At 70.5% G+C, this 57,481-nt stretch carries 48 protein-coding genes and 3 pseudogenes (2 of these 51 only partly in view); 26 read left to right on the top strand and 25 right to left on the bottom strand.

Translation table 11 applies throughout. From position 1 onward, the window contains the following. Together ACJ512_RS29235 and glf are read right to left on the bottom strand one after the other, a co-directional pair. Nucleotides 1-599, bottom strand: partial view of a glycosyltransferase gene (locus tag ACJ512_RS29235; protein WP_407685393.1) — the 5' end (the start) only. 1,309 nt of this gene lie to the left of the window's left edge; only the first 599 of its 1,908 coding nucleotides appear in the window; the start codon lies at nucleotides 597-599; its stop codon lies off the left edge, out of view. Next, nucleotides 596-1,798, bottom strand: a complete 1,203-nt coding sequence (gene glf / locus ACJ512_RS29240; RefSeq protein WP_407685394.1) for a UDP-galactopyranose mutase — start codon at nucleotides 1,796-1,798, stop codon at nucleotides 596-598. The genes ACJ512_RS29235 and glf overlap by 4 nt, the downstream gene beginning before the upstream one ends. 206 nt (nucleotides 1,799-2,004) lie before the next feature. On the opposite strand from glf, the gene ACJ512_RS29245 reads away from it, so the two are divergent. Beyond that, nucleotides 2,005-3,012, top strand: coding sequence for a PirG (locus tag ACJ512_RS29245; RefSeq protein ID WP_461479921.1), 1,008 nt, complete (start codon nucleotides 2,005-2,007; stop codon nucleotides 3,010-3,012). Between the two features lie 137 nt (nucleotides 3,013-3,149). Continuing rightward, complete coding sequence (locus ACJ512_RS29250; protein WP_407687858.1) at nucleotides 3,150-4,805, top strand: N-acetylmuramoyl-L-alanine amidase; 1,656 nt, start codon at nucleotides 3,150-3,152, stop codon at nucleotides 4,803-4,805. Nucleotides 4,806-4,808: 3 nt separating this feature from the next. Here ACJ512_RS29250 and ACJ512_RS29255 read toward each other — a convergent pair whose 3' ends face one another. From ACJ512_RS29255 to ACJ512_RS29270, 4 genes are read right to left on the bottom strand one after another with little or no spacing between them, the layout of a single operon-like run. After that, the gene (locus ACJ512_RS29255) at nucleotides 4,809-5,624 is read right to left on the bottom strand and encodes an HAD family hydrolase (RefSeq protein ID WP_407687857.1); all 816 of its coding nucleotides are present in this window, start codon (nucleotides 5,622-5,624) and stop codon (nucleotides 4,809-4,811) included. Between the two features lie 30 nt (nucleotides 5,625-5,654). Next, the gene (locus ACJ512_RS29260) at nucleotides 5,655-6,440 is read right to left on the bottom strand and encodes a lysophospholipid acyltransferase family protein (protein WP_407687856.1); all 786 of its coding nucleotides are present in this window, start codon (nucleotides 6,438-6,440) and stop codon (nucleotides 5,655-5,657) included. 15 nt (nucleotides 6,441-6,455) lie between these two features. Further along, the gene (locus ACJ512_RS29265; protein ID WP_407687855.1) at nucleotides 6,456-7,211 is read right to left on the bottom strand and encodes a lysophospholipid acyltransferase family protein; all 756 of its coding nucleotides are present in this window, start codon (nucleotides 7,209-7,211) and stop codon (nucleotides 6,456-6,458) included. After that, nucleotides 7,211-7,978, bottom strand: a complete 768-nt coding sequence (locus ACJ512_RS29270; RefSeq protein ID WP_407687854.1) for a lysophospholipid acyltransferase family protein — start codon at nucleotides 7,976-7,978, stop codon at nucleotides 7,211-7,213. The genes ACJ512_RS29265 and ACJ512_RS29270 overlap by 1 nt, the downstream gene beginning before the upstream one ends. 142 nt (nucleotides 7,979-8,120) lie before the next feature. Here ACJ512_RS29270 and ACJ512_RS29275 point away from each other — a divergent pair, with 142 nt between their 5' ends. Beyond that, on the top strand, nucleotides 8,121-9,671 hold the full coding sequence (locus tag ACJ512_RS29275; RefSeq protein WP_407687853.1) for a Rieske 2Fe-2S domain-containing protein: 1,551 nt from the start codon (nucleotides 8,121-8,123) through the stop codon (nucleotides 9,669-9,671). Continuing rightward, on the top strand, nucleotides 9,668-10,012 hold the full coding sequence (locus tag ACJ512_RS29280) for a hypothetical protein (RefSeq protein ID WP_407687852.1): 345 nt from the start codon (nucleotides 9,668-9,670) through the stop codon (nucleotides 10,010-10,012). The genes ACJ512_RS29275 and ACJ512_RS29280 overlap by 4 nt, the downstream gene beginning before the upstream one ends. Here ACJ512_RS29280 and ACJ512_RS29285 read toward each other — a convergent pair. After that, on the bottom strand, nucleotides 9,996-11,426 hold the full coding sequence (locus ACJ512_RS29285) for a condensation domain-containing protein (protein ID WP_407687851.1): 1,431 nt from the start codon (nucleotides 11,424-11,426) through the stop codon (nucleotides 9,996-9,998). The two genes, ACJ512_RS29280 and ACJ512_RS29285, sit on opposite strands and share 17 nt — an antisense overlap. Before the next feature lie 122 nt (nucleotides 11,427-11,548). Here ACJ512_RS29285 and ACJ512_RS29290 point away from each other — a divergent pair, with 122 nt between their 5' ends. The 3 genes from ACJ512_RS29290 to ACJ512_RS29300 all read left to right on the top strand — a co-directional run bounded on the left by ACJ512_RS29290 (nucleotide 11,549) and on the right by ACJ512_RS29300 (nucleotide 15,380). Continuing rightward, a complete protein-coding gene (locus ACJ512_RS29290; RefSeq protein WP_407687850.1) occupies nucleotides 11,549-12,223 on the top strand; it encodes a GAP family protein in 675 nt (224 codons plus the stop codon). 1 nt (nucleotide 12,224) lies between these two features. Beyond that, nucleotides 12,225-13,325: a PE-PPE domain-containing protein gene (locus ACJ512_RS29295; protein WP_407687860.1), complete on the top strand. Its 1,101-nt coding sequence runs from the start codon at nucleotides 12,225-12,227 to the stop codon at nucleotides 13,323-13,325. A gap of 180 nt (nucleotides 13,326-13,505) precedes the next feature. Then, nucleotides 13,506-15,380, top strand: coding sequence for a PPE family protein (locus tag ACJ512_RS29300; protein WP_407687849.1), 1,875 nt, complete (start codon nucleotides 13,506-13,508; stop codon nucleotides 15,378-15,380). A gap of 3 nt (nucleotides 15,381-15,383) precedes the next feature. Here the strand turns inward: ACJ512_RS29300 and ACJ512_RS29305 are convergent, their stop codons facing one another. The 4 genes and pseudogenes from ACJ512_RS29305 to ACJ512_RS29320 form a co-directional block, all read right to left on the bottom strand. After that, nucleotides 15,384-18,566 carry an MMPL/RND family transporter gene (locus tag ACJ512_RS29305; RefSeq protein WP_407687848.1) on the bottom strand — a complete coding sequence of 1,061 codons (3,183 nt, stop codon included), beginning with the start codon at nucleotides 18,564-18,566 and terminating at the stop codon, nucleotides 15,384-15,386. Nucleotides 18,567-18,585: 19 nt separating this feature from the next. Beyond that, a complete protein-coding gene (locus ACJ512_RS29310) occupies nucleotides 18,586-20,025 on the bottom strand; it encodes a condensation domain-containing protein (RefSeq protein ID WP_407687847.1) in 1,440 nt (479 codons plus the stop codon). Nucleotides 20,026-20,041: 16 nt separating this feature from the next. Beyond that, the gene (locus ACJ512_RS29315; protein WP_461480166.1) at nucleotides 20,042-20,224 is read right to left on the bottom strand and encodes an acyl carrier protein; all 183 of its coding nucleotides are present in this window, start codon (nucleotides 20,222-20,224) and stop codon (nucleotides 20,042-20,044) included. Between the two features lie 138 nt (nucleotides 20,225-20,362). Next, a pseudogene (locus ACJ512_RS29320) lies at nucleotides 20,363-22,525 on the bottom strand (acyltransferase domain-containing protein); the annotation flags it as partial. A 237-nt stretch (nucleotides 22,526-22,762) separates the two neighbouring features. Here ACJ512_RS29320 and ACJ512_RS29325 point away from each other — a divergent pair. Beyond that, complete coding sequence (locus ACJ512_RS29325; RefSeq protein WP_407687846.1) at nucleotides 22,763-24,493, top strand: AMP-binding protein; 1,731 nt, start codon at nucleotides 22,763-22,765, stop codon at nucleotides 24,491-24,493. Here ACJ512_RS29325 and ACJ512_RS29330 read toward each other — a convergent pair. Together ACJ512_RS29330 and ACJ512_RS29335 are read right to left on the bottom strand one after the other, a co-directional pair. Beyond that, the gene (locus ACJ512_RS29330) at nucleotides 24,490-26,073 is read right to left on the bottom strand and encodes a phytoene desaturase family protein (protein WP_407687845.1); all 1,584 of its coding nucleotides are present in this window, start codon (nucleotides 26,071-26,073) and stop codon (nucleotides 24,490-24,492) included. The genes ACJ512_RS29325 and ACJ512_RS29330 overlap by 4 nt on opposite strands. 66 nt (nucleotides 26,074-26,139) lie before the next feature. Beyond that, complete coding sequence (locus tag ACJ512_RS29335) at nucleotides 26,140-26,763, bottom strand: TetR/AcrR family transcriptional regulator (RefSeq protein ID WP_407687844.1); 624 nt, start codon at nucleotides 26,761-26,763, stop codon at nucleotides 26,140-26,142. Between the two features lie 69 nt (nucleotides 26,764-26,832). Between ACJ512_RS29335 and ACJ512_RS29340 the strand changes: the two genes are divergently transcribed. Continuing rightward, a complete protein-coding gene (locus tag ACJ512_RS29340; protein ID WP_407687843.1) occupies nucleotides 26,833-27,324 on the top strand; it encodes a DUF2834 domain-containing protein in 492 nt (163 codons plus the stop codon). Between the two features lie 3 nt (nucleotides 27,325-27,327). On the opposite strand, the gene ACJ512_RS29345 is transcribed toward ACJ512_RS29340, so the two are convergent. Both ACJ512_RS29345 and serS read right to left on the bottom strand, forming a co-directional pair. Continuing rightward, nucleotides 27,328-28,437 (bottom strand): GGDEF domain-containing protein, encoded by a 1,110-nt coding sequence (locus tag ACJ512_RS29345; RefSeq protein WP_407687842.1) that lies wholly within the window; start codon nucleotides 28,435-28,437, stop codon nucleotides 27,328-27,330. Between the two features lie 13 nt (nucleotides 28,438-28,450). Further along, on the bottom strand, nucleotides 28,451-29,710 hold the full coding sequence (gene serS / locus ACJ512_RS29350; RefSeq protein WP_407687841.1) for a serine--tRNA ligase: 1,260 nt from the start codon (nucleotides 29,708-29,710) through the stop codon (nucleotides 28,451-28,453). A 114-nt stretch (nucleotides 29,711-29,824) separates the two neighbouring features. On the opposite strand from serS, the gene ACJ512_RS29355 reads away from it, so the two are divergent. The 3 genes from ACJ512_RS29355 (at nucleotide 29,825) to ACJ512_RS29365 (ending at nucleotide 31,684) form a co-directional block, all read left to right on the top strand. Beyond that, on the top strand, nucleotides 29,825-31,069 hold the full coding sequence (locus ACJ512_RS29355; RefSeq protein ID WP_407687840.1) for a septum formation family protein: 1,245 nt from the start codon (nucleotides 29,825-29,827) through the stop codon (nucleotides 31,067-31,069). 4 nt (nucleotides 31,070-31,073) lie between these two features. Beyond that, entirely contained in the window at nucleotides 31,074-31,424 is a 351-nt protein-coding gene (locus ACJ512_RS29360; RefSeq protein ID WP_407687839.1) for a metallopeptidase family protein, read from the top strand. A 68-nt stretch (nucleotides 31,425-31,492) separates the two neighbouring features. Then, the gene (locus ACJ512_RS29365; protein WP_407687838.1) at nucleotides 31,493-31,684 is read left to right on the top strand and encodes a hypothetical protein; all 192 of its coding nucleotides are present in this window, start codon (nucleotides 31,493-31,495) and stop codon (nucleotides 31,682-31,684) included. 1 nt (nucleotide 31,685) lies between these two features. On the opposite strand, the gene ACJ512_RS29370 is transcribed toward ACJ512_RS29365, so the two are convergent. Then, nucleotides 31,686-32,372, bottom strand: coding sequence for a histidine phosphatase family protein (locus ACJ512_RS29370; protein WP_407687837.1), 687 nt, complete (start codon nucleotides 32,370-32,372; stop codon nucleotides 31,686-31,688). Next, entirely contained in the window at nucleotides 32,369-33,307 is a 939-nt protein-coding gene (gene pheA / locus ACJ512_RS29375) for a prephenate dehydratase (protein WP_407687836.1), read from the bottom strand. Before pheA ends, ACJ512_RS29370 begins: the two co-directional genes overlap by 4 nt. Before the next feature lie 83 nt (nucleotides 33,308-33,390). On the opposite strand from pheA, the gene ACJ512_RS29380 reads away from it, so the two are divergent. Together ACJ512_RS29380 and ACJ512_RS29385 are read left to right on the top strand one after the other, a co-directional pair. Beyond that, nucleotides 33,391-34,173, top strand: coding sequence for a DUF2470 domain-containing protein (locus ACJ512_RS29380; RefSeq protein WP_407687835.1), 783 nt, complete (start codon nucleotides 33,391-33,393; stop codon nucleotides 34,171-34,173). 10 nt (nucleotides 34,174-34,183) lie between these two features. Further along, a pseudogene (locus ACJ512_RS29385) lies at nucleotides 34,184-35,362 on the top strand (LCP family protein); the annotation flags it as partial. Here the strand turns inward: ACJ512_RS29385 and ACJ512_RS29390 are convergent. After that, complete coding sequence (locus tag ACJ512_RS29390; RefSeq protein ID WP_407689762.1) at nucleotides 35,326-36,183, bottom strand: glycerophosphodiester phosphodiesterase; 858 nt, start codon at nucleotides 36,181-36,183, stop codon at nucleotides 35,326-35,328. The pseudogene ACJ512_RS29385 and the gene ACJ512_RS29390 overlap by 37 nt on opposite strands. Nucleotides 36,184-36,187: 4 nt before the next feature. Further along, nucleotides 36,188-37,264 carry a DUF4328 domain-containing protein gene (locus ACJ512_RS29395; protein ID WP_461479922.1) on the bottom strand — a complete coding sequence of 359 codons (1,077 nt, stop codon included), beginning with the start codon at nucleotides 37,262-37,264 and terminating at the stop codon, nucleotides 36,188-36,190. Between the two features lie 398 nt (nucleotides 37,265-37,662). Here ACJ512_RS29395 and ACJ512_RS29400 point away from each other — a divergent pair, with 398 nt between their 5' ends. The 8 genes from ACJ512_RS29400 to rraA all read left to right on the top strand — a co-directional run bounded on the left by ACJ512_RS29400 (nucleotide 37,663) and on the right by rraA (nucleotide 42,733). Continuing rightward, entirely contained in the window at nucleotides 37,663-37,818 is a 156-nt protein-coding gene (locus tag ACJ512_RS29400; RefSeq protein WP_369736335.1) for a hypothetical protein, read from the top strand. A 172-nt stretch (nucleotides 37,819-37,990) separates the two neighbouring features. After that, nucleotides 37,991-38,614 carry a superoxide dismutase gene (locus tag ACJ512_RS29405; RefSeq protein ID WP_407689504.1) on the top strand — a complete coding sequence of 208 codons (624 nt, stop codon included), beginning with the start codon at nucleotides 37,991-37,993 and terminating at the stop codon, nucleotides 38,612-38,614. Nucleotides 38,615-38,793: 179 nt separating this feature from the next. Continuing rightward, nucleotides 38,794-39,327: a peptidase gene (locus ACJ512_RS29410; RefSeq protein WP_369736333.1), complete on the top strand. Its 534-nt coding sequence runs from the start codon at nucleotides 38,794-38,796 to the stop codon at nucleotides 39,325-39,327. 668 nt (nucleotides 39,328-39,995) lie between these two features. Further along, nucleotides 39,996-40,412, top strand: coding sequence for a transcriptional regulator (locus ACJ512_RS29415; protein WP_407689503.1), 417 nt, complete (start codon nucleotides 39,996-39,998; stop codon nucleotides 40,410-40,412). 67 nt (nucleotides 40,413-40,479) lie between these two features. Then, complete coding sequence (locus ACJ512_RS29420) at nucleotides 40,480-41,154, top strand: DUF6474 family protein (RefSeq protein ID WP_407689502.1); 675 nt, start codon at nucleotides 40,480-40,482, stop codon at nucleotides 41,152-41,154. 1 nt (nucleotide 41,155) lies between these two features. Further along, nucleotides 41,156-41,683 (top strand): copper resistance CopC family protein, encoded by a 528-nt coding sequence (locus tag ACJ512_RS29425; RefSeq protein WP_407689501.1) that lies wholly within the window; start codon nucleotides 41,156-41,158, stop codon nucleotides 41,681-41,683. A gap of 98 nt (nucleotides 41,684-41,781) precedes the next feature. Beyond that, entirely contained in the window at nucleotides 41,782-42,243 is a 462-nt protein-coding gene (locus ACJ512_RS29430) for an Rv3852 family protein (RefSeq protein WP_407689500.1), read from the top strand. Between the two features lies 1 nt (nucleotide 42,244). Next, on the top strand, nucleotides 42,245-42,733 hold the full coding sequence (gene rraA, locus ACJ512_RS29435) for a ribonuclease E activity regulator RraA (protein ID WP_407689499.1): 489 nt from the start codon (nucleotides 42,245-42,247) through the stop codon (nucleotides 42,731-42,733). Here the strand turns inward: rraA and ACJ512_RS29440 are convergent. Further along, nucleotides 42,730-44,199, bottom strand: a complete 1,470-nt coding sequence (locus tag ACJ512_RS29440; protein WP_461479923.1) for a flavin-containing monooxygenase — start codon at nucleotides 44,197-44,199, stop codon at nucleotides 42,730-42,732. The two genes, rraA and ACJ512_RS29440, sit on opposite strands and share 4 nt — an antisense overlap. A gap of 106 nt (nucleotides 44,200-44,305) precedes the next feature. Beyond that, nucleotides 44,306-45,679: a group II intron reverse transcriptase/maturase gene (gene ltrA, locus ACJ512_RS29445; protein WP_407689776.1), complete on the bottom strand. Its 1,374-nt coding sequence runs from the start codon at nucleotides 45,677-45,679 to the stop codon at nucleotides 44,306-44,308. 582 nt (nucleotides 45,680-46,261) lie between these two features. On the opposite strand from ltrA, the gene ACJ512_RS29450 reads away from it, so the two are divergent. Further along, entirely contained in the window at nucleotides 46,262-46,903 is a 642-nt protein-coding gene (locus tag ACJ512_RS29450; protein ID WP_407689178.1) for a TetR/AcrR family transcriptional regulator, read from the top strand. 23 nt (nucleotides 46,904-46,926) lie between these two features. Continuing rightward, a complete protein-coding gene (gene dinB / locus ACJ512_RS29455; protein ID WP_407689179.1) occupies nucleotides 46,927-48,126 on the top strand; it encodes a DNA polymerase IV in 1,200 nt (399 codons plus the stop codon). On the opposite strand, the gene ACJ512_RS29460 is transcribed toward dinB, so the two are convergent. Then, a complete protein-coding gene (locus ACJ512_RS29460; protein ID WP_407689180.1) occupies nucleotides 48,115-49,125 on the bottom strand; it encodes a PHP domain-containing protein in 1,011 nt (336 codons plus the stop codon). The two genes, dinB and ACJ512_RS29460, sit on opposite strands and share 12 nt — an antisense overlap. 83 nt (nucleotides 49,126-49,208) lie before the next feature. Then, the gene (locus ACJ512_RS29465) at nucleotides 49,209-49,640 is read right to left on the bottom strand and encodes a hypothetical protein (RefSeq protein WP_407689181.1); all 432 of its coding nucleotides are present in this window, start codon (nucleotides 49,638-49,640) and stop codon (nucleotides 49,209-49,211) included. A 47-nt stretch (nucleotides 49,641-49,687) separates the two neighbouring features. Here ACJ512_RS29465 and ACJ512_RS29470 point away from each other — a divergent pair, with 47 nt between their 5' ends. Continuing rightward, nucleotides 49,688-50,545, top strand: coding sequence for an LLM class F420-dependent oxidoreductase (locus ACJ512_RS29470; protein ID WP_407689182.1), 858 nt, complete (start codon nucleotides 49,688-49,690; stop codon nucleotides 50,543-50,545). Nucleotides 50,546-50,898: 353 nt separating this feature from the next. Here ACJ512_RS29470 and ACJ512_RS29475 read toward each other — a convergent pair whose 3' ends face one another. Both ACJ512_RS29475 and gltB read right to left on the bottom strand, forming a co-directional pair. Then, nucleotides 50,899-52,374: a glutamate synthase subunit beta gene (locus ACJ512_RS29475; protein ID WP_407689183.1), complete on the bottom strand. Its 1,476-nt coding sequence runs from the start codon at nucleotides 52,372-52,374 to the stop codon at nucleotides 50,899-50,901. Next, on the bottom strand, nucleotides 52,367-56,950 hold the full coding sequence (gene gltB / locus ACJ512_RS29480; RefSeq protein ID WP_407689184.1) for a glutamate synthase large subunit: 4,584 nt from the start codon (nucleotides 56,948-56,950) through the stop codon (nucleotides 52,367-52,369). The genes ACJ512_RS29475 and gltB overlap by 8 nt, the downstream gene beginning before the upstream one ends. 483 nt (nucleotides 56,951-57,433) lie before the next feature. Between gltB and ACJ512_RS29485 the strand changes: the two are divergent. Further along, nucleotides 57,434-57,481: pseudogene (locus ACJ512_RS29485) on the top strand (integrase catalytic domain-containing protein); its annotated part runs 237 nt beyond the window's last position; the annotation flags it as partial.

Genomic DNA, 57,481 nt, shown 5'->3' on the forward strand with positions numbered 1-57,481 from the left:
GGCACGATCACCGCGCCGATCACCTCGTCGACCAACGGGTCGGCGGTGAGGTCGGCCAGCGCGTTGGCGCAGTCGGCGGGCCGGTTGAACGTCGGGATCCCGACCGCGATGTTGGCCGTGCCGGGGGCGGGCTCGGCCGCGTACCAGCCGCCGGAGCGCAGGGTGACCGCGGTGTCGGTGGTGATGTCGAACCAGATCCAGCCGCCGTCCTCGAACGGCTTGAGCGCCACGCCGATCTCGACGACCTGCGCCTGGTCGGGGTCCTCGTCGGAGGCGACGGCGAACTGGCGGCCCTCGATGAAGATCCGCGCGCCGGTGGCCTTGGTGCGGTAGACGTCGACGCGGCCCGCGCCGGTCACCTCGACCCGCAGGACGACCGATGTCAGCGTCGTCCAGCGCCGCCAGTAACTGGCCGGGAACCCGTTGAAGTAGGTGGCGAACGACACCTCGGACTCCGCGCCGATCTGCAGCGAGGTGCGGGTGGTGGCGTGCGCGCGGCGGGCGTTGGAGGTCGACTCCTCGAGGTAGAGCTTGCGCACGTCGAGGGGCTCGCCGGGGCGCGGCAGGATGATTCGGGCCAGCAGGCTCACGGCGGTCATTCGCCCGTCTCTCCGTTCAGCGGGGCGCCGTCGCGCAGGTGCGGCGCGAGGACGTTGTCGTACATGTTCAGCGCGCTGGCGATGGCCATGTGCATGTCCAGATATTGGTAGGTGCCGAGGCGCCCACCGAAAAGCACCTTCGCCGAGGCGGTTTCGGCCTTGGCCCGCGCCCGGTAGGCGGCAAGCAGGTTGCGGTCGGCCTCGGTGTTGATCGGATAGTACGGCTCGTCGCCGTCGTCGGCGAACCGGGAGTACTCCCGCATGATCACCGTTTTGTCGGTGGGGTAGTCGCGCTCGGGGTGGAAGTGGCGGAACTCGTGGATGCGGGTGTAGGGCACCTCGACGTCGTTGTAGTTCATCACCGGCGTGCCCTGGAAGTCACCGGTGGACAGCACCTCGAGCTCGAAATCCAGGGTGCGCCAGCCCAGTCGGCCTTCGGCGTAGTCGAAGTAGCGGTCCAGCGGGCCGGTGTAGACCACCGGCGCGCCGGGGCTATCGGCGCGCAGCAGGTCGCGCACGTCGAACCAGTCGGTGTCCAGCCGGACCTCGATGCGGTCGTCGGCGGCCATGTTCTGCAGCCAGGCGGTGTAGCCGTCGACCGGCAGGCCCTCGTAGGTGTCGTTGAAGTAGCGGTTGTCGAAGGTGTAGCGCACCGGCAGGCGGGTGATGTTGGCCGCCGGCAGTTCCTTCGGATCGGTCTGCCACTGCTTGGCGGTGTAGCCCTTGACGAAGGCCTCGTAGAGCGGGCGGCCGATCAGCGAGATGGCCTTCTCCTCGAGGTTCTGCGCGTCGGCGGTCGCGATCTCGGCGGCCTGCTCGGCGATCAGCCGGCGCGCCTCGTCGGGGCTGAAGTATCTGCCGAAGAACTGCGACACCAGGCCCAGTCCCATCGGGAACTGGTAGGCCTGCCCGTCGTGCATCGCGAACACGCGGTGCTGGTAGCCGGTGAACTCGGTGAACTGGCGCACGTAGTCCCAGACCCTCTTATTGGAGGTGTGGAACAGGTGGGCGCCGTACTTGTGGATCTCGATCCCCGTCTGCGGCTCGGCCTCCGAGTACGCGTTGCCGCCGATGTGCGGGCGCCGTTCGACGACGAGCACGCGCTTGCCGAGTTGGGTAGCCACGCGCTCGGCGACGGTCAGGCCGAAGAACCCGGATCCCGCGACGAGGAGGTCGAAACGAGCGGTCATCGGTTGCATAGGGTATCCGACCGCGCGGGTCCAACCCATTTGACGAGCCAGGGCCGTTCGGGTTGACCTAAGTCGCGATTGGCTCACGATTCAATATCACCACTCTGGTCACACCATTCTCACTCGTACCATCGATTCTGTGTGGGTCATGCCGGACCGAGAAATCCAAGGGCAGGACGCGCCGAACAACACATAGCTAGATTGAGGAGACTTCCGTGCCGAACCGACGCCGACGCAAGCTTTCGACAGCCATGAGCGCGGTCGCCGCCCTGGCAGTGGCGAGTCCTTGCGCATACTTCCTGGTCTTCGAGGCGACATCGGGCACCAAGCCGCCCGAGCACCACGAATTCAAGCAGGCCGCAATGATTTCCGACCTGCCCAACGAGTTGATGGGCGCGCTGTCGCAGGGGCTTTCCCAGTTCGGGATCAACATGCCTCCGGTGCCCGCGCTGACCGGGGGCGCCGGGGCCACGCCCGGCCTGGGGACTCCGGGCCTGACGAGCCCCGGCCTGGGAACGCCGGGCCTGGGAACGCCGGGCCTGGCGACCCCCGGCCTGACCAGCCCCGGCCTGGCGACCCCGGGCCTGACCAGCCCCGGCCTGACGCCCGCGGCGCCCGGGCTCGCGCCCGCCGCGGCGTTGCCGACGACCCCGGGGCTGCCCGGCGGGGGCCTGCCCGGCGGCGGGCTGACCACCCCCGGGCTGACCAGTCCCGTAGCCGGGCTCACCAGTCCCGCGGCCGGGCTCACCCCGGGCCTGAGCCCCGTCGGCGGTGCCGGCGAGGTGCCGATCAGCACGCCGGTCGGCCTGGACCCCGGCGTCGACGGGACCTACCCGATCCTCGGTGACCCCTCCACGCTGGGCGGCATGCCGGCCGGCGCCGGCAGCGGCGGCAGCGGCGGGCTGGTCAACGACGTGATGCAGGCCGCCAACCAGCTGGGCGCCAGCCAGGCCATCGACCTGATCAAGGGCATGGTTATGCCGGCGATCATGCAGCAGGTCCAGCAGAGCGGCGGTGCCCTGCCGGGCGCGGCCGGCGCCCTGCCCGGTGCCGCCGGTGCCCTGCCCGGCGCGGCCGGCGCCCTGCCCGGTGCCGCCGGTGCCCTGCCCGGCGTGGCCGGTGCCCTGCCGGGCGCGGCGGGTGCCGCCGGTGCCCTGCCGGGCGCGGCCGCCGGTGCCCTGCCCGCCGCGGCCGCGGCCGTCCCGGCGGCGCCTCCCGTCTAGGAGCCCGGAAAGTCCTGTCACCCGACGGCACCGCAGAGTTGTGTGGCTCTGCGGTGCCGTCGAACGTCCGGGCTTTCTGCGCCCGCACACCGTGTCGTCACATTAATAACAATAGGAACACACGTAACATCGGCCCCGTGTCGTCCCGCCGCGCGCCCACGATGTTGCTCAGCGCTTTCGCGGCGACCGTCGTCATCGTCGCGTCGGTGGCCGACGTGGTCCGCGCGCAGCACGCCGCGGCCCCGCCGCCGGCCCGCGAGACCCGGCTCGCCGAGCAGCCGCTGATCGGCCTCGGCGGCGGGGTCACGGTGCGCGAACTCACGCAGGACACCCCGTTCTCGCTGGTCGCGCTGACCGGCGACCTGGCGGGCAGCTCGACGCGCGTGCGCGCCAAGCGGCCCGACGGATCGTGGGGCCCGTGGTACCAGGCCGACTACCAGACCTCGGCTCCCGACCACCCGCCGGCGGACGGCGACGGTGCCACCGAGGGTCCCCGCAGCACCGATCCCGTGTTCGTCGGCACCACCACGACGGTGCAGATCGCGGTCACCCGCCCGATCGACGCGGCGGTGACCCGGGCGCCGGCGGCACCGAGCGTGCCCCCGGACCGCGGCCTGGGCTACAAACCGGCGTCCACGGAGCACAGCTTCGGGCAGAACATCTCCGCGGTCCTGATCTCCCCGCCGCAGGCGCCGGCGGAGAACCAGTGGGCGCCGCCGTCGGGGGTCCTGATGCCGGGCCAGGCGCCGCCGATCATCAGCCGGGCCGAGTGGGGCGCCGACGAGTCCCTGCGCTGCGGCGCCCCCCAGTACGACAACGGGGTTCGGGCCGCGGTCCTGCACCACACGGCCGGCAGCAACGACTACTCCCCGCTCGAGTCGGCCGGCATCGTCAAAGCCATCTACACCTACCACGCCAAGACGCTGGGCTGGTGCGACATCGCCTACAACGCGCTGGTCGACAAATACGGCCAGGTGTTCGAGGGCAGCGCCGGGGGCCTGACCAAGCCGGTCGAGGCCTTCCACACCGGTGGGTTCAACCGCAACACCTGGGGTGTGGCGATGATCGGCAACTTCGACGACGTGCCCCCGACGCCGATCCAGCTCCGCACCGTCGGCCGGCTGCTGGGCTGGCGCCTGGGCATGGACGGCGTGGACCCCAAGAGCACGGTCGCGCTCGAGTCGGCGGGCAGTCACTACACCACGTTCCCGGCGGGTGCGGTCGCCGACCTGCCCACCATCTTCACCCATCGCGACGTCGGCAACACCGACTGCCCGGGCAACGCCGCCTACGCGCTGATGGACGAGATCCGCGACATCGCATCGCATTTCTACGACCCGCCGGAGGAGCTGATCAAGGCGCTGGAGGGCGGCGCGATCTATGAGCACTGGCTCGAGATCGGCGGGATGAAGAGCGTGCTGGGGCCGCCGACGTCGCCGGAGGCCGACGGCGAGGGCGGCGCCCGCTTCGCCACGTTCGCCCGGGGCGCGATGTACTGGTCACCGGTGACCGGCCCCCAGCCCGTCACCGGCGCGATCTACGACGCCTGGGCCTCGCTGAGCTACGAGCGGGGGCCGCTGGGGCTGCCGACGAGCGCCGAAATCCAGGAGCCCCTGCGGATCACGCAGAACTTCGCGCACGGAACCCTGAACTTCGAGCGGCTCACCGGAAACGTCTCCGAGGTCGTCGACGGCATCACCACGCCGCTGTCGAGCCCGTCCTCGACCCAGTCCCCGAGCGGGCCGGAGGTGCCGCCCGAACACTTCTCGCTGCCGGCCCACCCGCCCGTCTAGCCGTCAGAGCCACCAGCGTTCCAGCACCCGACCCACGCCGTCGTCGCTGTTGGGTGCGGTGATCTCGTCGGCGGCGGCAAGCACCTCGGGATGGGCGTTGCCCATCGCCACGCCATGACCGGCCCACCGCAACAGGGGCAGGTCGTTGGGCATGTCGCCGAACGCCAGCACCTCGCCGCTGACGATCTCCGACGCCCTGGCGAGCTCCTCGACGCCGGTGGCCTTGCTGATTCCCAGCGGCATGATCTCCACCAGGCCGTTGTCGGTGGAGTAGGTGATGTCGCCCTCGATGCCGACGTGCCTGGCCAGGGCGGCGGCCATGTCGGCGCTGCGGGCACCGGCGCGGCGGATCAGCAACTTGATCGCCGGGGCGCTGAGCAGGTCCTCGATCGACACCTCGGTGTTGTCCGGATTCAGCCACGCGTGCTCGTACCCCGGCGAGCTGATGAACTGCGGGGTGGCCGTGTCGTGGGCGCGTTCCCCGATCCGCTCGACGGCCAGCCCGGCGCCGGGGAGCACCCGGGTGGCGAGCTCGGCCAGCTCGGCGAGGGTGTCGACGCCGAGCGTGCGCGCCGACACCACCCGGTCGCTGCCCGGGTCGTAGATGACGGAACCGTTGGCGCACACCGCCATCGGCGCGAATCCCAGCTCGTCGACGACCGGGCGTATCCAGCGCGGCGGGCGGCCGGTCGCCAGCACGAACTGCGCGCCGCCGGCGACCGCGGCCCGCACCGCGTCGCGGGTGCGGGGCCTGATGGTCTCGTCGTCGTCGAACAGGGTGCCGTCGACGTCACAGGCGATGAGCGCCGGCAGTGTCATTGTTGGGTCACCGGGACGATCCGCCCGCCGTCAGTGGATGCCGTCTTGCGCGCGCCCCGGTGGCGTCACGCCGTCGTGCCCGTACCTCTGCGCCCGAGCCAGCAGCTCGGCCGCCCGCATGGCCCGGGAGTCGTCCTGGGTGGGCGCGCCCCCGCCCAGCCGGCGCGGCACCCAGAATTCGCCCGCCGGGTGCGGGTACTCCTCCTGAACCCGGTACAGCAGCGCGTTCATCGCCTGCCGCAACGCCGCGTTGAGCTGCTCGGCGTCCCCGTGCGGCGGCAGCGGCGCGCCGGCCGCCACGGTGACCGGGACCCTGTTGCGGATCAACTTCTTGCGATGATCCTTGGGCCAGATCCGGTGGGCCCCCCAGACGATCAGCGGGACGATCGGCACCCGGGCCTCCAGCGCCATCCGGGCCGCGCCGGTCTTGAAGGCCCGCAGCTCGTAGCTGCGGCTGATGGTGGCCTCGGGGTGCACGCCGACCAGTTCGCCCTCGCGCAGGCACCGGACGGCCGCCGCGTAGGCGTCGTGCCCGTCGCGGCGGTCCACCGGAATGAGCCGGGCGTGCCGGATGACGTAGTCGACCGCCTTCACGTCGGCCATCTCGGCCTTGATCAGGAAGCGCAGGCGCCGCCTGCGACGGTGGGCGGCCAGCGACGCGGGCAGCCAGTCCAGGTAGCTGGTGTGGTTGAGGGCGACCAGCGCCCCGCCCCGCGCCGGGATGTGCTCCAGCCCCTGATAGGTGATCTTCGTCCCGTTCATCGCCACGACGGGCGGGACGATCGTCTCCGCGAAACGAAAAAACGGTTCGGCCATCTGTTTCTCCCCCTGTTATCGCCTCTGACCGGGCGAACGACCCTCGGCCCGGGCGGCCGCCTCGGCGGCCTCGATCCGGGCCGCCTCGGCCGGGGTCGGCGCGCCGCCGCCCAGCCGGTGCGGCACCCAGTGCGCCCCGGGCTCGTGCGGGTAGCGCTCCTGGGCCTGATGCAGCAGCTTAGTCATCGCCGCGCGCAGCGCCGCACCCGTCTCGGCGACGTCGGCGTCCGCCCGCAGCGGTGCACCGACCCGCACGTCGACGGGCACGTGGTTGCGGCCCAGCTGGCGCGGCCGGTCCTTGGTCCAGATCCGCTGCGCCCCCCAGACGATGACCGGCACGATCGGCACCTTGGCCTCCCCGGCCATGCGGGCCGCGCCGGTCTTGAACTCCTTGAGCTCGAAGCTACGGCTGATGGTGGCCTCCGGATACACCCCGACCAGCTCGCCCTCGCGGAGCCGCTGCACGGCGACCGCGTAGGCGCCCGCCCCCGCGTGCCGGTCCACCGGGATGGTCCGGGTGCGCTTGATCAGGAAGTTCACCACCTTCACGTCCTGCATCTCGGCTTTGATCATGAACCTCAGCCGGCGGCCGCGCCGGTGCACGGCCAGCGCGGCGGGCAGGAAGTCGACGTAGCTGGTGTGGTTGACGGACACCACGGCCCCGCCCCGATCCGGGATGTTCTCCTCGCCGCTGTAGGTGATGCGGGTGCCGGTGGCCAGGACCATCAGCTGGGCCAGGATCTCCAGGCTGCGGAACGTCGGCTCCGCCATCAGTCCGGACCAGCCGCGTCCCCGGCGCGGCGCGGCGCCCTCGCCGCCGCCTCCTCGGCGTCCATCCGGGCCGCCTCGGCCAGCGACGGGGCGCTGCCACCCAGCCGGCGCGGCACCCAGAACTCACCGGCCGGGTGGGGTCCGTACTCCTCCTGCGCCCGCTCCAGCAGGTGCTGCATGCGCGAGTGCAACAGGCCGTTCAGCTCCGCCAAGCCCAGCGTCGGCTCGATCGGTTCGCCGACGAGCACCGTGATCGGCACCTTGGGGCGCCACAGCTTCTTGGGATGGCCCTTGGTCCAGATCCGCTGCGCACCCCAGACGATGTGGGGGACGATCGGCACCCCGGCCTCGACCGCCATCCGCGCGGCCCCCGTCTTGAACTCCTTGATCTCGAAGCTGCGGCTGATGGTGGCCTCGGGATAGACGCCGACCAGCTCGCCGTCCTTGAGGTTCCGCACGGCGGCCTCGTAGGAGGCGGCGCCCTGCTGCCGATCCACCGGGATGTGCCGCAGGCTGCGCATGATCGGCCCGGTGATCGAGTGGTCGAAGACCTCTTGCTTGGCCATGAAACGCACTTTGCGGCCCAGCCCCTGCCGGTAGGCGGGCAGGCCCGCGAACGTGAAGTCGAGGTAGCTGGTGTGGTTGATCGCCACGACGGCGCCGCCGCTGGCGGGCAGGTTCTCGATACCCGTGACGGTGATGGTCAGTCCCTGGAGCCGCCACACCAGGCGGGCAAGCTGGATGACAGTCCCGTATGCCGGTTCCACAGCGTTCCAGCCTAGTGCGCCCGGCTGTGTGCCGCCCGAAGCGCCAGGAAGAGCCCCGCGATTGTGGCGGGCCGAAGATGCCGCCGCGCGCTAAGCTCGGGGGCTGACGAGCCGTACCCTCAACCACCGCCGAAGGGGATTTGTGCAGGTCACCAGCGTCGGCCACGCCGGGTTTCTGATCCGGACCCAAGCGGGCAGCATCCTGTGCGACCCGTGGGTCAACCCCGCCTACTTCGCCTCGTGGTTCCCGTTCCCGGACAACAGCACGCTGGACTGGGACGCGCTCGGCGACTGCGACTACCTGTACGTCTCGCACCTGCACAAGGACCACTTCGACGCCCGGAACCTGCGGGAGCACGTCAACAAGGACGCGGTGGTGCTGTTGCCGGACTTCCCGGTCCCCGACCTGCGCAACGAGTTGGAGAAGCTGGGCTTTCACCGGTTCTTCGAGACCGCCGACTCCGTCAAGCACCGGGTCGGCGGCCCCAAGGGCGACCTCGACGTCATGGTCATCGCCCTGCGGGCTCCCGCCGACGGCCCGATCGGCGACTCGGCGCTGGTGGTTTCCGACGGCACCACAACGGTTTTCAACATGAACGACGCGCGTCCGATCGACTTGGACGTGCTGGCAAGCGAATTCGGCCACGTCGACGTGCACATGCTGCAGTACTCCGGGGCGATCTGGTACCCGATGGTCTACGACATGCCGGCGCGGGCCAAGGAGTCGTTCGCCGTCCAGAAGCGGCAGCGGGGGATGGACCGGGCGCGCCAGTACATCGCCCAGGTCGGTGCGACGTGGGTGGTGCCGTCGGCGGGGCCGCCCTGCTTCCTCGACCCCGAGTTGCGCCACCTCAACGACGACGGCCGCGACCCGGCCAACATCTTCCCCGACCAGATGGTGTTCCTGGAGCAGATGCGCATCAACGGGCACGACCGCGGCCTGCTGATGATCCCCGGTTCGACCGCCGACTTCTCCGGCGCGACGCTCGAATCGCTGCGCCATCCGCTGCCCGACGACCAACTCGAGGCGATCTTCACCACCGGCAAGGCGGACTACATCGCCGACTACGCCGAACGGATGGCGCCCGTCATCGCCGCGGAGCGGGCGGGCTGGGCGCCCGCCGTCGGCGAGCCCCTGCTGGAGCCGCTGCGGGCACTGTTCGAGCCGATCATGCTGGCCAGCGACGAGATCTGCGACGGCATCGGCTATCCCGTCGAGTTGGCGATAGGCTCCGAGACGGTGATCCTGGACTTCCCCAAACGAACTGTGCGCGAAAGGATCCCCCACGAACGGGTGCGCTACGGCTTCACGCTGGCGCCCGAATTGGTGCGCACCGTGCTGCGCGACCGGGAGCCGGACTGGGTCAACACCATCTTCTTGTCGACCCGCTTCACGGCCTGGCGGATCGGTGGCTACAACGAATACCTGTACACGTTCTTCAAGTGCCTGACCGACGAACGGATCGCCTACGCCGACGGATGGTTCGCCGAGACGCACGACGACTCCGCGTCGGTCACGATGGAGGGCTGGCAGGTGCAGCGCCGTTGCCCACACCTCAAGGCCGACCTCTCCAAATTCGGTGTGGTGGAAGGTAACACGTTGACCTGCAACCTGCACGGATGGCAATGGCGGTTGGAGGACGGCCACTGCCTGACCGCCCGGGGACATCAGCTGCGGAGCTCCCGGGCGTGACCCGGCCCCACGGCCAGTCCTACGACGACGGCCTGGTCCAGCTGGACCGGGCGGCGATCACCCTGCGCCGCTACCACTTTCCGTCCGGCACGTCCAAGGTCATCGCACTGGACAGCGTCCGCGGGTACAAGACCGAACGCCTGGGCCTGTTCGCCCAGCGGTTCCGCATCTGGGGCAGCTCCGACTTCCGCCGCTGGCTACCCCTGGACATCCGCCGCCCGTTCAAGTCGCTGCTGGTCACGCTCGACGTGCCCGGGACCTGGCCCAGCCCGGCGTGCACGCCGGAGCGCCCGGCCGAGTTCCTCGCGCTGCTCGACGAGTTGATCAGCCGGCGCGGTTAGCGGCCGGGCGCGAACCCGCCAGGCTCCGGCCGTGCCCGCCGTCGACGACGCGCGCGTACACCGATTTTATCGCCGCGAGGTAGCGGTCGACGGATTCGGCGGCGACCGGATTGCCCGGGAACAACACCGTCACCGTCGTCTCCTGCTGAAAGCGGTTGACCCACATCGAGACCTGATGGGAGACCCGGCCCTCGTCGTAGATCCGGAAGTTCAGGTCCGAATTGGCGACGGACGACAGCGGGGCGATGCTGGCATCCAGGAACGACATCACGAAATTGCCGGGCCGGGGCCTGCTCAGGCCCATCGCGGGCGGCGCCAGCTCCACCACGCGGTCGAACGGCACGGTCGCCAACTCCAGGCCCGCGTCGAAGCAGGCCTGTGCCGCACGGGCGGCGTCGGCGAACAGCGCCGCGTCCGCGGGGACGGTGACCGGTACCAGCCCGGTGAACCAGCCCGTCGTCACCAATTCCACTGCGGTCCTGCGAGTGTCGGTCGTGGTCACCACAGAGAACGGCTGGGCGCCGGTGAGCTCGCGCTGCGTCAGCGCGGCGCAGGCGAAAACCCCGCCGCTGAAGCGGGCGCCCGCCGCGACGCAGGCCGCCTCGAACCGCTCCGACTGCCGTTCGTCCATCAGCGTTTCCGTGACCAGCTTGCCCGCGTAGGGCACCGACAGGTCCCCCAGCGGCAACGGGTAGTGCGGGAGGGTCCCGCCGTTGTCGGCGGCGAACCGCAGCCACCCGCGGACCCGGGGGGACTCCGCGGTCAGCGCGGACGCGTCCCGGTGCTGGCGCAGACAGTAGTCGGTGTACCGGCCGGCCTCGGGCAGCGTGACGGGCGGGTCGCCGCCCACCAACGCGCCGTACATCGCATGGATCTCGGTGAACAGGACGCCGATGATCATCGGGTCGACGCACAGGTGGCCGATGCTCGTATAGAAGGTGAAGTGGTTGGCGCCCTGCACGATTCCGAACACGAAGCAGTCCCACTGCAACGGGTCCGGCGCACTGATGTGGTGCCGCAGATCCGCCGGCGTCATCTCCGGATGCTCGACCGGGACGAATTCGATGTCGGCGGGATCGGCGATGGTGTGCCGCACGATGCGTCCGGAATCCTGGCATTCGAACCAGCTGTGGTAGGTATCGTGGCGGCGCAGGTGGGCGTTGACCGCGAAATTCATCGCCCGCACGTCGCACCGGCCGGCCACGTCCCAGGTGAAGATCATCAGGCGCGACATGTCGAGGCCCCGGGCCACGTGGTCGCGGTAGCGGCGCAGATGCTGGGCCTGCTGGAAGCTCGGGGGCACCGCGCTCACCGGGGCCTGCCGGGCGCTGTCCCTCGCCGCCGGTGACGCGTGCCAGCACACGACCGGGCCCGGCCCGGGCGTCCAGTCCTGGAGTGTCGTTATGCCGAACACTTCGCCCCCCTTCCGCCGCCGCCCCCGGGCGCCCGAGGTTGTGACCTTACCCGGGGGACCCCGGCCGTCCCACCGCGAGTTTTCCGCCCGGGAGCCGGACCTTTGCAGTACGGTTCTGCACCATGTGGTCCACCGTGCTCTTGCTGGGGCTCTCGGTGGTCCTCGAACCGATACGCATCGGCTTGGTGGTCCTCATGCTGCACCGGCGGCGCCCGATGCTGCAACTGCTCGTATTCCTTTGCGGCGGTTTGACAATGGGCGTCGGCGTGGGCCTGGTCCTGCTCTTCCTCCTCGGCGCCACCCCGCTGGCCGGGCACCTCACCGTCGCCGGGGTGCAGATCTCGACCGGGTTGACCGCACTGCTCGTCGCCGTGGTGCTGACCACCGGCGTCTCGGCCAGGGTCGGGCGCCGGGTCCCGGCCGACGCGCCGCCGGGCCGCTCCGGGCGCCTGTCCGCGAATGCGCGACGGCTGCTGCAGGGCGATTCGCTCTGTGTCGCCGCGGTCGCCGGGCTGGGGGCCGCGTTGCCGTCCGCCAACTACCTGGGGGCGATGGCGGCAATCCTCGCCGCCGGTGTCGCGCCGGCGGCGCAGGCCGGGGCCCTGCTCACGTTCAACGCCGCGGCGTTCGCGATGGCCGAGATCCCGCTGGTGAGTTACGTGGTGGCGCCACAGGCGACGCGCGCCGCCACGGCGGCGCTGCGGGACTGGCTGCGGACCCGCACGCAGCGGGGTACCGGTTTCATGGTGGGGGCGGGCGGTTGCCTCATGCTCACACTGGGATTGAGCAGGCTCTGAGATCGATGAATTCGCATGGGGGGCGCCCGTGAACAGACTGCTGGCCGGGGCGGTGGCGGTGGGACTGACGGCGTGGGCGGCACCGCTCGGGGACGGTGTCGCATCCGCCGACACCGCCTTGATCGTGCCCGGCACCGCGCCGTCCCCGTACCAGCCGCTGCGGTCGCTGTACCACTTCGATCCCGCGACCCAGCCCGAGATCGGCGCCAAGTACTACGGCCCCGACGCCACGCGGCGCGTCATCCCCTATCCGGGTAGCTTCTGGCCGGTGACCGGCCTGCAGTCGCCGACCGTCGGCAGTTCCGTGGCCACCGGGGCCGCCAACCTCGACGCGGCCATCCGTGGCACCGGGGGCCCCATCTCGGTGGCCGGGCTCTCGCAGGGCGCCCTGGCCCTCGACCGCGAACAGGCCCGGCTCGCCGACGACCTGACGGCACCGCCGCCGGATCAGCTGAGGTTCATCAAGGCCGGCGACCCCGACAACCTGCTGTCCCGGGCGTTCAGGCCGGGAACCCACGTCCCCGTCATCGACTACACCGTTCCGGCCCCGGTGGAAAGCCAGTACGACACGGTCAACGTCGTCGGCCAGTACGACATCTTCTCCGACCCGCCCCACCACGTGGGCAACCTGCTCGCCGATCTCAACGCGATCACCGCGGGCGGCTACTACGGCCACAGCGCCACCGCGTTCTCCGACCCCGCCCGGGTGGCGCCGTGGGACATCACCACCACGACCAACAGCCGGGGCGCCACCACGACGACCTACTTCATCCGCGGCGGGCAGCTTCCCCTGGTGCGGGCGCTCGTGGACATGGCCGGCCTGCCCCCCGAAGCGGCCGGAACACTCGACGCGGTGCTGCGCCCCATGATCGACCGGGCCTACGCCCCGGGGCCGGCGCCCTCGGTGAACCCGGGCCGGCTGCTGGACGCGCTCGGCCACGCCCCCGCCGTAGCGCCCTCGGTCAGCATCCCGGTCTCGGGCACCACCACCGGCATCGGCGCCGCCACCGCCGTGACGAATGCCCTGAGGGGCGCCCACGCGCTCAAGGGCGCCCGGGGCGTGTTGGGCAAGATCAGGGCCCTGCTACCCGGGCGTAAGTGATCTCGGGCGGTGCGGCGATCCGGTAAATGCCAAGGGCTTGACCGAGTTTGGTGAAAATGCGCATTCTGACGACAAAGGCTTCCCGCCTTCCGTAGGCTCTGTTCGCGGTCGCCGGGGATGGCCGGGCAGCCAACATTTGGGACCGGGTGAGCGGGGCCCGGTGGGGGAAGGATCGGCGTGATGAACTATTCGGTGTTGCCACCCGAGGTCAACTCGTTGCGGATGTTCACGGGCGCGGGGCCGGGCCCGATGCTGGCCGCGGCGGCGGCCTGGGATGGGCTGAGCGCCGAACTCGGTTCGGCCGCATCGTCTTTCGGCTCGGTGATCTCGTCGCTGACCGGCCAGGCGTGGCAGGGCCCGGCGGCGGCGGCGATGACCGCCGCGGCCGCACCGCTGGCCGGCTGGTTGAACACCGCCGGGGTGCACGTCGCGCACGCGGCGCAACAGATGCGGGCCACGGCGGCGGCCTTCGAGGCCGCGCAGACGGCCACGGTGCATCCGGTGCTGGTGGGCGTGAACAGGGAGCAGTTGGTCTCGCTGGTGTCGTCGAACCTGTTCGGGCAGAACGCCCCGGCGATCGCGGCCACCGAGGCCGAATACGAGCAGATGTGGGCCCAGGATGTGAGCGCCATGTTCGGCTATCACGCCGGGGCCTCGGCGGCCGCCTCCCCGCTGACGCCGATCATCCAGGAGTTGCAGAGCCTGGCCAGCAACATCGGCTACGGGAACGCCGGCATCGCGAACCTGGGCGGCGGCAACACCGGCAGCGGGAACGGGGGCGGCGGAAACACCGGCAACCTCAACCTCGGCAACGGCAACACCGGCAACTACAACATGGGCAGCGGCAACATCGGGAACACCAACCTCGGCAGCGGCAACATCGGCACCCTCAACTACGGCAAGGGCAACGTCGGCAGCTACAACATCGGCGGCGGAGACGTCGGCAGCCTCAACGTGGGTAACGGGAACCTCGGCTCCGGGAACTTCGGCAACGCCAACCTCGGCAACTCCAACATGGGCGAGGGCAACATCGGCAACACCAACGTCGGGTTCGGCAACATCGGCACCCTCAACGTGGGCATGGGCAATCAGGGCAACACCAACATCGGCTACGGGAACAACGGCGACGACAACTTCGGCTCCGCGATCGTCGGGAACAACGACGTCGGCCTGGGCATCACGGGCAGCCACGACTTCGGCCTCGGCCTCACCGGCAACAACGAGGTCGGCATGGGCAGCCTGTACTTCAACACCAGCACCGGCACGGTCCACCTCGGCGATCCGTTCAACTCCGGCACCGGGGACATCGGCCTGTTCAACTCCGGCAACAACGACGTCGGCTTCTTCAACTCCGGCAACAACGACGTCGGCTTCCTGAACTCCGGGAACACCGACCACGGCTTCTGGAACTCGGGCACCGGGAGCCTCGGCTTCGGCAACGGGGGCAGCTTCGACACGGGCTTCGGCAACTCCGGCAGCTACGACCAGGGCTACTCCAACTCCGGGCTCGCCGATGTCGGCTCGGCCAACTCGGGCATCCAGGACGTCGGCCTGTGGAACGGTGGCAACCACAACGTGGGCCTGGACAACGGCGGCAACTACAACGTCGGCCCGTTCAACGGCGGCAACCACAACATCGGCGTCGAGAGCTCCGGCACCGGGAACATCGGCGCCGGCGACTCGGGCAACATGAACACCGGCTTCGGGAACTCGGGCAGCACCAACACCGGCTTCTACGACTCGGGCAGCACCAACACCGGGGTCTGGGACTCGGGCAGCGCCAACACCGGGCTGGGGTTGGTGACCAGCAGCGGGAACGCGAGCTCCGGCTACGGCAACACCGGCACCGGGACCTCCGGCTGGGGGAACACCGGCGACGGCACCTCCGGCTGGTACAACATGGGCAGCGGGGACAGCGGCTACGGGAACGTCGGCGGCGGCCAGATCGGCTTCCAGAACACCGGTTCGGGCAACACCGGCTTCGTCAACTCCGGCACCGGCAACGTGGGCTACAACAACACGGGCACGTCCCAGGTCGGCCTGAACTTCTTCTGATCTCTACAGCCGCAGGCCGTGGTCCATCCGGAAGCCGATCAGGTCCTCGGCGTCGTCGGCCGGCACGCGCAACTCCTCGGGCAGCAGCGGTTTGCGCCGGCGGGGGCGGTCACGCCGTAGCGGCAGGCGGATCGACGGCCGCCACCAGTTCGCCTCACCCACCAGCACCGCGATGGCCGGCACCGTGACGGTGCGGACCAGGAAGGTGTCCAGCAGCAGCCCGGTGCCCAGGACGAAGGCGTCCTGCACGACGCTGCTGAGGCTGGCGAACACCAGGCCGTACATCGAGGCGGCCATGATCAGCCCCGCCGCGGTGATCACGCCGCCCGTCGAGCCCACGGTGCGGATCACCCCGGAACGCAGGCCCGCAGCCGACTCCTCCCGCAGCCGGGAGATGAGCAGCATGTTGTAGTCGGCGTCCACGGCGACGAGCACGACGAAGGTCAATCCGGGCACGCTCCAATGCAACTGCTGGCCGAGCAGGAATTGGAACACGATGACGCCCACGCCCAGCGCCGCCAGGTAGGACACGATGACCGAACCGATCAGGTACAGCGGCGCGACGACCGCTCGCAGCAGCAGGACCAGGACGAGCAGCACGATGCAGACGGTCATGACGACGATCAGCCCGACGTCGTGATCGGAGTAGTCGTGGGTGTCTTTGAGCACGGCGGGCAGGCCCACCACCGAGGCGGTGGCGTCGGCCAGCGTGGTGTTCGGCAGGGCGCCCCGGGCGGCGGCGGCGATCGCGCGGACCTGGTCCATGGCGGGGCCGCTGAACGGGTCGAGGCTGGTCTGGATCAGGTAGCGCACCGCGTGCCCGTCGGGCGCGACGAACGCCGAGGCGAGCTTTTTGAGCTCGTCGACGTTCAAGCCGCCCAACAGGTCTCGCACCCCGGGCGGCAGCGCGGCGGGCCGCTCCCCCGCCCCGAGGGCGTAGGCCAGCACCTGCCGGGGGATGTAGAACCCCGCCATCGCCGGCGTGGTCGCGTCGTCCCGCATGCCCAGCAGAAAGTCCGACGCCTCGCCCAGGCCCAGGCCCATCTTCTTGACCTGGTCGACCAGCGACTGCACCCCGTCGGCGAGTTGGCGGCTCCCGTCGGCCAGCGACTCGGCCCCCTGCTGCAGGAAGGCGACCTTGCCCCGCACCCCGCCGGGCTCACCCATCCCCAGCGCGCCCAGCGCGCCGACGACGGTGCTCAGCGCCCGGCGCAGCCCGGACACCGTGGCCGCGACGGTCTGCAGGGTGTGCGTCGCGCGCAGCTGGCGCGCCAACTCGGCCAGCTTGCCGAGGGTTCCGTCGTCGCGTGCGGTGACCATGCGCCGCAACTGTGCCCGCGCCTTGACGCAGCCCGGCTCGTCGTCGCACATCTGGCTGCCGTCGAGCGCCCCCAGCACCGGCGCCGCCCAGTCCGAGTTGCCGGCCACGAAATCGGCGTCGGTGCCGATGCTTTCGCCGAGCGCGCGCATGCCGGCGACCAGTTTCGCCGCTCCGTCGAGTTCGCCGAGTGTCCGGTTGCCGCCGAAGAGGTCCCCCAGGTAGGACAGCGCGTCGAGGAGACCGCCCGCCGTGGCGACGGCGCGGTCGACCTGGTCGCGCACGTCGCCCAGCTTGGCCGCCATCAGGTTGGCCCCGTCGGTGAGCTTGTCGAGATCTCCGGTGTGCCCGGTGATCTGCTCGGCGCCCTCCTGCAACTTGCCGCCGACCTCGCCGGCCTGCCAGGAGGTCCTGGCCTGCTCCAGCGGCCGGCCCATCGGTCGCGTGATGCCCCGGACGGCCACGACACCGGGCACCTGGCTGACCCGCCGTGCCGTCTCCTCCAGGTCGGCAAGGCTTCGGGGCGTGCGCAAGTCGTGCGGCGACGCGATGACGAGATACTCGGGCACGATCAGGTTGGGCGGGAAGTGCCGGTCCAGAGCGGCGTATCCCCGCGCGCTGCCAACCGACGGGGGCAGGCTCCTGCGTTCGTCGAAGTTGTAGTGGGCCATGCCCGCGCAGCCGGCCAGCACGACCAGCACCAGGGCGCTCGCCAGCAGATACGCCCTCGGGCGCCGCACGATGTGGATCCCGGATCGGCGCCACAGCCGGCGCGTCAGGTCCCGGCGCGGCGTGATCCAGCCGCGGCGCCCGGTGAGTACCAGCATGGCCGGCAGCAGGGTCACCGCGGCCAGGAACACCACGGCGATCGACACGCCCAGCACCGGGCCGACGGTTCGCAGGATCCCCAGCCGGGTGAAGATCATCGCCAGGAAGGTGACCGCGACGGTGGCCGCGGAGGCGGCGATCACCTTGCCGATCGAGGCCAGCGCCCGCACCACCGCCTCGTCGGAGTCCACGCCCTGCCGCAGATAGTCGTGATAGCGGCTGATGAGGAACACCGCGTAGTCGGTTCCCGCGCCGACCATCATGCCGCTCATGAAGATGACGGTCTGGTTGGCGATGCCCAGGCCCATCGTCCCGACGCCGGCCACCACGCGTTGCGCGACCAGCACGGACAGCCCGATCGTCAGCAGCGGCAGCACCATGGTCACCGGGTTGCGGTAGATGACCAGCAGGATGACGAACAGCAGCAGCGGGATCGCGAGCTCGATCCGGGTCCTGTCCCGCTGCCCGGTGAGGTTGAGGTCGCCGACGGTGGCCGCGGGCCCGGTCAGCTCGGCCGTCAGCGTGGTGCCCGCGACGGTGCGCTTGACGATGTCGGCGACCCGCGCGTAGGCCTGTTTCGACTGCCGCGAGCTCAACTCGCCCGGAAGCCCCACCGGCAGGATCCAGGCCCGGTGGTCCTTGCTGGTCATGACGTCGCGCAGGGGTGGCGTGGCCAGGAAGTCCTGCAGCATCACCACATCCCGGGTGTCCCGGCGCAGCGTGCCGACCAGGGTGCGGTAGACGGCCTCGTCGGCTGGGCCGAGCCCGTTGGGGTCGACCAGCACCACCACCGCCAGGCTCTGTAGCCCGGCCTCCTCGAACGCCGCGGTCATGCGCTGGTTCGCGACGGCCGACGGGGCGTCGGACGGCAGGATGTCCACCGGATGGGTCAGGGAGACCTCCTCCAGAGGCGGCATCGTCAGCGACAGGACGCCCGCGAGCACGGCCCAGCAGACGATCACCAGCCACGGCCGTCGCACGATCACGCGACCCAGCCGCGGGAACACGCCCGCGGCACCGGATCGGCTGCGCGCGTTCATCGTGTCGGAACTCCCGGCGTCAGCACGCCCGCTGCCGCCGCATCGCGAGCGAATCGCCTTGCGCCGCTGCCCCTTCGCCGTCGGCGACGCGGACGCACACCGCTCTCACCGCCGCCAGATAGCGGGACACGGATTCGCGGGCGACCGGATTGTCGGGGAACAACACGCTCGCCGCGGTCTCGTCGAACCGGCCCACCATCGTGTTCAGCGGGTAGGTGACACGGCCGTCGCTGTGCGCGCCGACATCGAGGCCCTCGAACATCTTGGTCAGCATCGAGAGCGGGCTCACCTGGGCGTCGAAGAAGTTCACCAGGGCGAACAGCGGCTGGGGCCGGATCAGCGACGGCGCCAGCTCCACGACGCGCTCGAACGGCACCCGCGCGAGGTCGGCACCCGCATCGAAGGACGCCTGCGCGGCGCGGGCCGCGGCGCCGAACGACGCCGCGGCGGGAACGGCGATGGGGATCAGCCCGGTGTACCAGCCCTGCGTCATGAAGTCCGCCTCGGTGCTGCGGGTGTCTCGGGGGGTCAGCCCGAAATAGGTTTCGCTGCCGGTCAATTCGTGCAAAGCCAGCGCGATGCAGGCGAACATGCCCCCGACGAAGCGGGCACCGGCGGCGGTGCACGCGGCGTCGAACCGCGCGGTCTGCTCCGCGTCCATCAGGGTCACGCTGAGCAGGTCGCCGCCGCACGGCACCGACCGGTCCCCCAGCGGCAGCGGGAACGCCGGAAAAGTCCCGTCGTTGGCCTCGGCGAAATCGACCCACGCGGCCACCTCCGGCGAATCCGGCGTCAACGCCGAGGTGTACGCGCGCTGCCGGACGCAGAAATCCGCGTAGCTGCCGGCCGGGGGCAGCCCGACGGGTGGGCCGCCGCCGACGAGCGCGTCGTACATCGTCTGGAACTCCATGAGCCCCACCCCGACGAACTGCCCGTCGGCGTGCAGATGGTCGATGCTGGCATAGAACGTGAATCCGTCGGCACGCTGAATGATCCCGAAGCTGAAGCAATCCCAGTGCAGCGGACCGGGTGTGGCCACGATGTGGTCGCGCAGCTGCGGGCTCGTCCTGACGCCGTGCCGGGTGGGGACGAACTCGATGTCGGCGGCATCCGCGATGGTGTGCCGCACGATGTGGTCGGCGTCGGCGTATTCGAACCAGCTGCGGTAGGTGTCGTGCCGGCGCAGGTGGGAGTTGATGACGTACGACATCGCGCGCAGGTCGCACCGACCGGCGACGTCGACCGAGGCGATCAGCAGCCTCGAGTGATCCAGCCCCCGGGCGGCCTGCTCGCAGAAGCTGCGCAGGTGCCGGGCCTGGATGTAGCTGGGCGGCACGGCACTCACCGGCGCGTCGAGCGCCTTGGCGCGCGCGGCCGACGAGGGGTGCCAGGAAACCAGCGAGCCGGGGGCCGGGTCCCAGTCACCCACCGCCGACACGTCGAGTGGCCCTATTCGCACTGCTGCCTCCTGTCTCTCAGCGCCCGCCCAGCTGGTCGCACAGGTGGTCCGCCAGACCGCGCGCGGTGGTGCTGATGTCCGTGGGCGCCAGCCGGATTCCCGTCTCGGCCTCGAGGCTGGTGCGCAGTTCGAGGGCGCCCAGCGAGTCCAGCCCGTACTCGGGCAGCGGGCGGTCGGGGTCGACCGCGCGGCGCAGCACCAGGCCGGCCTGCTCGTAGACCAGTCGCCGGATCCGGGCGGGCCACTCCTGCGGCGGCAGCTCGTCCAGTTCGGCACGCAATCCCCTGGTGCCACCGTCCGCGTCCCCCGCGACCGGGACGGCGCCGCGGGTGTCGGGCAGGCGGCGGCGCGTCCAGGCCGCCGGCGGCGCGTCCAGCAGGCGACCGTGCGGGTAGGACACCGAGAAGTCCACCGCCGCGCCCGCCCCGTACAGCCGGGCAAGCACGCCCCGCAGCCCGTGCGGCAGCCGTTGCCCGCGCCGCATGCTCGCCACCGCGGCCACCGGCATCCCGGCGCTGCCGGCCGTCTGCTCGACGGCGCGGGTCAGCAGCGGGTGCGGGGACAGCTCGGCGAAGACGCGGTGCCCGTCGTCCAGCGCGGCGCGCACCGCCGCGGAGAACCGCACGGTGTGGCGCAGGTTGTCCACCCAGTAGCCGGCATCGCACGCCGGTCGTTCGCGCGGGTCGAACAGGGTCGCCGAGTAGTACGGCACCCGCGGGGGCATCGGGCGCAGGTCCGCCAGCGCCCCGGACAGCTCGCCGAGGACGGGCTCGACGTGCGGAGAGTGCGCCGCGGCGCCGGCGGCCACTTCGCGCGCCGTCACCCCCCGCGGCTGCCACGCGGCGAGCAGCGCGGCGACCGACTCCGGGGACCCGGCGATCAGCGCGGACAGCGGCGAGTCCACCGCCGCGACGACCACGTCGTCGACGCCGAGGGTGGTCAGCTCCGAACGCACGCGCAGCGCGGGCAACTCCACCGACGCCGTCGCCACCGGAGCGGCGACCGTGGCCGTCGAGCGGGCGCTGCGGCAGACCAGCCGCACCCCGTCGGACAGCGACAGCGCACCCGCCACCGCGGCCGCCGCGGCCTCGCCGAGCGAATAGCCGATCACAGCGCCCGGCACGACACCGTGCGACCTCAGCGCGGCGGCCAGCGCCACCTGCATGGCGAACAAGGTCGGCTGCACACGCTCGATTCCGGCCACCGGCTCGGGCGCGGTCATCGCCCCGGTCACCGAGAACCCCGACTCCGCGGCGATCAGCGGCTCCAGCGTCGCCACGGTCGCGGCGAACACCGGTTCGTTGCTCAGCAGGTCGGCGCCCATCCCCGCCCACTGCGAGCCCGCGCCGGAGAACACCCAGACCGGGCCGCGGTCGTCGCGACCCACCGCGCACCGGTGCGCGGCGTCGCCGGCGGCCACCGCGCGCAGGCCGGCGATCAGCTCCCCGGTGCCGCCGGCGATGACCGCCGCCCGCACGGACCGGTGCGTGCGGCGGCGCGCCAGCGTGTAGGCCAGGTCCGACGGCACCAGTGAGTGCGCGCGCTCGTGCACCCAGCCGGCGAGCCGGTGCGCGGTTTCCCGCAGCGCCTCGGGCGAGGACGCCGACACCGGGAACACGGCCGGGTCGGCGGAACCGGAGGCCGTATCCCCCTGGGGCGGGGCCTGTTCGACGATGACGTGCACGCTGGTTCCCGACGACGCGTACGACGACACCGCCGCGCGCCGGGGTGTTCGGCCGTGCCCGGGCCACGGTGTGGCGGCCTGCGGGATCACCCCGCGCCCGACGGCCAGGACCGCCTTCATCAGCCCTAACAGCGCGGTGCCGGGCGCCTCGACGCCCGCGCCGTGCGTCTCGACCATCCCGACGGTGTCCGCGTCCACACCCGCGACGGCCGGCACCGGCAGCCGGCCCGGGACCGGCGCGGGCGGTCCCTGTTCGGCGGCCGTGCCGCGGATGACGCCCAGCACCCGGTCACCGTCGGCCAGCGCGTCGGGCAACCGCCTGAGCACCAGCGCGGCCGACCCCGCACCCGGCGCGAACCCCTCCGCGGCCAGCGCAACGTCGCTCTCGGCCTCGTGCAGACTGCGGCAGGCCAGGTGGACGGCGGCCAGGCCGGAGGAGCAGCCGGTGTCCACCGTCATCGCCGGACCGCACGATCCCAGGGCGCGGGCAATCCGCCCGGATACCGTGCCGGAACCGTTGCCCGGCAACCCGTGTGGCACGTGCGTCGGGCCCGGGAACACCCTGACCGCCGAGCCGGCCAGCGCCTCGGCGGTCAGGCCGGCGTGCTCCATCGCCTCCCAGGACAGCTCGAGCAGCAGCCGCTGCCCGGGGTCCATCGCGGCGGCCTCGCTCTCGCTGATCCCGAAGAAGTCGCAATCGAAGACGCCCGGGTCCCAGCGCGGCCGGGCCGGGGCGGTGATCGGGTCGTCGCCGCGCAGCAACGCCGTCCACAGCAGCTCGGGAGAGTCGATGCCCCCCGGCAGCCGGCACGCCATGCCGACGACGGCGACCGGAGTCACACGTGGCTGGCCCACGTCCGTCAACCCCCTCCGTTGCCAGCGTGTTTGCGGTTGTAGCCGGTTCCGGCCCGGCCCGGCGCCTGCGGCGCCGCCGCCCCCGCATCGAGGCCGAGGGCCTGCGCCAAGTTGAGCGACAGCGTAGCCGCCGCTCGGCCGATGCAGTCCGAAATCGTGAGTTCGCCTAAAAATCGCCCGGCGGTAGGGTGGCGCCTCGTGATCGAGCGTTCCGTTTCGGCGATGCTGCGCGAGTGCGCCGATCTGCAGCCCGACGACACGGCGTTCACGTACGTCGACTACGACCGGGACCCGGCCGGGAGCAGCGAAACCCTCACGTGGTCGCAGACTTATCGGCGGGTGCTCGCCGTCGCACGGGAACTCGCGCTCTGTGCGTCAGCGGGTGAGCGGGCCGTGATTCTGGCGCCGCAGGGACTCGATTACATCGTCGCTTTCCTGGGCGCGTTGGAGGCCGGGATCATCGCGGTTCCGCTTTCGGCTCCCGTCGGCGGCGCCGCCGACGAACGCATTGACGCGGTGCTGGCCGATGCCGCGCCCACCACAATTCTCACGACGTCCGCCGTCGCCGACGATGCCGTTCGGCGGATTACCGCGGGGCCGGATGCGGATGCCCCGTCGATCATCGAAGTCGATTCGCTGAGCGGGGTCTCCTCGATGAAATCGGGTTGCGGGCGCCCGGATTTCGCCGGCACCGCCTACCTGCAGTACACGTCGGGTTCGACCCGCCGGCCGGCAGGGGTGATGATTTCCCAGGAGAACTTGCTGGCGAATTTCGCGCAGCTGATGTCCGGCTATTTCGCCGACAACGGGGGCGCCGCACCGTTGGACCTCACCCTGGTGTCGTGGCTGCCGTTTTTTCACGACATGGGTTTGGTGCTCGGAATTTGCGCGCCGATATTGGGCGGGTTTCCCGCCGTGCTCACAAGCCCGGCTTCCTTTCTGCAGCGGCCTGCCCGGTGGCTGCAATTGCTGGCGACCAATTCCCAGTCGTTTTCGGCGGCACCCAATTTCGCATTCGAGCTGGCCGCGCGCAAGACGTCGGACGACGACCTGGCCGGCGTCGACCTCGGCGGCGTGCACACCATCCTCAGCGGTAGCGAACGCGTACAACCGGCGACACTGAGGCGCTTCGCCGAGCGCTTCGCCCGCTGCAACCTGCGCGACTCGGTCGTCCGGCCCTCCTACGGGCTCGCCGAAGCCACGGTGTACGTGGCGACCGGCGACCCCGGCCGAGCGGCCACGGTGGTCCATGTCGACTCCGGGCAGCTTGCCGCGGGGCGCGCCCTGCGGTGCCCGGCCGACTCGGGCACCGCGCTGGTGAGCTACCCGCTGCGGGCGGCGCCGCTGGTGCGGATCGTCGACGCCGAGACCCGCACCGAGTGCCCGGAGGGCGCCGTGGGCGAGATCTGGGTGCTCGGCGACAACGTCGCCGCCGGGTATTGGCGGCGGCCGGACGAGACCGGGCGGACCTTCGGCGGCAGGATCGTCGCGCCGTCGCCCGGCACCCCGGAATCGCCCTGGCTGCGCACCGGCGACTCCGGCGTCGTCTCCGCGGGCGAACTGTTCGTGCTCGGCCGCATCAAGGACCTGTTGATCGTCTACGGGCGCAACCACTCCCCCGACGACATCGAGGCGACGATCCAGGAGGTCACCCGGGGCCGCTGCGCGGCGATCGCGGTCCCGGGCGAGCACACCGAGAAACTGGTCGCCGTCGTCGAGCTCGGGGTGCGCGGCGACGCGGACGCGGGCCGGCTCGAAGCGATCACCCGGGAGGTGACCGCGGCGGTCTCGACGTCACACGGCGTGGGCGTCTCCGACGTCGTGCCGGTCTCCCCCGGCTCCATCCCGATCACCACCAGCGGCAAGGTCCGGCGGGCGGAGTGCGTCCGCCTCTACCGAAGCGGCCTGTTCACCCGCCTGGGCGCCTAGCCGCGCCGGTCGTCGAGCGCCGCGCGGCCGGCGTTGTAGCCGGGGATGAAGGTGATCCCCGGCCCGCCATGACAACCCGCACTGCCCAGGTACAACCCATCGATCGGAAGCGGCTGCCCGACAAACCCTTTGGGGCCCGGGCGGTTGGGGCCGATCTGGTCGGGGTTCAGCAGGCCGTGGCAGTAGTCGCCGCCCGGCGCCCCGAACATCACGCCCATGTGCCGGGGCGTGAACGTGGTGTGCCGGATGATGCTGCGTTCGAAGTTCGGTGCGAGCCGGGTGATCTTGTCGATCACGCGCTGACCCATCTCGATCTTGGCCTGGCCATAGGATGCCGCATCGGCACCGCCCTCGATGGGGAACCACAGCGCGAACGCCGAGGCGGCGTGCTTGCCCGCCGGCGCCAGGTCGGGGTCGTTCTGCGACGGGATCTGCAACACCACGGTCGGGTCGGCCGGGACGATGCCGCGCCGGCAGTCCTCCCACTGGTGCTGCACCTCCTCGGGCGTGCAGAACAGCCCGATCGACGCCTGCATGGCCGGCTCGTTGAGCGCCTCGTAGGGCGGGGCGAACGCCGGCGCCTCGTCCAGCGCGAAGTGCATCTGCAGATAACTGCCGCGGTGGTCGGTGCGCGCGTAGCGGGCGCGGATGTCGGCGGGCACGGCGGCCGCGTCGATCAACTCGTTGACCGTGACGTCGGGCGCGATGCCGGACACCACGATCGGGGCGGCGATGGTGTCGCCGCCCTCGGTGCGCACACCGGTCACCCGGCCGCCGGAGACCAGGATCTCGCTCACCTTGGTGCGCAGCCGGACCTCGCCGCCGAGGCTCTCGAGCAGCTCGCAGAGGTGCGCGGTGAGCGTGCCGATGCCGCCGCGCAGCTTCTTCATCTGCATGGTGTCCCCGTCGGGAACGCCCAGGCCGAACGCCAGCGCCGCGGCGCTGCCGGGCGTGGCCGGCCCGCGGTAAAGGGTGTTGACGGCCAGCACCGTCATCGAGCCGCGCAGCGCGGCGTGCTTCTCGCGGTCCGGCAGGTAGCGGTCCAGCACGTCGGTCACCGACCCGAACAGCATGTCGTCGATCGCCGAGCGCTCGAATTCGCCTGTGGCGCAAGCGTACATCTCGTCGTAGGTCTTGGGCGCGGTGCCGGCCTCGAAGCGGCCCAGCGCCCGCGTCGGCGCCTGGCTCCACGCCATCAGCCCCGCCATGCCGTTGACCGCGTCGGCCCCGTGCACCTCGTTGAGGTGGGTGAACAGCTTGATCGGGTCGCTGTACTGGACCAGCGGGTCGTCGCCGATCCCGCGCAGCGCGACCGACATCACGTCCAGGTCGATCGTCGGCAGCGTGTCCAGGCCGAGTTCCTCCACCACCACCGACGAGGTCGGGAACTGCACCGACCCGGCGATCTCGAACTCGTAGCCGTCGAAAAGCTCCACGGTGGAAGCCATCCCACCGGCGTAGAGCTTGGCATCCAGGCACACGGTCCGCAGACCCGCCTTCTGCAGCAGCACCGCCGCGGTCAGCCCGTTGTGCCCGGCACCGATGACGATCGCGTCAACGTCAGTTCCAGCCTCAGTCATGTCCAGCCCTCCAGGAAGGGAGGCTGGCACGAGGCCGAAGTTTTGTCAATTATGACGAAAGTTGGGTCAGGTGGCCCCGGCGCCGGTGATGCCGGCGCGCAACGACTCCAGCGCGGCGTGGCACACCCGCGCCAGCTCGCCGAGCGAGCGGTCGTCGCCGAGCATCCAGACTTCCATCGCCCCGAACACCGCGGCCGCGATGCAACGCGCGGTCACCGCGATGCGCAGCCGGGCGTCCGGCGACGGGCCGCGCGGGCCCGCCGCACAGCTACGGCGCTGCAGCTGCGCCTGCACGGCGTCGGCGAAGTCCGCCTGGACCTCCCGGATGTGCCGGACGATCCGGCCCGGGTCGAGCTCGCCCTCGCGCAGCGAGGCGATTTTGGTGACGGCGTCCACGTCGTAGGGGAACGAGAAGATGGCCGCCTGCACGGAGTCGATGATCGCCTCGTCGGCCGGCCGGGCGTCCAGCGCGGCGCGAAACCAGTGCAGCCCGGCGTCGTAGTCGGCGAACAGCAAATCGTGCTTGGACTTGAAATGGCGATAGAAGGTCCGCAGCGACACCCCCGCGTCGGCGGCGATCTGCTCGGCCGAGGTGTCCTCGACGCCCTGGGCCAGGAACCGCACCGTCGCGGCCTGGCGCAGCGCCTCCCGGGTGCGCTCGCTGCGCGCGGTCTGCGCGGTCCTGGCCATGGCAGTAACCTACCCCACCGCAGTTATGTCATTATTGACAAAACTGACGGGTGAGGCGAGACTGCGCCGATGGTCTCGCTTCTCGTGCACGCGGTTCTCGGGCTCTCCGTCATCGGCTGGATCGTCGCGTCGAACTCGACGGTTTTCGCCCGCCCCGCCGGCGGCCCGATGTTCTCACCGCTGGAGTTCGTCTATTACGCCGTCGGCATCGCCTCGGTCGTGTTGGGCTGGTGGTTCAACATCCACTTCGTGCAGCAATACGCACAGGGGTCGACGAACCCGCTGTGGGGGCCCGGCAGCTGGTCGGACTACATCCGGCTGATGTTCACCAACCCCGCGGCCAGTTCGGCCGGCCAGGACTACACGATCGCCAACGTGGTTCTGCTGCCGCTGTTCACGATCGTCGACGGCTATCGCCGCAAGCTGCGCCATCCGTGGCTGTACTTCGTGTCCAGCCTGTTCACCAGCTTCGCCTTCGCGTTCGCCTTCTACTTCGCCACCCTCGAGCGCCAGCACCGGCACGCGCAGTCGGCCACCGCGCCGACGACCGTGGACGCCTAACCCTCAGGGCCCTTCAGGCGCTGACCCCGTCGCCGCGGTACGCGTCAGGGGCACGTGGCGGCCGACCTGATTGCCGCCGCGGCGTTTGGCCGCGTACATCGCGGCGTCGGCCGCCGAGATCAGCTCGGCGAGTAAGTCCTCGGCGTTCCGGTCCGTGAACCGCCCGTGCACGCCTGCGGTGCCGACGCTGGCGGTGACGCCGAAGGGCAGCGCGGCGATCGCGTCGCAGAGCCGTTGCGCCCGCACCGGCACCTCGTCCGGGCGCCACGCGTCGGCCACCAGGAACTCCTCGCCGCCCACGCGCCCGATGACCGCGGTACCGTCGGCGCCGGCGCGCAACGCCTGCGCCACCGACACCAGCGCTTCGTCGCCGGTGCTGTGCCCGTAGCTGTCGTTGAGCAGTTTGAAGCGGTCCAGGTCGATCACGGTGACGACGAGGTGCCCGCACTCGCACCGTTGCTGCTCCAGCCGCGCCTTGGCGCGCCGGCGGAACGCGCGCCGGTTGAGCAGGCCGGTGAGCTGGTCGCGCTCGGCGCGCACCGCGTCGGTGCGCAGCACGTGCACCACGGCCTGGACGCCGAACGGCACCGCCACGTTCAGGATCAGCACCACGGCGTATCCGCACCCCCCGGCGGGCACGCCGTATCGGGCGGCGATGCGGGCGGCCTCGACGGCGCCGACCACCGCGGCGATCGCGAAGTTGTAGGCCATCAGCGGCGCCGTGTGAAACAGCGCGACGTAGCAGGCGATGGCCGCGAACATCGTGCATGCGAGCAGCGCCGCGACGGGATGGCTCTGGGCCAGCGCGACCAGCGCGACGGCGGTGTTGGCCAGCACGGCCAGCCGCACCGCCCGGTCCCGCGACGGCCAGCTCAGCGCCCACACCGCCGCGACCGTCGCGGCGGCGCCGCAGGCGAGCAGCGCGCAGCCGACCGGCACGGTCCCCCGCGGCCCGGTGGGGGTCCACACCGTCGTGAGGGCGATGAGGGCCAGCCCGGCGGCGATCAGCGAGACGGTGGCGCGGATGAGCCCGGCCATCCCGCGGGCCCGGAGGTGGGCGGTCAGCTGTTCGTAGTGATCGGTCTGGCGCCACCACAGACCGACCCAGCCCATCGTGCTCATCCGCTCAGGCCCGCGGCTCTAGCACCTCGACGCCGACGAACGGGACGAGAGCTTGGGGGACCCGCACGCTGCCGTCGGGCTGCTGGTGGTTCTCCAGGATCGCCACCAGCCATCGCGTGGTGCCCAGCGTGCCGTTCAGGGTGGCCGCGGTCTGCGGCTTGCCCTGGTCGTCGCGGTAGCGGGTCGACAGCCGGCGCGCCTGGAAGGTGGTGCAGTTCGACGTCGACGTCAGCTCGCGGTAGGTCCCCTGGGTGGGCACCCACGCCTCGCAGTCGAATTTGCGGGCGGCCGACGAGCCGAGGTCGCCCGCGGCGACGTCGATCACCCGGTAGGGCACCTCAATCTGCGCCAGCATCTGGCGCTGCCAGCCCAGCAGCCGCTGGTGCTCGGCCTCGGCGTCGTCGGGCACGCAGTAGACGAACCCCTCCACCTTGTCGAACTGGTGCACCCGGATGATGCCGCGGGTGTCCTTGCCGTAGCTGCCGGCCTCCCGCCGGAAGCACGACGACCAGCCCGCGTATCGCAGCGGACCGCCGGACAGGTCCACGATCTCGTCGGAGTGGTAGCCGGCCAGCGGCACCTCCGAGGTGCCCACCAGGTACAGGTCGTCGGCCTCCACCCGGTACACCTCGTCGGCGTGAGCGCCGAGGAACCCGGTGCCGGCCATCACCTCGGGGCGCACCAGCACCGGCGGGATCATCGGGACGAAGCCGTTCTCGACGCCCAGCCGCAGCGCCAGCTGCAGCAGACCCAGCTGCAGCAGCGCGCCGCGGCCGGTCAGGAAGTAGAACCGGGAGCCCGACACCTTGGCGCCGCGCTGCATGTCGATCAGGCCGAGCGACTCCCCGAGCTCCAGATGGTCCTTCGGGTCCTCGATCGCCGCCGGCTCGCCGACGACGTCGAGGACGGCGAAGTCCGCCTCCCCGCCGGCCGGGACCCCCTCGACGATCACGTTCGGGATCGCCAGGTGCGCGGCGGTGAACGCCGCCTCGGCCTCGGCCTGATCGGATTCGGCGGTCTTGACCTGCTCGGCGAGCTCCTTGGCGCGCCGCAACCGGGCCGGGCGCTCCTCGGGCGAGGCGGCGCCCACGCTCTTGCTGGCGGCCTTCTGCTCGGCGCGCAGCGAGTCGGCCGCCGAGATCGCCGCCCGGCGCGCGGCGTCGGCCGCCAGCAGGGCGTCCACCAGCGCCGGGTCCTCCCCGCGGCTGATTTGGGAACGGCGTACGGCGTCGGGGTCTTCCCGGAGCAGCTTCAGGTCGATCACGGCCCTGAGACTACTTTCGGCGCCGCGGCCCGATGTCGGAGCGTCCCCACCCGGTTCGATCCCACGAAACCACATCCGCCACATCGGTCACGCGGCTGTGCGGCTGCTGTCAGAATGGAGCAGATGTCGGAAGCGCCCGTGCCCGAAGCCCCGGAATCCAGCGATTCGCCTGGACCGGGCTGGCCGCGCACGCTGCGCGCCGTGCGGGCGCGGGCCACGCGGCGCGGCCTGCTGCTCACCGCGCTCGGTGGCCTGATGATCGCCGGGCTGGTCACCGCTATCCCGGTGGGCGGCACCGGGCCGGGACGGCTGGCCGGTTACATCGACGCCGACCCGGTCCCCAGCACGGGCACCAAGAGCGACGCCGCCTTCAACCGCGCCGGGGCCGGCGACTGCCTGATGTGGCCGGACCTCAGCCCGGAGTCGGCGACCATCGTCAACTGCGCCGACGACCACAAGTTCGAGGTTGCCGAGTCCGTCGACATGCGGACTTTCCCCGGCTCCGAATACGGTTCGAAGGCCGAACCGCCGTCGCCGGCGCGCATCCAGCAGATCACGCAGGAGCAATGCGAGCCCGCCGTCCGCAACTACCTCGGAACCAAGTTCGACCCCAACAGCAGGTTCACGGTGAGCCTGCTGTGGCCGGGCGACCGGGCCTGGCGGCAGTCCGGGGACCGCCGGATGCTGTGCGGGCTGCAGTTGGCCGGCGCGAACAACCAGCAGCAGGTCTTCAAGGGCAAGGTCGCCGACATCGACCAGTCCAAGGCGTGGCCGGCCGGCACCTGCCTGGGCATCGACCCGGCGACCAACCAGCCGATCGACGTCCCGGTCGACTGCGCCGCCCCGCACGCGATGGAGATCACCGGCACGGTGAACCTGGCCGAGAAGTTCCCCGGGCCCCTGCCTGCGGAGCCCGACCAGGACGGCTTCATCAAGGACGCGTGCACCAAGATGACCGACGCCTACCTGACGCCCGTCAAGCTGCGCACCACCACGCTGACGCTGATCTATCCGACCGTCGCCCTGCCCAGCTGGTCGGCCGGCAGCCGGGAGGTCGCGTGCAGCATCGGCGCGACGCTGGGCACCGGCGGCTGGGCCACGCTGGTCAACAGCGCCAAGGGCGAACTGCTCATCAACGGTCAGCCGCCGGTGCCGCCGCCGGACATCCCCGAGGAGCGGCTCACGCTGCCGCCGATCCCCGTGCAGGCGCCGGCCGCCCAGCCCAGCGCACCGGCGAACCCGGTGCCGCCGAACAACCAGCACCTTCCGCACCAGCAGCCGGCCGCGCCGCCCCCGCAGGATGCCCCACCCCCGCCGGACGGCGGGGCGCCGCCGGCCGAGGCCGCGCCGGGGGGCTAGGCGCGTGCCGGTGCGGATGGATCCGCAACGCTTCGACGAACTGGTCTCCGAAGCGCTCGACCTGATCCCGCCCGAGCTGGCCGCCGCGATGGACAACGTCGTGATCCTGGTCGAAGACCGCCACCCCGACGACCCCGGACTCCTCGGCCTCTACGAGGGTGTGGCGCTGACCGAGCGGGACTCCGACTACGCGGGCGCGCTGCCGGACGCCATCACGATCTACCGCGAGCCGCTGCTGGACGCGTGCGCGTGCGATGACGACGTCGTCGAGGAGGTGGCGATCACGGTCATCCACGAGATCGCCCACCACTTCGGCATCGACGACGACCGGCTGGAGGAACTGGGCTGGGCCTGAGAGGCCCGCGGCGGGCCGCCCGGGCGCGGCACCGAGCCTTTGTCGGCGGCCAGTGCTATGAACGGCGTATGAGCCACGAATGCCGCGACTGCCGGGCGGGCTTGGACCACTGTCACGGCACCATCATTCGTCACGCGCTGCAGCGGTCGGAATGCACCGAGCCGGACTGCTTCGCCCCCGAGCTGTTGCCGCACACCTTCGTCCTCGACTGCGACGCCGTCGGCTGCGGATGCACCGAGTCGGTCGTGCTGGCCGTCTGAGTCAGCCCATCGGGTCGGTGCTCGAGCGCACCGCGTCGGCGACGGGGCTGGCCTCGGCTTCGGGGTAGAACGGGGGCGTCAGGCTCGCCCACCGCACGCAACTCCACCGGCCGTCGGTGATCGGGGACAAGACCACCGACTCGGCGTTGCCGAGGTGGTTGTCCAGGGCGAAGTTACCGTCCACCCCGGCCAGCACCGCCGAAACCAGGCGGATCGCCGCGCCGTGACTGACGACGACGATGTCGCCGCTCCACTGGTGGTCGTCGAGGTAGCGCAGGCGCAGCTCGGTGAGCACCGGCACATAGCGGTCCAGCACGTCGTTGGCGCTCTCGCCGCCGGGCAACGCGACGTCGAGTTCGCCGCGATGCCATCGCTCGTAGACGGCGTTGAACTCCGCCACGGCTCCGTCGTCGCCGCGGCCCTCCAGCTCGCCCGCCTGCACCTCGTGGATGCCGGCGAGCTCGGTCGCGGACACGTCGAGCGTGGCACCGATCACCGCGGCGGTCTGCGACGCCCGCACCGCCACGGAATGCGCGAGCAGCGCCGGGCGCCCCGATTCCTGGGCGAACGTATGGGCCTGGTCGCGCCCCAGCGGCGTCAGCTCCGCCCCGGGCGGCCGCGTGTCGAGCCTGCGTTCGACGTTGCTGTAGGACTGGCCGTGCCGCAGCAGCACCAGGCGCCCGCTCACGACGGCCTCCCGTCCCGCAGGCCCGTCAGCCAGCGCGAGGCCTCCTCGGCGGGCGGTGGCAACACCCCGGCGGCCGCACCCGTCGACCAAGAACCCAGATATCGCACGTCGGCACAACGACGGTGCAGCGCTTTGAGTGCCTCGGCGACGGCGTCGTCGTCGAGATGGCCGACGCAGTCGACGAAGAACAGGTAGGTGCCCAGTTCGGTACGGGTGGGCCGGGACTCGATGCGGGTGAGGTCGATGCCGCGGATGCCGAACTCGGCCAGCGCGGCCAGCAACGCGCCGGGTGCGTTGTCGATGCGCAGCACCACCGACGTGCGGTCCGCGCCGGTTCGGGCCGGCGGGCGCCCGGGCGGCCCGGTCAGCACGAAGCGGGTGCGGGCGTTGGGTTCGTCGACGATGCCGGCGGCCAGCACGCCCAGGCCCCAGCGGGCGGCGGCCAGGGGCGAGGTGACCGCGGCGTCCACCAGGCCGTCGGCGACCTGCCGCGCCGCGTCGGCGTTGGAGTAGGCCGGGCGCAGCTCGGCGCCCGGCAGGTGGGCGTCCAGCCAGCGGCGCACCTGGGCCGCGGCCACGGGAAAGGCCGCCAGCGTGCGCACGTCCGGGGCGCCCGGGCCGGTTTCGCGGTCCGCCCCGACGACGATGCTGAACGCCACGTCCAGGGTCGTCTCCGCGAAGACCTGCAGCGGCGAACCGATCGCCAGGCTGTCCAGCGTGGACATCACCGATCCGTCGATCGAGTTCTCGATCGGCACGCAGGCGAAGTCGGCGGCGCCGTCGCGGACGGCGTCGAGCGCCGCGGGCGTGCTGGCCATCGGCAACCGCCGCATCCCGTCGAGCGGCTGGGCGGGAACCAGGCCGGCCGCCGTCATCTCCAGCAGCGCGGCCTCGGTAAAGGTGCCTTCGGGGCCGAGGTATGCGATGCGGACCACACCCAAACCCTAACGGCAGCCCGTCCGCCGGCCTTGCGGCCTCCCACACCGTAAGTTAACTTAGGCTTGCCTAAGGAGGTTTGATGTCACCGTTGCCCGCCGCCGCGCCGACGACCGCCGAACGGATCCGCAGCGCGTGCGCCCGGGCCGGTGGCGCGCTGCTCGCCCTGGAGAGCGGCAGAGCGTGCGAGGCTCCCGTCGACACGCCCGTGCACCACCTGCTGCCCGACGGGTCGTTCGCCGTCGCGGTTGCGGCCGGCCGCGCCGCCTGTGGCTCCCAGGCCGTGCTGGAGCTGGCCGACCACGCGCCGCTGCCGCTGCGGGAGCCGGTCCGGTCGCTGGTCTGGGTGCGCGGCCGGATGCGGGAGGTACCGCCGTGCGCCGTCACCGGCCTGCTCGACCTGATCGCCTCCGAGGACCCGAATCCCGCGCTGCTGCAGGTGCGCACCCCGAGGTCCCGGTGCTCCGGGGACGGCGGCCGCTACGCCCTGCTGCGGCTCGAGATCGCCTCGGTGGTGGTCGCCGACGTCACCGGCGCCGAGGCGGTCGACGTGGCGGACCTGCTGGCCGCCCGGCCCGACCCGTTCTGCGCGATCGAGTCGACGCTGCTGTGGCACCTCGCCACCGCCCACGGCGACGTCGTGGCGCGGCTGGTGTCGCGGTTGCCGGCACCGCTGCGCCGCGGCCCGGTCCGTCCTCTGGGGCTCGACCGCTACGGCGTGCGGTTCCGCGTCGAAGCCGACGACGGTGACCGCGACGTCCGGCTGCCCTTCCACCAGCCGGTGCACGACATGCCCGGGCTGAGCCGGGCGATCCGCGTGCTGATGGGTTGCCCATTCGTCAACGGGTTGCGCGCGCGCCGCTAAATTGTCGGAGGTGCACGGCGAGAGACCACCGGACCGTCCGGGATCACGCCCGGAGCCGTCCCAGGTCATCCGCCGTGAACCGGCCCCGCCGCCCGTCGCGCCGACGAAACCGCCGGCGCCGCCGCCGCGCGCCGGCGGTTTCGTCGGCGCGCGGCGCGATACCGGCCGGGCGCCGGCCCCGCAGGGTCCCCCGCCCCGGCCTGCGGCGCCGCCCCGGCGCGGCAAGCGCCGCTGGGTGCGCGCGGCCGCGACGAGCCTGCTGGCGGCCTTGCTGATGACCGGTGCCGGCCTCGTCGGCGCAGCCGTATGGCTGGACACCGCGCTGCACCGCGCCCCGGCGCTGGCCGACTATCCCGATCGGCCCGGCCCGGGCCGCGGCACCAACTGGCTGCTCGTCGGCTCGGACAGCCGCCAGGGGCTCACCCCGGCGCAACAGCGGGAGCTGGCCACCGGCGGCGACATCGGCGGCGCCCGTACCGACACCATCCTGCTGGTCCACCTACCGCAGTTGTGGCGCCGGGCGGCCCCCACCGTGGTGTCGCTGCCCCGCGACTCCTATGTGCCGATCCCGGGCCACGGCAGGGACAAGCTCAACGCCGCGTTCACGATCGGCGGCGCACCCCTGCTGACCCGCACGGTGGAGCAGGCCACCGGGCTGCGCCTGGACCACTACGCCGAGGTCGGCTTCGGGGGTTTCGCCGCCCTGGTCGACGCGCTCGGCGGGGTGCGGGTGTGCCCGGACGCCCCGATGGACGACCCGCTGGCGGGCATCGACCTGCCGGCCGGCTGCCAGACCCTCGGCGGCCGCGACGCGCTCGGCTACGTCCGGTCCCGTGACACACCGCGGGCGGACCTGGACCGGATGACCAACCAACGGCAGTTCGTGTCGGCACTGGTGCACCGCGCCGCCGATCCCGGCGTGTGGCTGAACCCGTGGCGCTGGTATGCGGTGCCGCACGCGGTCGTCGGCGCCCTGACCGTCGGGCGCGACGACCACGTGTGGGACCTGGCGCGGCTCGGCTGGGCGCTGCACGGAACGACCACCACGTTGACCGTCCCGATCGGCGAGTTCGCCAGCACCGACGCGGGCTCGGTGGTGATCTGGAACCACGATGCGGCCGCCGAACTGTTCGACGCGCTCGCCGCCGACGATCAGCCGGGCACGGCGCCCTCCGCCGGGGGGCCGCCTTCGTCCAGCCCGCCGCCCCGCGCGTTCTGCAGCCAGGCCTTGGTGCGGCCCGGGTGGTGCGTCGCGAGCCAGGCCACCCCGATGTCCCGGCAGAAGTCGATGTCCTCGTACTCGTCGACGTTCCAGCAGTACACCGCCCTGCCCTGCGCGACGGCGCGGTCCACGAGTTTCGGATAGTCCTTCAAGGTCGACAGTGCGGGCCCGACGGCGGTGGCCCCGACGGCCGTGACCGCGCTGCTGGTCAGGTAGCGGGCGGTCTTGCCGAGCAGCACCGTGGGCAGCAGCGGCGCCGCGCGCCGTATCCGCCACACCGCGGCCGCGGAAAACGACATCACCACGGCGCGCGACCGGTCGGCGGACGCCGGCGCGGCGATACCGAACCGGTGCAGCAGCGCCAGCAGCTTGCTCTCCACCAACGAGCCGTACCGGACCGGGTGCTTGGTCTCGATGAAAAGCTTCACCGGGCGGTGCCAGTCGAGTACGAGCGAGACGAGCGAATCCAGCGTCAGCAGGCTGGTGTCGCCGTGCGTACCGTCCGCACGCCAGCTGTCGTGCCACGCGCCGTACTCGTGCTCGCGCAACTCGGCCAGCGTCATCGTGCTCACCAGGCCGGCCCCCGTGGAGGTGCGGTCCAGCCGCCGGTCGTGCACGCACACCAGGTGCCCGTCGCGGGTGAGCCGCACGTCGCATTCCACGCCGTCGGCGCCCTCCTTGAGCGCGAGGTCGTAGGCGGCAAGCGTGTGTTCGGGCCGACCGGCCGACGCGCCGCGGTGGGCCACCACAAAGGGATGCCCGGCGAGCACCTCGTCGGCCCACGTCATAGCACTATGCTGCCGGTTCCCGCCCCGGCAACTCAACAGGGCCGGCGGGCGCGTGCGCCTGGGGCCGGTCCGGCTGGTCCGGGGTGACCACCACCCAGCGATGCGCGGGGCGTTGCACCGGTTTGCGCTCGAATCCCTCGAAGACCCGGCCGAGCGCGGCCACCGTGACGGCCGCGAGCAGGTACGTCAGCACCATCATGACGGTGTTGTTGGCGATGCCCTGGGCGTCGGTGGCGAAGCTGGTGACGATCGCGAAGATCCACGCCACGTAGCCGACTACCCAGGCGATCCACCACTGCACGATCGGCCGGCGCAGCCGGGCGTAGTGGTCTTCCAGGACGGCCAGCTCGATGACGTACACGGGCGCCCACACCACGTTGGCCAGGGGCACCAGGCAGCCGGCCCACAAACCCCGGGCGGAGCGCGGTTCCGGCAGCCCGTGGTGCGACAACACGGCGGCACGCCGCGCGATCAGCCACCGGACCGCCGTCACCGCGCACACGGTCACCGCCGCGATCGCCGCCACGCTGGCCAGCACCCCCAGCCACTGCCCGGCCAGGGCCACCACCGAGTTGAGCAGCGTGTTCCGGTTGATCACCAACAGCACATAGCGCACGACGTAGACCAGGGCCGCGAGGCTGAGCACCAGCACGCTGACGAACACCGTGGTGCGCACCACGGCGGCCGGCGGTCCCGCCTTCGCCGGCGGCGGGATCGTCGCGGCAGCCTGGTCGACCCGGTCCGCCAGACCCCAGCGCGGCATGACGGCGTAGCGCGGAGTGGGCCCCCGGGACCGCCGTCCGCGCCGCGGCGGCGGGGCGGCGCCGGGGCGCACCGCGATCCACCGGAAGCCCGGCGGCAGCTGCGGCCGGGTGCGCCGCCAGGCTGCGGCACCGGACGCCGTGCGCGGCGGGGGACCGGCGCCCGGGCCCCAGCGGGGGTCGGGCGGCGGCGGTTGCGGCGCACCCGGCCCGGGCCCCGAGTGCGGCGCCAGCAGCGGGCCGCGGCAGCGAGGACACCATTCGCGCCGTCGCTCGCGCACGTTCCACCGAGTGCCGCACTGGGAGCACACCTGGATCACCGGACCAGCCTAAGGCGTGTCGGGAAAGGCCGGCCGCATGCCGCCGGCACGGGCCTCGTCCCGACCCACCCGGGGGCCGCTCGCTATCCACAGTTTCCACAGGTTTATCCACACCATGCTTCGGGGTATGGAACCCATCGATACTGGTGTCGTGCCCGAGGTGGGCCGTGGCTGTGGATAACCGCCGGCCCGCCTCGTCATGTCATCCTCATGCCACGGACAGGCCGGATCCGCCGCCGGGCGATGCCCGTTCGCCCTCCCGCCGCCGCCGAGAGTTGCCGGCGCCCCGCCCCGCCGCATTTTTCAGGACGGTTGCCAAGGGTTATGATCACGGTCACGAAAATATCCGTGTGACTCATCTCACTTCGGCGAGGTGTCGTGCAGGTGGAGGGCGACTAATGGCCACGCATTCGTTCGGTCCTGGTTCGCAGGGCCCCTCGAGCTCGTATTCCGGCTCGCCCGCGTGGAACCACAGCCACAGCGTCGCCGCCTTGCGTGCGGGCCTGATCGCGCTGCTCTTGCTGGCAGTTCTGGCGGTCATCGTGTTGTCCTGATTTCTCGTCTTGAAACGCCGCCGAACGGGTATGTCCGTCAATTGCCCATAGCGGTGATTCTTGCGGCGCGCGCGGTCATGGAGCAGGGTTGACCATGCCAGGCCGGCGCGTGGCGGACACGTGCGAATGAGCGTCAAGGCGATCAACTAACGATCACTAAGAAAGGAATGCTGTGGCCGAATACACCCTGCCCGATCTGGACTGGGACTACGCAGCGCTGGAACCGCACATCTCGGGCCAGATCAACGAGCTGCACCACACCAAGCACCACGCCACGTACGTCAAGGGCGCGAACACCGCTGTGGAAAAGCTCGAGGAAGCACGCGCCAAGGAAGATTTCGCCGCGATCCTGCTGCACGAGAAGAACCTGGCGTTCAACCTGGGCGGTCACGTCAACCACACGTTGTGGTGGAAGAACCTGTCGCCGAATGGCGGCGACAAGCCGACGGGCGAGCTCGCCGCGGCCATCGACGAGGCGTTCGGGTCGTTCGACACGTTCCGCGCCCAGTTCAACGCCGCGGCCACCACGGTGCAGGGCTCGGGCTGGGCGGCCCTCGGCTGGGACACCCTGGGCAACAGGCTGCTGATCTTCCAGGTCTACGACCACCAGTCCAACTTCCCGCTGGGCATCGTTCCGCTGCTGCTGCTCGACATGTGGGAGCACGCGTTCTACCTGCAGTACAAGAACGTCAAGGGCGACTTCGCCAAGGCTTTCTGGAACATCGTCAACTGGGAGGACGTCCAGTCGCGCTACACCGCCGCGACGACGAAGACCAAGGGCCTCATTTCGGGCTGACTCGCCATTCCCAGGCTGGGGCGCCGCGCGGTTGCGCGGCGCCCCGAGCTTTTTCGGGAATGTCGAGATCCCGGCCGCCGGTTGCCGTGTCGAGTTGCAACGCGCCGAAACCGCAGGCATGCTGAATTATTCGAGCTACCAGCGTGGTTATTTCGAAACGGACGCGCACGGAGGTCGAGATGGAAGCGGGATCGGGTGGACCGATAGGGATTTCTCCCTTCCATGCTCGCGGTGCCCTGAAAGGGTTTGTGATCTCCGGGCGTTGGCCCGATTCGACTAAGGAATGGGCTCAGCTCCTGATGGTCGCGGTGCGCGTCGCGTCGCTGCCCGGATTGCTCTCCACCACAACGGTGTTCGGTGCCCGCGAGGAGTTGCCCGACGAACCCGAGCCGGGCACGGTGGGCCTGGTCCTGGCCGAGGGCACCGTCTTCGGTGAATCGGCCATCCAGCCAGGCTATTTCGCCGACCATCAGCCCCCCGCGCTGCTGATGTTACATCCCCCCTCCGAAACCACCCCGTCGCTGCCGGAATGCACAGGTGCGGCGTCGGGATGCGTCCTGTTGCCGGGCCTGCCGTACCTGGGGCTCGAACACCGGGCGGCGTGGGTGGAAGCCGAAGCCGACGGGACGATCACGTCGATGGTCAGCCGCGTCGGCGTCGACCCGATCAGCCATCCCGACACCGCGATCCTCGCGATGCTGCTGGCGGCTTAGGGACGGTCGCACACTTCGGCAACCGCCGTCGCGGGGCCACCGGCTCGTTCGGCTGGTGGACAGCGGCAGCCAAGGTACCGGGCCCGAGATCCGGCGAGCGCCACCGCGCCCACGCCGCCGGTATGACTGCCGGCAAACACTGAGGATCACGCGCTTCGCACGGCGGCGCCCGACGGAAGTTTCGCCCCCGGACCCGCCACCCGCTCCGGAGACGGGCACCGGGCGGCACCCGCCCCGCCGGACCATCCTGCTCGGCAGCCGTAACCAAAGTGACACCAGGGGTTTTTGAGTGTCTTCGCAAACCGTCCCAAGGGGAGGCTGCTCCATCCGACAGCAAAGCGTTACCTTCGTTGCTCACCGCGCGCGATCGGTTGCGGTGATTTCGTCCGTCACCATCGTTCAGGCCAATTTGCGAAACGCTCGGCGGTCCTGGACCACGCCGGTCTGCGACCCCAATTCTGCGGATAACCTGTGAACTTAGCAGAATTGGTGGACAGGCGCGAGGAGAGATTGGAGGCTCGACGGGTGTAGGGCGAGCGGTCGCCGAGGCAGGCATCAGCGAATCGCCGCACGTTTGCAACTGAATGCGAATGTCAGCCCCGGCTGCCATGATCAGCAAATACACCTAAGAAACAGTCCACTTCTACAGCCCCGTGGAGGTCATATCGATGAGCACGACGTTTGCTGCCCGGTTGAACCGCCTGTTCGACACGGTCTATCCCCCCGGCCGCGGACCCCACACCTCCGCGGAGGTGATCGCCGCCTTGAAGTCCGAGGGCGTCACGATGTCGGCCCCCTACCTGTCCCAGCTACGTTCGGGAAACCGCACCAACCCCTCGGCGGCGACGATGGCCGCGCTGGCCAACTTCTTCCGCATCAAGCCGGCGTACTTCACCGACGACGAGTACTACGAGAAACTCAACAGGGAACTGACGTGGATGGCCGCGGTGCGCCACGACGGGGTGCGCAACATCGCGCTGGCCGCCCTCGAGCTCTCCCCGGAGTCCAAGCAGGAACTCTTGGCGCGGGCGGACGAGCTGCGCAACGCGGAGCGGATGGGCACCGCGGAACGTCTGGGCGCCTAGCCACGCCAACGCCTGCGCAGCCCCACCTGGCGGGCTGCCGCAGGTCCATTCCCATTAGTGTTGGCTCATGGGCCTGTTCCGCAAACGAAAGAGTCGCGCGACGCGTCGCGCCGAAGCCCGGGCGATCACCGCCCGCGCCAAGATGGAGGCCAGGCTCGCCGCCAAGAACGAGGCCCGCCGCATGAAAGACGATCGGAAGGCCTCCGAAAAGGCCGCGGCCAAGGCGCTCAGGGCACAGATCAAGGCGCAGCGCGACAGCGACCGGACGGCGCTGAAGGTCGCCGAGACGGAGCTCAAGGCGGCACGCGAGGGCAAGCTGCTGTCGCCGACGCGGATTCGGCGCGCGCTGACGGTGTCCCGGCTGCTCGCGCCGGTCCTCACGCCGGTCCTCTATCGGGCGGCCATGGCCGCCCGGGCGGTGATCGACCAGCGTCGCGCGGACCAGCTCGGCATCCCGCTGGCGCAGACCGGCCAGTTCTCCGGACACGGAGCCCAGCTGTCGGCCCGGGTTGCCGGATCCGAGAAGTCGCTGCGCCTGGTGCAGGAGAAGAAGCCGAAGGATGCCGAGACAAAGCAGTTCGTCGCCGCGATGACCGAGCGGCTCACCGATCTGTCGGCGGCCGTCCTCGCCGCCGAGAACATGCCCGCCGCGCGGCGCCGGGCGGCCCACGCCGCGATCTCCTCGCAACTGGACGGGATCGAGGCCGACGTGATGGCCCGCCTCGGACTGGCCGCGGTCTGAGATGTCCCTGCCCCACGGGCGTGCGGCCCGCGTCATCGGCGCCGCCGCCTGGTTGAGCCTGTTGCTGGCCACGCTGGCCACGCTGCAAGCCCCGATCGCGCTGGCGCACGCGACCCGGATCGCCGCGGATCCCGCGGACGGCGCCGACCTCACGGCCGGGCCCGACCGGGTGAGCGCCACCTTCGACGAGCGGCTGCAGCCCACGTTCGCGGCGATGACGGTGGTCGGTCCCGACGGCAACGTGTGGTCCACCGGGGACCCGGCGGTGCAGGGTGCGGTCGTCGGCGTCGCCCTGCGCCCGCTCGGGCCGGCCGGGACGTACACGGTCAACTACCGGGTGACGTCGGCGGACGGCCACGTGGTGTCGGGATCCTGGTCGTTTCGGCTGACGGTGCCGGGAACCGGCACACCGGGGCCGGCCGCGGCCCCCCACCGGGGCGGCGGCAACCCGCCGTTGTGGCCGTTCGTGGCGGTGACCGTGGCCCTCGTGGCCGCGGGCGGCATCTGGGCGGTTCGCCGCAGGCCGTGAGCGGCGCCGGTGTGGCCGAGACGCCGCCGCGCCTCCTGGCATGATGGGGCGGAGAGTAATTTTCGTGCGCGACGAGCATGGCGCAAAGGAGCGGCCGCATGGCAGACCCGCAAGAGCAACCCGATCACCAATCCGACGGCGCGCCGACGCCGCCGGAGAAGGCTCCTCCTGCCAAGGCGGCCAAGAAGATCGCGAAAGCTCCAGCCAAGAAAACCCCCGCCAAGAAGGCCCCGGCCGCGAACGCACCGGCCAAGAAGGCCCCCGCCAAGAAGGCCCCGGCCAAGAAGGCGCCCGCCAAGAGCCCGCAGCCCCCGGAAAAGCCGAGGGAGCCGGTCGAGCAACCCCTTGCTGCGGTGCAGCGGGCCGAAACCAACGGTGACCTCGCCGCTGCCGCCAAAGATGCTGCCGCACAAGCGAAGTCCACGGTGGAATCCGCACCCAACCCGGTGTCGCGCGACATTCCGGCGCCGGCCCCGGGACAGTCCCCGGCCCCCCTGATCGTCGCCGTCGCCCTCAGCCTGCTGGCCATTCTGCTGATCCGCCAGCTACGCCGCCGCTGAGGTGACCGTGGAATTCCGGCCCACCGCCGACCTCGTCGACAGCATCGGGTCCGACGTACGCAGCTGCGATCTTCAGTTCCGCCAATTCGGCGGACGCCCGCACTTCGCCGGGACGATCAGCACCGTGCGGTGCTTCCAGGACAACGCGCTGCTCAAATCCGTGCTGTCCCAACCGGGCGCGGGCGGTGTGCTGGTCGTCGACGGCGCCGGTTCGCTGCACACCGCGCTGGTCGGCGACGTCATCGCCGAGCTGGCCCGCTCCAACGGCTGGGCCGGCCTGGTGATCAACGGCGCCGTCCGTGACGCCGCCGCGCTGCGTGGGATCGACATCGGCATCAAGGCGCTGGGGACCAACCCCCGCAAGAGCACCAAGACCGGGGCGGGCGAGTGCGACGTCGAGGTCAGCCTCGGCGGGGTGACGTTCGCGCCCGGGCAGATCGCCTACAGCGACGACGACGGCATCGTCGTCGTCGCTGAGAGCGATGCCTAAACCGCTACGGGCGCGGGCTTTTTGGTGAACCGCAAGCCCTCGTCGTCGATTTTGCCGCGCCGGATCAGCAAGATGTCGCGCAGGTAGTTCTGGTTGAGCCGCCACGGCTTGCGCGAGCCCTGCTTGGGCAGCTCGTCAAGCGAGCGCAGCACATACCCGGGAGTGAACTCCATGAACGGGCGCTCCTCGACGTCGGACCCCGGGTGCTCGACCACCACGGTGTCAAACCCGTTGTCGTCCATGTAGTTGAGCACCCGGCAGGCGAACTCGGACACCAGGTCGGCCTTCAGCGTCCACGACGCGTTGGTGTAGCCGACGGTGTAGACCATGTTCGGCAGCCCGGAGAGCATCATGCCCTTGTAGGCCATCGTCTTGGTCAGGTCCACCGGCTCCCCGTCGACGGTGACGGTGGCGCCGCCGAACAGCTGCAGGTTCAAACCGGTTGCGGTGATGATGATGTCGGCGGGCAGCTCCTGGCCGGAGTTGAGCCGGATGCCGGTGGGGGTGAACCGGTCGATGGTGTCGGTGACCACCTCGGCCCGGCCCTTTCGGATGGCGCGGAACAGGTCGCCGCTGGGCACCAGGCACAACCGCTGGTCCCACGGGTTGTACTGCGGGCCGAAGTGCTTCTCCACGTCGTAGCCCTCGGGCAGCTGGCGTTCGACGAAGCCGAGCAGGGTCTTGCGCATGCGTTGCGGCCACTTCTGGCAGGCGCCGTAGAGCGCCGCCTGGCGCAGCACGTTCTTCCAGCGGATGACGGTGTAGGCCAGGTTGTCCGGCAGCAGGCGGTTGAGCCGCTCTGCCATCTTGTCGCGCTTGGGCTGCGAGACGATGTAGGTCGGTGAGCGCTGCAGCATCGTGACGTGTCCGGCGCCCGACTCCGCCAGCGCCGGAATCAGGGTCACCGCCGTGGCGCCGCTGCCGATCACGACGACGTTCTTGCCGGCGTAGTCGAGGTCCTCCGGCCAGTGCTGCGGGTGAATGATCGGGCCGGTGAAGTCTTGCGCGCCGCGGAACTCCGGGGCATAGCCCTGCTCGTAGTTGTAGTAGCCGCTGCACAGGAACAGGAAGGTGCAGGTGATCGTGCTCGGCGTGCCGTTGTCGTCGACCTGCAGCGTCCAGCGGTTCTCCGCGTGGGACCAGTCGGCGCTGAGCACCTTGTGGTTGAGCCGGATGTGCTTGTCGATGCCGTACATGGCCGCGGTGCCCTTGACGTAGTCGAGGATCGGCTTGCCGTCGGCGATGGCCTGCCGCTCGGTCCACGGGCGGAACCGGAAGCCCAGCGTATGCATGTCGGAGTCGGAACGAATGCCCGGGTAGCGGAACAGGTCCCAGGTGCCGCCCATGGCTTCGCGCTTCTCCAGGATGGCGTAGCTCTTGGCGGGGCAGCGATCCTGCAGGTGCCAGGCCGCGCTCACGCCCGAGATGCCGGCGCCCACGATGACGACGTCAAGATGCTCAGTCATTGGTAGTCGGGGGCGCGGTGCTCGTTGAGCCCGTTTCCCCTTCCCCCTTTCAATCCGTGCGTGCGGTTTTCCCGCACACGGCTTACCGATGATCTTCTAGACATGGTTACGCAGCTTTCGGGTAACGGATGGTGCCACGAAGCCGGTGCAGGCCGTGCCCGTTAAACCACTCTTCGGTCCACTGCTCAGCTTGTCCAGCACGCAGATTGCGGCCCCGCTTTCTAACCATCAAGCGAAACAACCGCCAACACACGTACCGGTCGATCTGGCGGAACTTAACGGCGGCATTGCCGGTACGAAAGTAGTTGCCCCAGCCGCGCAGAATCAGCGTCAACTCCGCGATCACGTCACGGATATCGAGACCGACCCGGTTGCGGCCGGTGCGGTCGCGCACCTTGGCCCGTAACCGGGCCATAGCCGTTTGACTGGGCCAGCGGTGCAAGTAGTAGCGGATGACCCGCTTCTGCTCCCACAACCGTCCCGACATGCGGGCGCGGAAATGACAGCCCAGAAAGTCCAGGCCCTCACGCCCTGCCCGCAGATCGACCACCTTCGTCTTCTCCGGATGCAGCCGCAACCCCAACGACGCCAGGATCTCTCCCACCGCCGCCAAAGCATGCTCGGCCTGTTCCGCCGTGCGGCACAACACCACACCGTCATCGGCGTAACGCACCAACTCACCCACCCCACGGGCAGCGAGTTCGGTGTCGAGCACATGCAGAAAGATATTGGCCAACAGCGGCGAGATCACCCCGCCCTGCGGGGTGCCCGCGACCGTCCGCTGGGTCACCCCCTCGACCATCACTCCTGCTTGCAGCCACAACCGCAGCAGTTTGAGCACCCGCCGATCCGAGACCCGCCTACCCACCTGCGTGAGCAGCCGGTCGTGGTCAATCTCGCCGAAGAAATTAGCGATATCGAACTCGACCACAAACACCTGGCCCTCGATGAACCCGGTCCGCAAGCGTTCCTTGGCCATCACCGCCGACCGCCTCGGCCGAAACCCGAACGAGCACGACAAAAAGTCCGCCTCGAAAATCGGTTCCAACACGATCTTGGCCGCCGCCTGGACCACCCGATCTCGCACCGTGGGAATCCCCAACGGCCGCTTACCACCTCGTGGTTTCGGAATCTCCACACGCCTGGCTGGCGCGGGAAGATACACACCCTCGCGAAGGTCACGACGCAACTCGCGCAACATGCGGTCCACGCCGTAGTCCTCCACCGCAGCCACGGTGATCCGATCCACCCCGGCCGCACCTTTGTTCTTACGCACCCGCTCCCACGCCTCCCACAGGACGTCACCCCTGTAGACACGGTCATACAGAGCGTGGAAACGCCGACCCTCAGACTGCTTGGCCGCAGCCCATAGCACCCGTTGCAGTTGTTGCACTTTCACCGGCGAGGCCACCAACGGCTCGTCGTCGGCTACAGCAAGCGATGGCTTGCCGGGGTAATTGGACCGAGTCACCTCGGTCATGCCCTGATGCTTACCCGCTTCGCGCGCGTGATCAAAGCAGGGGCCCTTCCCTCCCGGCGTGTCTCTCACGCCGATCAGCGGTACTACGACCCCCTCGGACTCCCGCTGCCCTCCAAAGGATTTCACCATCGGCTTATACCCTTGGTCTTTGCCTGACGCAGGCCAGGCAGACGGGTCTCTCCCCTTCCGAACCAGACTGTGTGCACGTGCCGCTCCCCATACCCCGGAAGGACCCGCCGAGCTAACCCCGGACCGGGGCTCGACGGACATAGGCCTTCGCCGTGACATGAGCGGCTCGGCTCCTCCGTTGTACATTTGACGAGGCTGCAGGACTCGCGCCTAGCGGCACTACGGCCCGCGCACTTGCTCCCTCCAAAGAGGCTCTCGACACCCCGCTTAGCCCGCCGCCTCTCAACGACGAACCGGGGCCTGCTACCCGGCGCTCCGGTGCCTACCGGGACGGGACTTACACCCGCAAGCCTGATCCAGCTTCTAGGACGCACCATGCGGCCACGCTATCAACACGGTGTCGAGTGCGTCAACGGACTGTCGAAAAACTCGACGCCGTGTAAAGTCGCTGCCGTGACCCCCACAGGCCAGACGCGCGCCCTGCGTGGCCGCCGCGCAATGCGCCCCTCCGGGGACGACCGGGAGCAGGCGATCCTGGCGACCGCCGAGCGACTCCTCGAGGAGCGTCCGTTCGCCGACATCTCGGTCGACGACCTGGCCAGGGGGGCCGGCCTGTCGCGGCCCACGTTCTACTTCTATTTCAAGTCCAAGGAAGCGGTGGTGCTGTCGCTGCTCGAGCCGGTGATCGCGCGCGCCGACGCCGAATTCGACGGCGCGGTACAGCGGCTACCCCAGGACCCGAAGCGGGTGTGGCGCAACGGTATCGACGCGTTCTTCACCGCGTTCAGCTCGCGCCGTGCGCTGGCCCGGGCCGCCACCGAGGCCCTGGCGACCAGCTCGGAGCTGCGGGCGGTGTGGTTGGGCTTCATGCGGAAATGGATCGACCAGACGGCGGCCATGATCACCGCCGAGCGGGCCCGCGGCGCCGCGCCGGAGACGATCCCGGCCACCGACCTGGCGACGTCGCTGAACCAGATGAACGAGCGCACCATGATGGCCGCGCTGTCGGCCGAGGTGCCGGCGGTCGACGAGGCCCGGGTCGTCGACACCCTGGCCCACATCTGGGTCAGCAGCATCTACGGCGAACCCGGATAGTTGTCGCCGCCGCGTGCGAACATATGTTCGTGCGGTGTGAGGCTTCCGTCCTGCACGCGGACCTGGACTCGTTCTACGCGTCGGTCGAACAACGCGACGACCCGGCGCTGCGCGGTCGCCCGGTGATCGTCGGCGGCGGCGTGGTGCTCGCGGCCAGCTACGAGGCCAGGGCCCACGGCGTGCGCACCGCGATGGGGGCGGCGCAGGCGCGCCGCCTGTGCCCGCACGCCGCGGTGGTGCCGCCCCGGATGAGCGCCTACACCCGCGCCAGCGAGGCCGTGTTCGAGGTGTTCCGGGACTGCACTCCGCTCGTCGAGCCGGTCTCGGTGGACGAGGCGTTTCTCGACGTCGCCGGTTTGCGCCGGGTTTCGGGGACGCCGGTCGACATCGCCGCGCGGTTGCGCGCCGACGTGCGCGCCCGCGTCGGGCTGCCCATCACGGTCGGCGTCGCCCGCACCAAGTTCCTCGCCAAGGTCGCCAGCCGGGAGGCCAAACCCGACGGCCTGCTGCTGGTGCCCCCCGAGAAGGAGCTGGCCTTCCTGCACCCGCTGCCGGTGTCCCGGTTGTGGGGCGTGGGGCCCAGGACCGCCGACCGGCTGCGCACCCACGGCATCGACACCGTCGCCGACGTCGCCGAGCTCGGCGAGTCCGCGCTGGCCTCCCTGGTGGGCCCCGCGATGGGCCGCCGGCTGTACGCGCTGTCGCACAACGCCGACGAGCGCCGGGTGGCCACCGGTGTGCGCCGCCGGTCCGTGGGTGCGCAGCGGGCGCTGGGCCGCGCCGGCACCGCCATGTCGCCCGCCGACCTGGACGCGGTGGTGGTCAACCTGGTCGACCGGATCACCGCCCGGATGCGCGCGGCCGGCCGCACCGGTCGCACCGTGGTGCTGCGGCTGCGCTTCGACGACTTCGGGCGCGCCACCCGGTCGCACACGCTGCCCTGGGCGACCTCGTCGACACAACCCGTCCTGGCCGCGGCACGGCAACTGGTCGCCGCCGCGGCGCCCCTGATCGGCGAGCGGGGGTTGACCCTGATCGGCTTCGCGGTGTCGGGCATCGACCGCGGCGGCGCGCAGCAGCTGATGCTGCCGTTCGCCGGGGACCGGCGCCCCGTCGACGAGGCGATCGACGCGGTGCGCGGCCGCTACGGCAGATCCGCGCTCACCCCCGCGGTGTTGCTCGGCCGCCAGACCGGCGTGGAGATGCCGCACCTACCCGACTGAGGCCGTCCACTCCAGCAATTCGTCCGCGGACCAGGTGTTGACGATCCGGTCGACGGGCACGCCGGCGTCCAGCGCGCGCTGGGCGCCGTAGCCCAGGAAGTCCAGCTGACCGGGGGCGTGCGCGTCGGTGTCGATGCTGAAGACGCACCCGATCTCGAGCGCCAGGTTCAGCAGCCGGGTCGGGGGGTCGCGCCGCTCGGGCCGGGAGTTGATCTCCACCGCGGTGCCGTGCTCGCGGCAGGCGGTGAACACCGCCTCGGCGTCGAACTTCGACTCGGGCCGGATGCCGCGGTTGCCGGAGACCAGCCGGCCGGTGCAGTGGCCCAGCACGTCGGCGTGGGGGTTGGAGACGGCGCGGATCATGCGCCGGGTCATGGCCGCGGCGTCCATCGACAGCTTGGAGTGCACGCTGGCCACGACCACGTCGAGGCGCTCCAGCAGCTCGGGTTCCTGGTCCAGGGCGCCGTCCTCGAGGATGTCGACCTCGATGCCGGTGAGGATGCGCATCGGCGCGAACTTCTCGCGCAGCCCGTCGATCACGTCGAGCTGCTCGCGCAACCGGTCCGGGGACAGGCCGTGGGCGATCGTCAGGCGCGGCGAGTGGTCGGTCAGCGCGCAGTACTCGTGGCCCAGCGCCGCCGCGGTGGCCATCATCTCCTCGATCGGCGCCGACCCGTCCGACCAGTTCGAATGCAGGTGCAGATCACCGCGCAGGGCCGTCCTGATCTCTCCGCCCCCGAGATCGGTTGCCGCGGAACGCAGGTCGGCCAGGGCGTCGGGTTCGCGACCCGACCACGCCTGCACGATGACCTTCGCGGTCTTGGGCCCGATGCCCGGCAGCGACTGCCAGCTGTCGGCCCGGCCGTGCCGCTCCCGGGCGGCGTCGTCCAGGCCCTCGACGACGTCGGCCGCGTTGCGGTACGCCATGACGCGCCGGGAGTCTTCCCGCGCCCGGTCCTTGTAGTAGGCGATCTGTCGGAGCGCGACTACCGGATCCATGCCTCCAGTGTGCCCGCCCCGCGGCGACTGCGAGCGCGGCGAAGCCGGGCGAAGCAGGTCACCGCCAAAACCCTGCCGCAGGCTCACCACAGCTGCCCGGCGACGAATCCCGCGAGCAGCACCGCGAACCCGCCGATCTCGCCGGCGATCAGCAGGGCCATCCCCAGCGCGAGGGTCCGGCCGGAGTTCTCGAACTGGTTCACGGTGTCACGCCGCGCGCCGTGGCCGACGTAGCTGAGGATGGCCGCGACGAAGAAGAACACGACGACGCCCGCCGCGGTCAGGTTCACCCACGCCGGCCAGGCGCTGAGTTCGACGAACACCGCGACCAGCAGCGTCGCGAACGAGTAGAGCAACGCCGCCCGGTGCGCGATGTCGACGTAGGGGTGCGCGCGGCGCTCGCCGGACGCCATGATCTGCCGGTACTTCCAGACCCCGAGAACCAGTGCCAGCAGGAAGATCAAACCCGCCGCCAGCAGCGTGACCCTGGTGTCGATCCCCAGCGCGTTGCCCACCGCTCGAGTTTAGTTGCGCGTCATAAAGATCGACTACCGTCGGGAGCATGCGATTCGCGTTCAAGACTTCCCCCCAAAACACCACCTGGGCGGACATGCTGGCCGTCTGGCGGGCGGCCGACGACATCGACGTCTACGAATCGGGGTGGACCTTCGACCACTTCTACCCGATCTTCTCCGACAGCACCGGCCCCTGCCTGGAGGGCTGGACGACGCTGACGGCGCTGGCCCAGGCCACCAGCCGGCTGCGACTGGGCACGCTGGTCACCGGCGCCCACTACCGCCACCCCGCGGTGCTGGCCAACATGGCCGCCGCGCTCGACATCATCTCCGGCGGCCGGCTCGAACTGGGGATCGGCGCCGGCTGGAACGAGGAGGAGTCGGGCGCCTACGGCATCGAACTGGGCGGCATCCGGGAACGCTTCGACCGCTTCGAGGAGGCGTGCCAGGTGCTGATCAGCCTGCTCAGCCAGGACACCACCGACTTCGACGGCAAGTACTACCGGCTCAAGGGCGCCCGCAACGAACCCAAGGGGCCGCAGCGCCCGCACCCGCCGATCTGCATCGGCGGCAGCGGCGAGAAGCGCACCCTGCCGATCACCGCGCGCTACGCCCAGCACTGGAACTTCGCGGGTGGCTCACCGGAGGACTTCGCCCGCAAGCGCGACGTGCTGGCCGCACGCTGCGCGGACATCGGGCGCGACCCGAAGGAGATCACGCTGTCGGCGCACCTCGGGCTGGACCGGGAACGCAACTACCGCAAGGTCCTCGACGACGCCGCCGCGCTGGCCGCCGAAGGCCTCGATCTGGGCATCGTCTACATCGCCCCGCCGCACGATCCCGCCGTGCTGGAACCGATGGCCGAGGCCATCCGGGATTCGGGCCTGTGGGACGGGGCGGAATAGCGGTCCGGCGTCATCGAGCAAACTCTCCGGCGAACCGGCGAGTGCGTGGTGAGGGGCGGTTACACGCCGAACAGCAACATCTCCTCGGCGGTGACCAAACGTTCGTTCTTGGCGGGAAATTCGCGGCTCTTTACGGGGTGGCGAAACCATGACCAGGCGATTCGCCCCACCCGTGACCGGGGTACCGGGTTGACATGCACAGTGATCACTCCTGCGGTCGGTCCAGTCAGCGCGACCCCACCGTGGCCCGTGGTGTGATGGAGCCCACTGCGAATCATTAGACACCCGTCGTCTGGCAAACGGGGCCAGACTCGCCGATTCTGTTATGCGTGTTCCTGACGTTACTACTGCGACTACTGAAGCGGCGCCGTCGTCGGCTTGACGGGCGCCGGCAGCGCCGTCGACCCCATCAGGTAGCGGTCCACGCCCGCGGCCGCGGCCCTGCCCTCGGCGATCGCCCAGACGATCAGCGACTGGCCCCGGCCCATGTCGCCGGCGACGAAGACACCGGGCACCGACGTCTCGAAATCGGCGCCGCGCGCGACGTTGCCGCGCTCGGTGAGCTTGACCCCGAGGTCGGTGAGCAGGCCCGGCTTCTCGGGCCCGACGAATCCCATCGCCAGCAGCACCAGGTCCGCCTCCAGCTCGAAGTCGGAGCCCTCGACCTTGACGAACTTGCCGTCCTGCATGGTGACCTCGTGCGCCTTGAGCCCGGTCACGCGGCCGTCCTTGCCGACGAACTCCTCGGTGTTCACCGAGAACACCCGCTCGCCGCCCTCTTCGTGCGCCGAGGACACCCGGTACATCAGCGGGTAGGTCGGCCACGGCGTGGATTGCGCGCGGGTGTCCGGCGGGCGCGGCATGATCTCGAACTGGTGCACCGCGATCGCGCCCTGCCGGTGCACGGTCCCCAGGCAGTCCGCCCCGGTGTCACCGCCACCGATGATGATGACCTTTTTGCCCTTGGCGGTGATCGGCGGCTGACCGTCCGGCCCGGCCTCCCCGTCGCCGAGCTCGCCGAGCGCCTGCTTGTTACCCCAGGGCAGGAACTCCATCGCCTGGTGGACACCGTCCAGCTCGCGGCCGGGCACCGGCAGGTCGCGCCAGTCGGTGGCTCCGCCGGCCAGGACCACCGCGTCGAAGTCGGCGCGCAGCGCCTCGACGGTGAGGTCGACCCCGACGTTGACGCCGGGCCGGAATTCGGTTCCCTCGGCGCGCATCTGGTCCAGCCGCCGGTCCAGGACGCGCTTTTCCATCTTGAACTCCGGGATGCCGTAGCGCAGCAGACCGCCGATGCGGTCCGCACGCTCGAACACGGTGACGGAATGACCGGCGCGGGTGAGCTGCTGCGCCGCGGCCAGGCCCGCCGGGCCCGAGCCCACCACCGCGACCGTCTTCCCGGTCCGCGTGTGCGGGGGCAGCGGCGTCACGAAGCCTTCCTCGAAGGCCCTGTCGATGATCTCGAGCTCGATCTGCTTGATCGTCACCGGATCCTGGTTGATGCCGAGCACGCAGGCCGGCTCGCACGGCGCCGGGCAGAGCCGGCCGGTGAAATCGGGGAAGTTGTTGGTGGCGTGCAACCGCTCGATGGCGTCGCGCCACCGGCCGGTGCGGACCAGGTCGTTCCATTCCGGGATCAAGTTGCCCAGCGGACATCCGTTGTGGCAGAAGGGAATACCGCAGTCCATGCAGCGGGTCGCCTGCTCGCGCAAGGTCTCGGAGTCGAAGTCCTCGTAGACCTCGTTCCAGTCGCGCAACCGCAGCGGGACAGGCCGGCGCTGCGGCAGTTCCCGATGCGTGAACTTCAGGAAGCCGGTCGGGTCAGCCATGCGCGGCCGCCATGATCGCCTTGTCGACATCCAGGCCGTCGCGCTCGGCTTCGGCGATGGCCTGCAGCACCCGCTTGTAGTCCCGCGGCATCACCTTTGCGAAATGCCGCCGCTGCCCGGACCAGTCGGCCAGGATCCGCTGCCCGACCGCGGAATCGGTGTTGTCGACGTGTGCCTGGATCATGCCGTGCAGCCATTCCTCGTCGTCGGACTCGAGGCTCTCGAGTTCCACCATCTCGGTGTTGAGATGTTCCGGCAGTTCACCGTCCGGATCGTAGACGTAGGCCGCCCCGCCGGACATGCCGGCGGCGAAGTTCCGGCCCGTGCGGCCGAGGATGACGACCTTGCCCCCGGTCATGTATTCGCACCCGTGGTCGCCGACGCCCTCCACCACGGTGTGCGCGCCGGAGTTGCGGACCGCGAACCGTTCGCCGACCACGCCGCGCAAGTAAGCCTCCCCACTGGTGGCACCGAACAAGATGACGTTGCCCCCGATGATGTTGTCCTCGGCCACGTAGTCCTGCGGGGCGTTGTCCGACGGGCGCACCACGAGCCGGCCACCCGACAGGCCCTTGCCGACGTAGTCGTTGGCGTCGCCGTAGACGCGCAACGTGATCCCCCGCGGCACGAATGCGCCGAAGCTGTTCCCCGCCGAGCCCTCGAACGTGATGTCGATGGTGCCGTCCGGCAGACCTTGCCCACCATAGGCTTTCGTCAACTCGTGGCCGAGCATCGTGCCCACCGTGCGGTTGACGTTGCTGATCGTGGTGGAGAACCGCACCGGCTTACCGGAATCCAGCGCCTCGCGGCTCATCACGATCAACTGCTGATCCAGCGCCTTGTCCAGGCCGTGGTCCTGACTCGAGCTGCAGTACAGGTCCTGGTTCATGAAGGCCGACTCCGGCTCGTGCAGCACCGGCGCCAGGTCCAGCCGGTGCGCCTTCCAGTGCGCACGGGCCAGCGTGGTGTCCAGCGACCCGACCTGCCCGACGACCTCGTTGAAGCTGCGGAAACCGAGCTGCGCCATGTATTCCCGGACTTCCTCGGCGAGGAACATGAAGAAGTTCTCCACGAACTCGGGCTTGCCGTTGAAACGCTCGCGCAGCAGCGGGTTCTGGGTCGCCACGCCGACCGGGCAGGTGTCCAGGTGGCACACCCGCATCATGATGCAGCCGGACACCACCAACGGCGCGGTGGCGAAACCGAATTCTTCGGCGCCGAGCAGCGCCGCGATCATCACGTCGCGGCCCGTCTTCAGCTGACCGTCGACCTGGACGACGATCCGGTCGCGTAACCCGTTGAGCAGCAACGTCTGCTGCGTCTCGGCCAGGCCAAGCTCCCACGGCGCCCCGGCGTGCTTCATCGACGTCAGCGGGGTCGCGCCGGTCCCGCCGTCGTGCCCCGAGATCAGCACCACGTCGGCGTGCGCCTTGGACACGCCCGCGGCCACCGTGCCCACGCCGTTCTCGGACACCAGTTTCACGTGCACCCGCGCCGAGGGGTTGGCGTTCTTCAGGTCGTGGATGAGCTGCGCCAGGTCCTCGATGGAGTAGATGTCGTGGTGCGGCGGCGGCGAGATCAGGCCGACACCGGGCGTCGAATGCCGCACCTCGGCGACCCACGGGTACACCTTGTGTCCCGGAAGCTGGCCGCCCTCACCGGGTTTGGCGCCCTGCGCCATCTTGATCTGGATGTCGGTGCAGTTCGTCAGGTAGTGCGACGTGACCCCGAACCGCCCGGACGCGACCTGCTTGATCGCGCTGCGGCGCCAGTCGCCGTTGGGGTCGCGGTCGAACCGGCCGACGTCCTCGCCGCCCTCACCGCTGTTGGATCGCCCACCCAGCCGATTCATCGCGATGGCCAGCGTCTCGTGGGCCTCGGCGGAGATCGATCCGTAGCTCATCGCGCCCGTCGAGAAGCGCTTGACGATCTCGCTGGCCGGCTCGACCTCGTCGAGCGGCACCGGCGGGCGCACGTCGGAGCGGAACTTCAGCAGCCCGCGCAGGGAGGCCATCCGCTCGCTCTGGTCGTCGACCAGGCGGGTGTACTCCTTGAAGATCTTGTACTGGCCGGTGCGGGTCGAGTGCTGCAGCTTGAAGACCGTCTCGGGGTTGAACAGGTGGTATTCGCCCTCGCGGCGCCACTGGTAGTCCCCGCCCACCTCGAGTTCGCGGTGCGCGCGCTCGTCGGGCCGGTCCAGGTAGGCCAGGCGGTGCCGGGCGGCGACGTCGGCGGCGATGTCCTCCATGGTGATCCCGCCGGTCGCGCAGGCCAGGCCGGTGAAGTACTCGTCGAGCACGTCCTCGGAGATCCCCACCGCCTGGAAGAGCTGCGCGCCCGTGTAGGAGGCCAGCGTCGAGATGCCCATCTTGGACATCACTTTGAGCACGCCCTTGCCGGCGGCCTTGACGTAGTTGTTGAGCGCCCTGTCGCGGTCGAAACCGTCGAAAACTCCCCTGTCGAGCATGTCCTCGATCGACTCGAACGCGAGATAGGGGTTGATCGCCGCCGCGCCGCAGCCGACCAGCAGCGCCATGTGGTGCACCTCGCGGGCGTCGCCGGTCTCCACGACCAGGCCCGCCTGGGTGCGCGTCCGGTCGCGCACCAGGTGGTGGTGCACGCCCGCCACCGCGAGCAACGACGGGATCGGCGCCATCGTCTCGTCGGATTCGCGGTCGGACAGGATGAGGACCCGGGCGCCGTCGGCGATGGCGGCCGACGCCTGCGCCCGCACCTCGTCCAGCGCGGCGGCCAGGCCCGCTCCACCCTCGGCCACCGGGTACAGACAGCGAATCACCGCCGAACGCATCCCGTGCGGATAACCGTTGACCTCGTCGTCCGGGTCGAGGTTGACCAGCTTGGCCAGCTCGTGGTTGCGCAGGATCGGCTGCGGCAGCCTGATCTGGTGACAGGATGCCGCTTCGGGCGTGAGCAGGTCGCGCTCCCCGCCGGTGGTGACCCGAAGGCTGGTCACCACCTCCTCGCGGATGGCGTCCAGCGGCGGGTTGGTCACCTGGGCGAACATCTGCTGGAAGTAGTCGTACAGAATCCGCGGACGCTGCGACAGCACCGCGACCGGGGTGTCGGTGCCCATCGACCCGATCGGCTCGGCGCCGCTGCGCACCATCGGCGCCACCAGCAGGTTGAGCTCTTCGTAGGTGTAGCCGAACGCCAACTGGCGCTTGACGAGTCGCTCGTGCGGCATCCGCACGTAGTCGCCCTGCGGCAGGTCCTCCAGCGGGACGAGACCCTTGTCGAGCCACTCCTGGTAGGGGTGCTCGGCGGCCAGCTCCGCCTTGATCTCCTCGTCGGCCACGATGCGACCCTGCGCGGTGTCCACCAGGAACATCCGGCCCGGCTGCAGGCGCATCCGGCGCACCACCTTGGCAGGGTCCAGGTCGAGCACGCCGGCCTCCGACGCCATGACCACCAGACCGTCCTCGGTCACCCAGATGCGCGACGGCCGCAGGCCGTTGCGGTCGAGCACCGCGCCGACGATGGTGCCGTCGGTGAACGTCATCGACGCCGGGCCGTCCCACGGCTCCATCAACGAGGCGTGGTAGGCGTAGAACGCCCGCCGCGCGGGGTCCATCGACTCGTGCCGTTCCCAGGCCTCGGGAATCATCATCAGCACCGAGTGGGCCAGGCTGCGCCCACCCAGGTGCAGCAGCTCGAGCACCTCGTCGAAGCGGGCGGTGTCGGACGCACCCGGCGTGCAGATCGGGAACAGCTTCTCGACGTCGGCTTCCGACCCGAAGATGTCGGTCTTGATCAGCGCCTCGCGGGCCCGCATCCAGTTCTCGTTGCCGGTGACGGTGTTGATCTCGCCGTTGTGGGCGATGCGGCGGAACGGGTGCGCCAGCGGCCACGACGGAAAGGTGTTGGTGGAGAACCGGGAATGCACGATGCCCAGCGCGCTGGTCAGCCGGTCGTCCTGCAGGTCCAGATAGAACGCCTTGAGCTGCGGCGTGGTCAGCATGCCCTTGTAGACGAACGTCTGACCGGAAAGGCTTGGGAAGTAGACGGTTTCGCGACCCGGACCGTCCTGGCCCGGGCCCTTGGTGCCGAGTTCGTGCTCGGCACGCTTGCGCACCACGTAGGCGCGTCGCTCCAGCGTCATGCCGGAGGCACCCGCCATGAACACCTGGCGGAAGGTGGGCATCGCGTCGCGCGACAGCGCGCCCAGCGACGAGTCGTCGGTGGGCACGTTGCGCCAGCCCAGCACCGTCAGCCCCTCGGCCTCGGCGATCTTCTCCACCGCGGCGCACGCGGCCGCGGCGTCCTTGGAGGACTGCGGCAAGAACGCGATACCGGTGGCATAGCTGCCCGGGGCCGGCAACTCGAAGTCCACGACCTCACGCAGGAAGGCGTCGGGAACCTGGATCAGGATGCCCGCGCCGTCACCGCTGCGCGGCTCGGCGCCCTGGGCGCCGCGGTGTTCGAGGTTGAGCAGCGCGGTGATGGCCTTGTCCACGATGTCGCGGCTACGCCGGCCGTGCATGTCGACGACCATGGCTACCCCGCACGAATCGTGCTCGAACGCGGGGTTATACAACCCGACGCGCTTGGGCGTCATATGCACCTGACCCTTCACCTGAACGTTCTGCGCGGCCGCCGATCCTTCGGGCCGCTCCGCTGAGGCCGCACCCGGAGGTTGCGGGCTCACACCCCTTCGGTCTTGTCGATAGGCTGTCTCCCAGGCGGAGATGATCCTGTTAGAGATGTATCCGTGCAGCGCTGAACGGTGGCCTGGAACCGGTCTCGACAAGTCGTAAAACGATATGACAAAACCCGCCTGACATGCCAACTTCGTTCAAGTCTAACCCGGCGTCCGGCGCCAGCGTAAATTCGGCGGCGTGCCTCACCTACTTTGAGCGCGTGGCCGGTGGTGATGCCTCAGCTATTTTGAGCGCGTAGCGCGGAAGGCTTGCCCGGTATGGAGGGCAAGATCGACATGGCCGCAAGACGGCAGGTAACCAACAAACTGCGAGGTCAGTACGGCAAGGCGTGCAAGGCGGACAAGACCAAGATCCTGGATCGGGTGGTGGCCACCACCGGGATGGGCCGTTCGACGGCCCGGCGGATGCTGACCGGCCCGAGACTGGTG

It is taken from the genome of Mycobacterium cajalii, from assembly GCF_045809005.2.
Lineage (GTDB): Bacteria > Actinomycetota > Actinomycetes > Mycobacteriales > Mycobacteriaceae > Mycobacterium.

What these genes read in the sequence shown, in the direction of transcription:
- glf (WP_407685394.1), bottom strand. Translation starts at nt 1,798, where the DNA reads ATGCAACCGATGACCGCTCGTTTCGACCTCCTCGTCGCGGGATCCGGG.
- ACJ512_RS29255 (WP_407687857.1), bottom strand. Translation starts at nt 5,624, where the DNA reads ATGACACTGCCGGCGCTCATCGCCTGTGACGTCGACGGCACCCTGTTC.
- ACJ512_RS29260 (WP_407687856.1), bottom strand. Translation starts at nt 6,440, where the DNA reads ATGGCCGAACCGTTTTTTCGTTTCGCGGAGACGATCGTCCCGCCCGTC.
- ACJ512_RS29265 (WP_407687855.1), bottom strand. Translation starts at nt 7,211, where the DNA reads ATGGCGGAGCCGACGTTCCGCAGCCTGGAGATCCTGGCCCAGCTGATG.
- ACJ512_RS29290 (WP_407687850.1), top strand. Translation starts at nt 11,549, where the DNA reads ATGTGGTCCACCGTGCTCTTGCTGGGGCTCTCGGTGGTCCTCGAACCG.
- ACJ512_RS29300 (WP_407687849.1), top strand. Translation starts at nt 13,506, where the DNA reads ATGAACTATTCGGTGTTGCCACCCGAGGTCAACTCGTTGCGGATGTTC.
- ACJ512_RS29305 (WP_407687848.1), bottom strand. Translation starts at nt 18,566, where the DNA reads ATGAACGCGCGCAGCCGATCCGGTGCCGCGGGCGTGTTCCCGCGGCTG.
- ACJ512_RS29330 (WP_407687845.1), bottom strand. Translation starts at nt 26,073, where the DNA reads ATGACTGAGGCTGGAACTGACGTTGACGCGATCGTCATCGGTGCCGGG.
- ACJ512_RS29335 (WP_407687844.1), bottom strand. Translation starts at nt 26,763, where the DNA reads ATGGCCAGGACCGCGCAGACCGCGCGCAGCGAGCGCACCCGGGAGGCG.
- ACJ512_RS29340 (WP_407687843.1), top strand. Translation starts at nt 26,833, where the DNA reads ATGGTCTCGCTTCTCGTGCACGCGGTTCTCGGGCTCTCCGTCATCGGC.
- ACJ512_RS29345 (WP_407687842.1), bottom strand. Translation starts at nt 28,437, where the DNA reads ATGGGCTGGGTCGGTCTGTGGTGGCGCCAGACCGATCACTACGAACAG.
- ACJ512_RS29355 (WP_407687840.1), top strand. Translation starts at nt 29,825, where the DNA reads ATGGAGCAGATGTCGGAAGCGCCCGTGCCCGAAGCCCCGGAATCCAGC.
- ACJ512_RS29365 (WP_407687838.1), top strand. Translation starts at nt 31,493, where the DNA reads ATGAGCCACGAATGCCGCGACTGCCGGGCGGGCTTGGACCACTGTCAC.
- ACJ512_RS29380 (WP_407687835.1), top strand. Translation starts at nt 33,391, where the DNA reads ATGTCACCGTTGCCCGCCGCCGCGCCGACGACCGCCGAACGGATCCGC.
- ACJ512_RS29390 (WP_407689762.1), bottom strand. Translation starts at nt 36,183, where the DNA reads ATGACGTGGGCCGACGAGGTGCTCGCCGGGCATCCCTTTGTGGTGGCC.
- ACJ512_RS29400 (WP_369736335.1), top strand. Translation starts at nt 37,663, where the DNA reads ATGGCCACGCATTCGTTCGGTCCTGGTTCGCAGGGCCCCTCGAGCTCG.
- ACJ512_RS29410 (WP_369736333.1), top strand. Translation starts at nt 38,794, where the DNA reads ATGGAAGCGGGATCGGGTGGACCGATAGGGATTTCTCCCTTCCATGCT.
- ACJ512_RS29415 (WP_407689503.1), top strand. Translation starts at nt 39,996, where the DNA reads ATGAGCACGACGTTTGCTGCCCGGTTGAACCGCCTGTTCGACACGGTC.
- ACJ512_RS29420 (WP_407689502.1), top strand. Translation starts at nt 40,480, where the DNA reads ATGGGCCTGTTCCGCAAACGAAAGAGTCGCGCGACGCGTCGCGCCGAA.
- ACJ512_RS29425 (WP_407689501.1), top strand. Translation starts at nt 41,156, where the DNA reads ATGTCCCTGCCCCACGGGCGTGCGGCCCGCGTCATCGGCGCCGCCGCC.
- ACJ512_RS29430 (WP_407689500.1), top strand. Translation starts at nt 41,782, where the DNA reads ATGGCAGACCCGCAAGAGCAACCCGATCACCAATCCGACGGCGCGCCG.
- ACJ512_RS29440 (WP_461479923.1), bottom strand. Translation starts at nt 44,199, where the DNA reads ATGACTGAGCATCTTGACGTCGTCATCGTGGGCGCCGGCATCTCGGGC.
- ltrA (WP_407689776.1), bottom strand. Translation starts at nt 45,679, where the DNA reads ATGACCGAGGTGACTCGGTCCAATTACCCCGGCAAGCCATCGCTTGCT.
- dinB (WP_407689179.1), top strand. Translation starts at nt 46,927, where the DNA reads ATGTTCGTGCGGTGTGAGGCTTCCGTCCTGCACGCGGACCTGGACTCG.
- ACJ512_RS29460 (WP_407689180.1), bottom strand. Translation starts at nt 49,125, where the DNA reads ATGGATCCGGTAGTCGCGCTCCGACAGATCGCCTACTACAAGGACCGG.
- ACJ512_RS29470 (WP_407689182.1), top strand. Translation starts at nt 49,688, where the DNA reads ATGCGATTCGCGTTCAAGACTTCCCCCCAAAACACCACCTGGGCGGAC.
- ACJ512_RS29475 (WP_407689183.1), bottom strand. Translation starts at nt 52,374, where the DNA reads ATGGCTGACCCGACCGGCTTCCTGAAGTTCACGCATCGGGAACTGCCG.
- gltB (WP_407689184.1), bottom strand. Translation starts at nt 56,950, where the DNA reads ATGACGCCCAAGCGCGTCGGGTTGTATAACCCCGCGTTCGAGCACGAT.